The 41164-nt window shown below is 70.1% G+C and carries 39 protein-coding genes; 26 read left to right on the forward strand and 13 right to left on the reverse strand.

Going from position 1 to position 41164, the window contains the following annotated elements:
• Window positions 1-165: 165 nt before the first annotated feature.
• The gene (gene phaR, locus G3573_RS05215) at window positions 166-777 is read right to left on the reverse strand and encodes a polyhydroxyalkanoate synthesis repressor PhaR (RefSeq protein WP_240454525.1); all 612 of its coding nucleotides are present in this window, start codon (window positions 775-777) and stop codon (window positions 166-168) included.
• 52 nt (window positions 778-829) lie between these two features.
• Window positions 830-1531, reverse strand: coding sequence for a hemolysin III family protein (locus G3573_RS05220; RefSeq protein ID WP_163259803.1), 702 nt, complete (start codon window positions 1529-1531; stop codon window positions 830-832).
• 213 nt (window positions 1532-1744) lie between these two features.
• On the opposite strand from G3573_RS05220, the gene G3573_RS05225 reads away from it, so the two are divergent.
• The 3 genes from G3573_RS05225 to G3573_RS05235 all read left to right on the forward strand — a co-directional run bounded on the left by G3573_RS05225 (window position 1745) and on the right by G3573_RS05235 (window position 4574).
• Complete coding sequence (locus tag G3573_RS05225) at window positions 1745-2920, forward strand: acetyl-CoA C-acetyltransferase (RefSeq protein WP_163259805.1); 1176 nt, start codon at window positions 1745-1747, stop codon at window positions 2918-2920.
• Between the two features lie 102 nt (window positions 2921-3022).
• Window positions 3023-3748 (forward strand): beta-ketoacyl-ACP reductase, encoded by a 726-nt coding sequence (locus G3573_RS05230; RefSeq protein WP_163259807.1) that lies wholly within the window; start codon window positions 3023-3025, stop codon window positions 3746-3748.
• A 118-nt stretch (window positions 3749-3866) separates the two neighbouring features.
• Window positions 3867-4574, forward strand: a complete 708-nt coding sequence (locus G3573_RS05235; protein WP_240454526.1) for a DUF4908 domain-containing protein — start codon at window positions 3867-3869, stop codon at window positions 4572-4574.
• A gap of 125 nt (window positions 4575-4699) precedes the next feature.
• On the opposite strand, the gene gloB is transcribed toward G3573_RS05235, so the two are convergent.
• Window positions 4700-5428 carry a hydroxyacylglutathione hydrolase gene (gloB, locus tag G3573_RS05240; RefSeq protein ID WP_163259811.1) on the reverse strand — a complete coding sequence of 243 codons (729 nt, stop codon included), beginning with the start codon at window positions 5426-5428 and terminating at the stop codon, window positions 4700-4702.
• A gap of 69 nt (window positions 5429-5497) precedes the next feature.
• Between gloB and G3573_RS05245 the strand changes: the two genes are divergently transcribed.
• From G3573_RS05245 to G3573_RS05255, 3 genes are read left to right on the forward strand one after another with little or no spacing between them, the layout of a single operon-like run.
• Window positions 5498-6271, forward strand: coding sequence for a methyltransferase domain-containing protein (locus tag G3573_RS05245; protein WP_163259813.1), 774 nt, complete (start codon window positions 5498-5500; stop codon window positions 6269-6271).
• A 58-nt stretch (window positions 6272-6329) separates the two neighbouring features.
• Window positions 6330-6842 carry a histidine phosphatase family protein gene (locus G3573_RS05250; protein WP_163259815.1) on the forward strand — a complete coding sequence of 171 codons (513 nt, stop codon included), beginning with the start codon at window positions 6330-6332 and terminating at the stop codon, window positions 6840-6842.
• Window positions 6839-7900: a quinone-dependent dihydroorotate dehydrogenase gene (locus tag G3573_RS05255; RefSeq protein ID WP_163259817.1), complete on the forward strand. Its 1062-nt coding sequence runs from the start codon at window positions 6839-6841 to the stop codon at window positions 7898-7900. The genes G3573_RS05250 and G3573_RS05255 overlap by 4 nt, the downstream gene beginning before the upstream one ends.
• A 13-nt stretch (window positions 7901-7913) precedes the next feature.
• On the opposite strand, the gene G3573_RS05260 is transcribed toward G3573_RS05255, so the two are convergent.
• The gene (locus G3573_RS05260) at window positions 7914-9005 is read right to left on the reverse strand and encodes an alpha/beta hydrolase (RefSeq protein WP_163259819.1); all 1092 of its coding nucleotides are present in this window, start codon (window positions 9003-9005) and stop codon (window positions 7914-7916) included.
• A gap of 73 nt (window positions 9006-9078) precedes the next feature.
• The gene (locus G3573_RS05265; RefSeq protein WP_163259821.1) at window positions 9079-10548 is read right to left on the reverse strand and encodes a M20 family peptidase; all 1470 of its coding nucleotides are present in this window, start codon (window positions 10546-10548) and stop codon (window positions 9079-9081) included.
• Between the two features lie 83 nt (window positions 10549-10631).
• Between G3573_RS05265 and G3573_RS05270 the strand changes: the two genes are divergently transcribed.
• Both G3573_RS05270 and G3573_RS05275 read left to right on the forward strand, forming a co-directional pair.
• Window positions 10632-11732, forward strand: coding sequence for a serine hydrolase domain-containing protein (locus G3573_RS05270; protein WP_240454527.1), 1101 nt, complete (start codon window positions 10632-10634; stop codon window positions 11730-11732).
• Between the two features lie 213 nt (window positions 11733-11945).
• Window positions 11946-12149: a cold-shock protein gene (locus G3573_RS05275; protein WP_163259825.1), complete on the forward strand. Its 204-nt coding sequence runs from the start codon at window positions 11946-11948 to the stop codon at window positions 12147-12149.
• A gap of 37 nt (window positions 12150-12186) precedes the next feature.
• Here G3573_RS05275 and G3573_RS05280 read toward each other — a convergent pair whose 3' ends face one another.
• A complete protein-coding gene (locus tag G3573_RS05280; protein WP_163259826.1) occupies window positions 12187-13101 on the reverse strand; it encodes a DMT family transporter in 915 nt (304 codons plus the stop codon).
• A 126-nt stretch (window positions 13102-13227) separates the two neighbouring features.
• Window positions 13228-14091 (reverse strand): tRNA glutamyl-Q(34) synthetase GluQRS, encoded by an 864-nt coding sequence (gluQRS, locus tag G3573_RS05285; protein WP_163259828.1) that lies wholly within the window; start codon window positions 14089-14091, stop codon window positions 13228-13230.
• Window positions 14092-14114: 23 nt separating this feature from the next.
• On the opposite strand from gluQRS, the gene G3573_RS05290 reads away from it, so the two are divergent.
• Both G3573_RS05290 and G3573_RS05295 read left to right on the forward strand, forming a co-directional pair.
• Window positions 14115-14759: a DNA-3-methyladenine glycosylase 2 family protein gene (locus G3573_RS05290; protein ID WP_163259830.1), complete on the forward strand. Its 645-nt coding sequence runs from the start codon at window positions 14115-14117 to the stop codon at window positions 14757-14759.
• Window positions 14760-15034: 275 nt separating this feature from the next.
• Window positions 15035-15595, forward strand: coding sequence for an HNH endonuclease (locus G3573_RS05295; RefSeq protein WP_163259832.1), 561 nt, complete (start codon window positions 15035-15037; stop codon window positions 15593-15595).
• Between the two features lie 86 nt (window positions 15596-15681).
• Here the strand turns inward: G3573_RS05295 and G3573_RS05300 are convergent, their stop codons facing one another.
• Window positions 15682-15846 carry a hypothetical protein gene (locus G3573_RS05300; protein WP_163259834.1) on the reverse strand — a complete coding sequence of 55 codons (165 nt, stop codon included), beginning with the start codon at window positions 15844-15846 and terminating at the stop codon, window positions 15682-15684.
• 255 nt (window positions 15847-16101) lie between these two features.
• On the opposite strand from G3573_RS05300, the gene G3573_RS05305 reads away from it, so the two are divergent.
• From G3573_RS05305 to ppk2, 9 genes are read left to right on the forward strand one after another with little or no spacing between them, the layout of a single operon-like run.
• Entirely contained in the window at window positions 16102-17163 is a 1062-nt protein-coding gene (locus G3573_RS05305; protein ID WP_163259836.1) for an efflux RND transporter periplasmic adaptor subunit, read from the forward strand.
• On the forward strand, window positions 17160-19928 hold the full coding sequence (gene rbbA, locus G3573_RS05310) for a ribosome-associated ATPase/putative transporter RbbA (RefSeq protein WP_163259838.1): 2769 nt from the start codon (window positions 17160-17162) through the stop codon (window positions 19926-19928). Before G3573_RS05305 ends, rbbA begins: the two co-directional genes overlap by 4 nt.
• Before the next feature lie 3 nt (window positions 19929-19931).
• Window positions 19932-21059 carry an ABC transporter permease gene (locus tag G3573_RS05315; protein ID WP_163259840.1) on the forward strand — a complete coding sequence of 376 codons (1128 nt, stop codon included), beginning with the start codon at window positions 19932-19934 and terminating at the stop codon, window positions 21057-21059.
• Between the two features lie 11 nt (window positions 21060-21070).
• A complete protein-coding gene (locus tag G3573_RS05320) occupies window positions 21071-22573 on the forward strand; it encodes an efflux transporter outer membrane subunit (RefSeq protein ID WP_163259841.1) in 1503 nt (500 codons plus the stop codon).
• Between the two features lies 1 nt (window position 22574).
• On the forward strand, window positions 22575-24728 hold the full coding sequence (locus G3573_RS05325) for a DUF3141 domain-containing protein (RefSeq protein ID WP_163259843.1): 2154 nt from the start codon (window positions 22575-22577) through the stop codon (window positions 24726-24728).
• Entirely contained in the window at window positions 24721-25686 is a 966-nt protein-coding gene (locus G3573_RS05330; protein WP_163259845.1) for a phosphate acetyltransferase, read from the forward strand. Before G3573_RS05325 ends, G3573_RS05330 begins: the two co-directional genes overlap by 8 nt.
• Window positions 25687-25695: 9 nt before the next feature.
• Complete coding sequence (fabI, locus tag G3573_RS05335; protein ID WP_163259847.1) at window positions 25696-26475, forward strand: enoyl-ACP reductase FabI; 780 nt, start codon at window positions 25696-25698, stop codon at window positions 26473-26475.
• A 20-nt stretch (window positions 26476-26495) separates the two neighbouring features.
• Entirely contained in the window at window positions 26496-27674 is a 1179-nt protein-coding gene (locus tag G3573_RS05340; RefSeq protein ID WP_163259849.1) for an acetate/propionate family kinase, read from the forward strand.
• 3 nt (window positions 27675-27677) lie between these two features.
• The gene (ppk2, locus tag G3573_RS05345) at window positions 27678-28478 is read left to right on the forward strand and encodes a polyphosphate kinase 2 (protein WP_163259851.1); all 801 of its coding nucleotides are present in this window, start codon (window positions 27678-27680) and stop codon (window positions 28476-28478) included.
• 5 nt (window positions 28479-28483) lie between these two features.
• Here ppk2 and G3573_RS05350 read toward each other — a convergent pair whose 3' ends face one another.
• Window positions 28484-29500 (reverse strand): AraC family transcriptional regulator, encoded by a 1017-nt coding sequence (locus G3573_RS05350; protein ID WP_163259853.1) that lies wholly within the window; start codon window positions 29498-29500, stop codon window positions 28484-28486.
• 166 nt (window positions 29501-29666) lie between these two features.
• Between G3573_RS05350 and G3573_RS05355 the strand changes: the two genes are divergently transcribed.
• The 6 genes from G3573_RS05355 (at window position 29667) to G3573_RS05380 (ending at window position 38354) form a co-directional block, all read left to right on the forward strand.
• Window positions 29667-32147, forward strand: coding sequence for a TonB-dependent receptor (locus G3573_RS05355; protein ID WP_163259855.1), 2481 nt, complete (start codon window positions 29667-29669; stop codon window positions 32145-32147).
• Window positions 32148-32247: 100 nt separating this feature from the next.
• Complete coding sequence (locus G3573_RS05360) at window positions 32248-33651, forward strand: coniferyl aldehyde dehydrogenase (protein WP_163259857.1); 1404 nt, start codon at window positions 32248-32250, stop codon at window positions 33649-33651.
• 27 nt (window positions 33652-33678) lie between these two features.
• Window positions 33679-34167: a hypothetical protein gene (locus G3573_RS05365; protein ID WP_163259859.1), complete on the forward strand. Its 489-nt coding sequence runs from the start codon at window positions 33679-33681 to the stop codon at window positions 34165-34167.
• A 92-nt stretch (window positions 34168-34259) separates the two neighbouring features.
• Window positions 34260-35849 (forward strand): GMC family oxidoreductase N-terminal domain-containing protein, encoded by a 1590-nt coding sequence (locus tag G3573_RS05370; RefSeq protein ID WP_163259861.1) that lies wholly within the window; start codon window positions 34260-34262, stop codon window positions 35847-35849.
• Between the two features lie 124 nt (window positions 35850-35973).
• Window positions 35974-37950, forward strand: a complete 1977-nt coding sequence (locus G3573_RS05375; RefSeq protein WP_163259863.1) for an alkyl sulfatase dimerization domain-containing protein — start codon at window positions 35974-35976, stop codon at window positions 37948-37950.
• A gap of 56 nt (window positions 37951-38006) precedes the next feature.
• Window positions 38007-38354, forward strand: a complete 348-nt coding sequence (locus G3573_RS05380) for a hypothetical protein (protein ID WP_163259865.1) — start codon at window positions 38007-38009, stop codon at window positions 38352-38354.
• Between the two features lie 65 nt (window positions 38355-38419).
• Here the strand turns inward: G3573_RS05380 and rpmB are convergent, their stop codons facing one another.
• On the reverse strand, window positions 38420-38713 hold the full coding sequence (gene rpmB / locus G3573_RS05385) for a 50S ribosomal protein L28 (RefSeq protein ID WP_163259867.1): 294 nt from the start codon (window positions 38711-38713) through the stop codon (window positions 38420-38422).
• A 224-nt stretch (window positions 38714-38937) separates the two neighbouring features.
• Here rpmB and G3573_RS05390 point away from each other — a divergent pair, with 224 nt between their 5' ends.
• Entirely contained in the window at window positions 38938-39396 is a 459-nt protein-coding gene (locus G3573_RS05390; RefSeq protein WP_163259869.1) for a DUF3617 family protein, read from the forward strand.
• A 76-nt stretch (window positions 39397-39472) separates the two neighbouring features.
• Here the strand turns inward: G3573_RS05390 and G3573_RS05395 are convergent, their stop codons facing one another.
• The 3 genes from G3573_RS05395 to G3573_RS05405 form a co-directional block, all read right to left on the reverse strand.
• Window positions 39473-39976, reverse strand: coding sequence for a CarD family transcriptional regulator (locus G3573_RS05395; RefSeq protein ID WP_163259875.1), 504 nt, complete (start codon window positions 39974-39976; stop codon window positions 39473-39475).
• 274 nt (window positions 39977-40250) lie between these two features.
• Window positions 40251-40592, reverse strand: coding sequence for a ferredoxin FdxA (fdxA, locus tag G3573_RS05400; protein ID WP_163259871.1), 342 nt, complete (start codon window positions 40590-40592; stop codon window positions 40251-40253).
• 87 nt (window positions 40593-40679) lie between these two features.
• On the reverse strand, window positions 40680-41030 hold the full coding sequence (locus G3573_RS05405; protein WP_163259873.1) for an RNA-binding S4 domain-containing protein: 351 nt from the start codon (window positions 41028-41030) through the stop codon (window positions 40680-40682).
• Window positions 41031-41164 lie beyond the last annotated feature (134 nt).

A 41164-nucleotide genomic window follows, 5' to 3' on the forward strand; every position in this document is an offset into this window, starting at 1 on the left:
CGCCGCCGCCGGGCGCCGGTTCGGGCGCGTGCACCCGCACCGGTCCGGCCGGCACCGGCAGGCCGCCGGTCTCGGTCGCCCGCTCGACCGGCTCGACGTCCCGATCTGCGACGTGGCGGGCGGCGCGGGCGCGCCGCGCGCGCCGGATCGGATCGATCGGGTCGGTCATCGGCCGGAGGCGAGCTTCTCGATCTGGCGGCGCATCTCGTCGAGCTGGCGCTTCATCTCGTCGAGGTCTTCGGTCCGGCGCTCCGGCGCGGGGGCGGGCTTGGCCTCCGGCTCGGCCTTCTTGTCCGGATAGGCGAAGGGCGTGAACATCTTCATCGCCCGGTCGAACATGGCCAGGTTCTGGCGCACCTGGTCGTCGAAGAACTGCATGCCGGGCGCGGCGCCGAACGCCTTGGAGAACTGGCCCCGGAACTGCTCCTGCTGGCGCGTGAAGGCGTCCAGCGACATTTCCAGATAGGTCGGGACCAGCGACTGCATGCTGTCGCCGTAGAAGCGGATCAGCTGGCGCAGGAATTCGATCGGCAGCAGGCTCTGACCGTCGCGGCTCTCTTCCTCGAAGATGATCTGGGTCAGCACCGAGCGGGTGATGTCCTCGTTGGTCTTGGCGTCGTAGACCACGAAGTCGACGCCCTCGCGCACCATTTCGGCCAGATGATCCAGGGTCACGTAGGAACTGGAAGCCGTGTTGTAGAGCCGGCGGTTCGCGTACTTCTTGATGACGACGCGTTCGCCCGATGGACGGGCGTCGGCGGCCTTGGTGTCGGACAAGCTGCGATCCCCCGTTGCGCTGCGTTGCGGCATTATCCCCGAAGGATCGAGGCTACGCCAGCACGACGCCGGTGGCCACCGCCGCGAAATGCAGCGCCGCCGCCGTCACCACGAAGCCGTGCCAGATCGCGCGACGGAAGGGCAGGGCGGGGCTGAGGAAGAACAGCACGCCCAGGGTGTAGAGCGCGCCGCCGCCGGCCAGGAGCATCAAGGCCCGCACCGGCACGTGAGCCAGGGTCGGATAGAGCGCCGCGCCGGCCAGCCAGCCGAAGCCCAGGTAGAGCGCGCACCAGACCTTGTCCGGCACGCCCGGGGCCAGCAGCTTGGCGGTCACGCCGCCCAGCGCCACCGCCCAGACGGCCGCGACCATGCCGGCCTCCCAGCCGCCGTCGAACCGCACCATGGTGAAGGGCGTGTAGGAGCCGGCGATCATCAGGAAGATGGCCGCCTCATCCAGCCGGCGCAGAAGCCGGCGCGCCGGCGACGGCCGGGTCAGGTTGTAGAGCGCCGAGAAGGCCAGCATGGCGATGAGACAGACGGCGTAGACGGCGGTGGCGATCACCAGGCCGATGTCGCCGCGCACCAGCGACAGCCCGAACAGAACCAGCCCGCCGACTGCTGCGGCCGCGAGCCCGATTCCGTGTACCCAGCCGTCGGCCAGCTTTTCAGCCCGATTTGCGTAATGCTCGACCAGCTCGCTGGCGTCGGCGGCCAGCAGGCGGGCGAAGTTCGGAACGGAAATCCTGAGCGCCATGGGGGAAATAAAGCGTCAGCAGGAGGCCTGTTCCCGCGCGACGACGCATTACGACGTACAGGGAACAATTCCGGAGTTGGTGCGGGATCGGGGCCACAGTGGACCCGTGGGTGTCGTCGAAAGTTGAGTGACGAACGCTTCGCGTTGCGGCATTTTTCGCACCTGCGAAGGCGTCCGGTTCGCGACGCCGCGAATAAATCGAGGAACGTTCCCATGGTCGACGTCGTCATCGCTTCCGCCGCCCGCACGCCGGTGGGCTCGTTCCTGGGGTCGCTGTCGAGCCTGTCGGGCAGCGCGCTGGGCGCCGTCGCCATTCGCGCTGCGCTGCAGCGCGCCGGGGTCGACGCCAAGGAGGTCGACGAGGTGATCCTGGGCCAGGTGCTGCAGGCCGGCGCCGGCCAGGGGCCGGCCCGCCAGGCGGCGATCGCGGCCGGGATCCCGGTGGAGAGCCCGGCCTGGAGCCTCAACCAGCTGTGCGGCTCGGGCCTGCGCTCCGTGGCGCTGGGCCTGCAGCAGATCGCGGCGGGCGACGCCAAGGTGGTGGTCGCCGGCGGCCAGGAATCGATGAGCCAGGCGCCCCACGCCCAGCAGCTGCGCGGCGGCCAGAAGATGGGCGACCTGCAACTGGTCGACACCATGATCCGCGACGGCCTGTGGGACGCCTTCCACGGCTACCACATGGGCCAGACGGCCGAGAACATCGCCGCCCGCTGGCAGATCACCCGCGAGGACCAGGACCGCTTCGCCGTCGCCTCCCAGAACAAGGCCGAAGCCGCCCGCGCGGCCGGCAAGTTCAAGGACGAGATCGCGCCCGTGACGGTGAAAGGCCGCAAGGGCGACGTCGTGGTCGAGCAGGACGAGTACATCCGCGAGGGCGCGACCTTCGAGGCCATGCAGAGCCTGAAGCCGGCCTTCAACAAGGAGGGCTCGGTCACCGCGGCCAACGCCTCGGGCCTGAACGACGGGGCCGCCGCCCTGGTGCTGATGACCGCCGACGAAGCCGCCCGCCGCGGCATCAAGCCGCTGGCCCGCATCGCCTCGTGGGCCAACGCCGGCGTGGCGCCTGAGATCATGGGCACCGGCCCGATCCCGGCCTCGCGCAAGGCGCTGGAAAAGGCCGGCTGGTCGCTGGGCGACCTCGACCTGATCGAATCGAACGAGGCCTTCGCGGCCCAGTCGCTTTGCGTGGTTCGCGAGCTGGGTCTCGACCCCGCCAAGGTGAATGTGAACGGCGGCGCGATCGCCATCGGCCACCCCATCGGCGCCTCCGGCGCGCGCATCCTGACGACGCTACTGTTTGAAATGCAACGTTCCGGCGCGGCGAAGGGTTTGGCCACCCTCTGCGTCGGCGGGGGCATGGGCGTCGCCATGTGTGTCGAGCGGGTTTGACGCCTCCGTCCACGCCACTAAAGATGCAGCCGGTCGCGTGAAGGTCGCCAAAGACCGAAACCGTAAGAGTTCGGCGACGGGACGGAATCTGAAGGGGACGGCATGCAACGCGTGGCGATGGTCACCGGCGGTACGCGCGGGATCGGTCGGGCTATTTGTGAACGACTGAAGGCGGACGGCTTCAAGGTGGCCGCGGGCTACTCCGGTAACGAGGAGGCGGCCCAGGCCTGCGCTCGCGATCTGGGCGTGATGGTGGTGAAGGGCAATGTGGGCCAGTTCGACGACTGCGCCCGCGCCGTCGCGTCGGTCGAGGCCGAGCTCGGCCCGGTCGACGTGCTGGTCAACAACGCCGGCATCACGCGCGACGGCTTCTTCCACAAGATGACCCCGCAGCAGTGGTACGAGGTCATCCGCGTCAATATGGACAGCGTGTTCAATATGACGCGCCAGGTGATCGAGGGCATGCGCGAGCGCGGCTACGGCCGCATCGTCAACATCTCCTCGATCAACGGCCAGAAGGGTCAGGTCGGCCAGACCAACTATTCGGCCGCCAAGGCCGGCATGATCGGCTTCACCAAGGCCCTGGCGCTCGAGAACGCCAAGAAGGGCATCACGGTCAACTGCATCGCGCCGGGCTATATCGACACCGAAATGGTGGCTTCCGTGCCACAGAACGTGCTCGATCAGATCGTCGGCCAGATCCCGGTCGGGCGCCTCGGCCGCGGCGACGAGATCGCCGACATGGTCTCGTTCCTCGCTGGAGAACGGGCCGGCTACGTCACGGGTGCGACGTTGTCGCTCAACGGCGGCCAGTACATGGTCGGCTGAGCTGAAACCGCTCGCCCAAAATCCGCCCCGGTCGCAGTACATCTGCCGAGACATGTCTCTTCGCGTTCGGGTCCAGCCGGCGGTGTCGGCCTTGCTCCTCGCCGCCGCATGCGCGTGCATGGCTACGCCGTGCGCGGCGGGGCCCGACACCCTGCGCGAAGCGCTGTTCGGGTCGAAGTCGGAGGACGGACGCGAGCACCGGCATGATCCGGAGGTGGCCCGCTACACGGCGGAGACCGGGGCGACCTTCATTCTCGACCGCAGCCAGCGGCGCGCCCTGCTGAAGTTCGACCGGTCCGGCGAGATCTGGGCCCTGCAGGCCGCGCCGGCTCCGCGCGGCGACACCATCTTCAAGAACGACATCGGTCAGCCGGTGCTGCGCGCCACGCGGCTGGGCGGCCTGACCCTGTTCACCCGCGACGCGCCGACCGGCGTGGCGGTGGCCGTGGCCGGCGAGGCGCCGGCCTTCGTGGTGCCGGCCATGACGCCCCAGGCCCTGGTCCAGCACCTGGCGCGCGCCAGCGGGCGGGCCAGCAAGGCGGCCAAGCGACTGGTGCCGTTCCGCGCCTCCGACGTCCCCGCCGGGGCCGAGTTCGTGGTCGCCGACGCGGCCAACCTGGCGGCCGAGGCCATCACCCGCCTGGCCGCCTCCAACAGCGGGCGGCGCCTGGTCGACGAGATCAAGGGCGTGCGCATCACCGTCGGCCGCCGTCCCGACGTGCGCCTCGACGACGGCCTGCTGCGAATCGTGGTCGCGCCCAAGGACGGCGTGGCGGGGCGCCCGTCGTCCCTGCGGATCGTCCACGCGGTCGCCTCGGCCGGCTAGAGCGCGATAGCCGAAAGTGGCCGCCGGTTTCGGCGGTGATCGCGCTCTAAACCTATGAATTCAGAGCCTTCTGATCCGTTTCGAATTCATTCGAAACGGGAAGGCTCTGAGGCCGGCCTTTCACCTCACCCCTTGAACGTATCCTTCGCGGCCCGCCGCTCGGCGAAGTCGTGCGCGTCGCGCGCCCGCAGGAACGGGTTGGTCGCCTTCTCCTGGCCCACCGTGGTCGGCACGGTCGGCTCGCCGCGTTCGCGCGCGGCGAACACCGCTTCCGCGCGTTCGCGCACCGCCGGCGCGTCGTCGACGGCCAGGGCGAAGCGGGCGTTGGCGGCGGTGTATTCGTGCGCGCAATAGAGGCGAACGTCGTCGGCCAGGCCGGCCAGCCGGCCCAGGCTGTCCCACATCTGCTCCGCCGTTCCCTCGAACAGCCGCCCGCAGCCCATGGCGAAGACGGTGTCGCCGACGAAGGCGACCGAATCCGCGGGGCTGAAATAGACGATGTGACCGAGCGTATGACCGGGCGTCGCCAGCACCTCCAGCCGGGTCTCGCCCAGCATGACGGTGTCGCCGTCGCCGACCCGGCGATCCAGCGGAGCGATGCGGGTCACCTCTTCAGGGCCGACGATCTCGCAGCCGGTGGCTTCCTTCAGCCGCGCGTTGCCGCCGGCGTGGTCGGGGTGCCAGTGGGTGTTGAGGATCAGCTCCAGCCGGCCCCAGCCGCTGGCGTCCAGCTCGCGCAGGATGGCGTCCGCGTCGGGCGTGTCGACGCACGCGACCTTTCCGCTGGCGCGGTCGCGGATCAGGAAGCCGTAATTGTCCTGCAGGCAGGGAAATTGCCGGATCTCGAGCGGCATGGACGCAAACCCTCCTTCGGCCGGAGCCCGGCCTGCCTTATATGTGCAAGTGAGCGCGAGGGATAAGTCATGCGTCGCGACGTGCTGGACCTGCGCGAATTCTACGCCCAGCCCCTGGGCGGGGTCGTGCGCGACGCGATCGGGCGCAAGCTCGCCGAGGCCTGGGGCCCGGCTTCCGGCCTGGACGTGCTGGGCCTGGGCTACGCCACGCCCTTCCTCGACCGCTTCCCCGCCGCCCGTCGCACCGTCGCCGCCATGCCCGCCGCGCAGGGCGTCGAGAGCTGGCCCGCACAAGGCCGCAATCGCGCCGCCCTGGTGGACGAAGCCGCGCTGCCGTTCGCCAACGCCCTGTTCGACCGCGTGCTGATCGTCCACGGCCTGGAGGAGACCGACGAGCCCGCTGCCCTGCTGGGCGAGGTGGGCCGGGTGATGGCCCCCTCGGGGCGGATGATCGTGGCCGCCGCCGCGCGCGGCGGGCTGTGGTCGCGGGCCGAACGCACCCCCTTCGGAGCCGGCCGTCCCTTCACCCGCCGTCAGCTGGAAGAGCTGGTGCGCGAGGCCGACCTGGAGCCGGTGGCCTGGAACCAGGCGCTGTACGTGCCGCCGTTCCGCCTGTTCACCGGCTGGGCCGAGGGCTTCGAACAGGTCGGCTCCAAGGTCTGGCCGGGTGTGGCCGGGGTGATCCTGCTGGAGGTGGTGAAGCGGACCTTCGCGGTGAAGCCCAAGCGCGCCCGCGCCCGCCTGGTCGCGCCGATCCCCGGCGTGCTGGCGCCTGCGCCCACCCCCGTGCCGGCCGGCATGACCCGCCGCAAGCGCCTGGATCGCGGGCCGCATCAGGCCTAGGGCGCGACCTGCTTCGAAGGTTTCCATTCGCGGCGGGAAGGCTCTAGTTTCCGGCCGCATGGACCGCCTTATTCTCTTTCGACACGCCAAGGCTGAGCGCGCGGCGCCCAGCGGCGACGACCACGACCGTTCGCTCACCGAGAGGGGGCGTGAGGACGCCCGCCTGATGGGCCAGGTGCTGGCCGACGCCGGCGTGAAGCCCGACCTCGCCCTGGTGTCCGACGCCCAGCGCACCCGCCAGACCTGGACCGAAGCCGCGCGGGCCTTCGACGGCGTGGCCCTGCGCCTGGAGGGTCGCCTCTACAACGCCGGCACGCAGGCCCTGCGCGCCGCCATCGAGGAGGTCGAGGACCAGGCCGGGACGGTGGTCCTGGTTGGCCACAACCCCGGCATCCATTCCCTGGCGGTCGAACTGCTGGTCGAAGGCGCCGCCGCGCCGTCGACGATCGAGAAGCTGCGCTCGAAATTCCCGACCGCCACGGCGGCGGTGTTCACGGTCGACGCCGCCGGACGGACCGCCTACGACGGCCTCTACCTGGCCAAGGACCACGGCGGGGGAGGCGAGGAATGAGCGCCGACCTGCACGGACTGGCCACCGGCCTGCTGCGCCGCTTCGACCCTGAGGAAGCCCACAAGCTGGCGGTCGCCGGCCTGAAAATGGGCCTCGGTCCCCGCCAGGACGGGCCGGACGATCCGGTCCTGGCGGTCGAGGTCGCGGGGCTGCGCCTGCCCAACTGCGTCGGTCTGGCGGCCGGCTTCGACAAGAACGCCGAGGTTTCGGACGCCATGCTGGCCGCGGGCTTCGGCTTCGTGGAGTGCGGCACGGTCACGCCGCTGGCCCAGGCCGGCAATCCCAGGCCGCGCCTGTTCCGCCTGACCGAGGACCGGGCGGTGATCAACCGCATGGGCTTCAACAACGAGGGCCTGGAGCCGTTCGCCCGTCGTCTGGCGCGGCGCGAGCGCGTGCGCGGCGTGGTCGGGGCCAACATCGGCGCCAACAAGGACTCCGAGGACCGCATCGGCGACTACGTCACGGGCCTGACCCGGCTGTGGGGCCTGTCGGACTACTTCACCGCCAACATCTCCTCGCCGAACACGCCGGGCCTGCGCTCGCTGCAGACCCGCGCCGCCCTGGACGAGCTGTTGGGCCGCCTGGCCGAGGCGCGCACCGCCCTGGCGGCGGACGGGACGGACTATCCGCTGTTCCTGAAGGTCGCGCCGGACCTGGTCGACGCGGAGGTCGGCGACATCGTCGAGGCCTGCGTCGCGCACGGCCTGGACGGGATCATCGTCTCCAACACCACGATCGCCCGGCCCGAGACCCTGCGCTCGGCCCAGAAGGGCGAGGCCGGCGGCCTGTCCGGCGCGCCGCTGTTCGAGGCCTCGACCCGGATCCTGCGCCTGTTCCACCAGGCGCACGGCGGCCGGCTGGTCCTGATCGGCGCCGGCGGCATCGCTTCGGGCGCCGACGCCTACGCCAAGCTGCGCGCCGGCGCCTCCGCCGTGCAGTTGTATTCGGCCCTGGTCTACGAAGGCCCGGGGCTGGTGCAGGCGATCAAGCGTGACCTGACCCTGCGCCTGCGCGCGGACGGCTTCACCACCCTGCCCGAGGCGGTCGGCGCGGCCTGACGCTTACGCCCGCTCAGATCACCAGGCTCATGGAGTCCTGGTGGTCGGGCAGGGCGGCGGCGCGCACGAGGCGGCCTTCGAGGCCTTCGCGCAGGAAGCCGGCGATCTCGGTGCAGGCCACCTCGGCGCACGGCACCAGGCCGGCGAACTCCGGGAAGGCGTGGGGCAGGCCGTCGTAGCAGCGGTAGATCACCGGCACGCCCTTGGACTTCAGCTTGCGGGCGTAGGACTCGCCCTGGTCGGCCAGCGGGTCGAAACCGGCCGTGACGATCAGGGCCGGGGCGAAGCCGGCGACGTCGGCGCGCAGGGGCGACAGGCGCGGGTCGTTCGGGTCGGCGTCGGCGCTAAGATACCAGCCCAGCACCCACTTCAGCGCCTGCGCCGACAGCGGCCAGGCGTCGGCGTAGGTCTGCATCGACTGGCTCTCGTCGGCGATGTCGACCAGCGGGCAGATCAGCAGTTGCAGCACCGGCTGGGGCTGCCGCTCGGCCTTCAGCGCCGCGCAGATGCCGGCGGCGAAGCCGGCGCCGATCGACTGGCCGCCGACCGCGGCGACGCCCGGCGGGCCGCCCAGACGCTCGGCGTTCTCCAGCGCCCAGGCGTAGGCCGCGAAGGCGTCGTCGAACCCGGCAGGGAAGCGGTGCTCCGGGGCCAGGCGGTAGGCGGGGGCCAGCACCAGGCACTGGCCGTACTCGGCCAGCCGGGCGCAAAGGGCGTGGCTGGTTTCCAGGTCGCCGACCACGCCGGCGCCGTCATGGAAGAACACCAGCACCGGTGCGGCCGGATCCAGCGTCGAAGGGCGGTAGAGCCGCGCCGTCAGGGTGGAGGCCGGGCCGTCGATCATCACCGTGTCGACCCGCACCATGCTCGGCGCGCGCGGGGCGGCGGTCTCGACCATCTCGGCCCAGGTCGTGCGCGCCTCTTCCGGGGTCACCGAGGCGATGCCGCGCGGCTTGCGCCAGGCCTTCCACAGGAACTGGAAACGGGGATCCAGCGTGCGGCCGCCACGCCAGATCACCCCGCCGCCCGACAGGGCGCGCAACACCGGCGGCGGCAGGGACAGGACGGACTTGAGATACAGACGCTGAATCGCCGGGTCGGCCATGGGCTACTCCGCGCGCCGTCCCCCAGGCACGGCGCAAATGGAGGACACCCTATTCGTTTCCTGGCGGCAAGCGTCAGCCAGCCGTCGTGGCGATGACACGGGTGTAGAACTCCGCGGCCCGATCCAGGTTCTCGACCGACACGCGTTCGTTAGTGCCGTGGAAGCGGGAGAGCTCCTCGAACGGCACGAGGAAGGGCGCGAAGCGATAGACCCGCTCGGCCACCGGCCCGAACCAGCGGGAGTCGGTGGCGCCGATGACGATGCCGGGCACGGTCGGCGCGCCGGTGGCTTCGGTGGCCAGGGCCGCCAGGGTCGACCAGGTCGCGTCCGAGGAGGACGACACTGGCGAGGCCTCGACCGGCGTGCCTTCCCAGCTCAGCTCGACCGGCAGGCCGCGCACCGCCCGGCGCGCGCGGACCATGACGTCCTCGGCCTTGTCGCGCGGGTGCAGGCGGTAGTTGATCAGGGCGCTGGCGCGCTGAGGCAGCACGTTCTCCTTCGGCGCGCCCTCCAGCATGGTCGGCGCGACGGTGGTGTGCAGCATGGCCGCCAGCTCCGGCGTTTCGCCCATCTTCCGGGCCAGCAGCGGCCCGAACAGCCAGTCGTTGGCCACCAGCATGCGCATCGGCCAGCCGCCGCCGTCGGCCATGCCGCGCACCGTCTGCGCGCCCGGGCCTTCGAACTTGAGCGGGAAGGGATCCCCCGCGATCCTGTCGACCGCGCGGGCCAGAGTGACGACCGCGGTCTCCTTCGGCGGCGCGGACGAGTGGCCGCCTTCGGCGCTCGCCGTCACCCGCAAGGTGGCGTAGCCCTTCTCGGCCGTGGACATGACCGCCACCGGCTCGCCGGTCAGGGCGTTCGAGGTCACGGCCACGCCGCCCTCGTCGAGCACGAACTCGGGGCGGATCTTGCGGTCGGCGAACCATTTGGCGGCGGTGGCGGCCCCGGTGCCCAGCGTCTCTTCGTTATGGCCGAACACGAAGTAGACCGTGCGCCGGGGCTTGAAGCCGCGCCCGGCCAGGGCGTCGGCGGCCTCCATCAGCGCGACCAGCGAACCCTTGTCGTCGAAGGCGCCGCGGCCCCAGACGTAGCCCTCGGCGATCTCGCCGGAAAACGGCGGGCGCACCCAGTCCTTCTCGGTCCCGGGCGTGACCGGCACCACGTCCTGGTGGGCCATCAGCACGATCGGCGGCAGCTTCGGATCCGAGCCCGGCCAGGCGTAGATCAGGGTGCGGCCGTCGACGACCTCGCGGGTCATGGCCGCGTGGGCGGCGGGATAGGTCGCCTGCATCCAGGCGTGCAGCCTGTCCCACTCTTCCCAGCGGTTGGCGGCGACGTCCTGGTTGGAGACGGTCTGGAAGCGGATGGCTTCGCCCAGGTGCGCGGCGGCGCGGGCGGCGTCGACCGGGGTGGCGGCGGCCAGGGCGGCGGGCTTTTCGGCGCCGGCCTCAGGCTTCCAGGTCATGGTGCGCACGGCCACGACGGCGGCCAGCGTCAGCAGGCTCGCGCCCGCAATGAGCGCGACGTTGCGAACGACCTTCATGACCGTGATTTAACCCCGACTTTGCTGGTGAACGCCCCCCGTCGAGCTTAAGCTCGGCGCTAGCAATGACCAGAGGGCTTCGCATGGACCGTCGCGCCTTTGTCGCCGCAGCGCTCGGCGCCGGCTTTCTGCCCGCCGTGGCGCGTGCGCAGGAGGCGGACGCCTCTGCGGACGAGCTGATCGCGCCGATCCTGGCCGAGACCGGCGCGCCGGCCCTGGCCGGGGCGGTGGTGACCCGCGACGGCTTCGCGTGGCTGGGCGCAGGCGGCGTGCGCCGGGCCGGCGGCACCGACAAGGTCACGGTCGAGGACCAGTGGCACCTCGGCTCCAACACCAAGGCCATGACCGCGGCGCTCTACGCGCGGCTGGTGGAGCAGGGCCGGGCCAGGTGGGGCGCGGGGACGGGCGAGCTGTTTCCCAAGCTGAAGACCGATCCGGCCTGGAGCGGGACGACCATCCAGCAGTTCATGGCCCATCGCGCGGGCCTCAGCGACAAGGGCCTGATCGACAGCGCCTGGCTGATCGCCGCCCAGACCGATCCGCGCCCGCTGCCGGACCAGCGCCGCGCCTTCGTGGCCAAGGCGCTGGGCGCCAAGCCGGGGCTCGCGTCGGGAACCTACGAATACGCCAACGCCGACTACGTGCTGGCCGGGGCGGCGATCGAACGCGCCTCCGGCCTCGACTGGGAGAGCGCGATCCGCGCCGAGCTGTTCTCGCCGCTGGGCATCGAAGGGGCCGGTTTCGGCGCCCCCGACGGCGACCAGCCGTGGGGCCACCTGAACGGCGTGGCGGTCGATCCCATGCAGCTGGGCGCCGACAACCCCGCCGCCATGGGCCCGGCCGGCACGGTGCACATGTCGCTGCAGGACTACGCCAGGTTCCTGCGGGTGTTCCTGACCGACGGGGGCGAGCTGCTGCAGCCGTCGTCGGTGGCGACCCTGACCACGCCCTGGGGCGGCCAGCCCAACGCCTATGCGCTGGGCTGGGGGACGCTGGAGCGTCGCCAGTGGGCGAACGGGCCGGTGCTGACCCACAGCGGTTCGAACAATCGCTGGATGGCGGTGGCCATGGTCGCGCCGGCGCGCGGCCTCGCCTTCGTGACGGTGTCCAACGACCGCGCGAAGGGTGAAAAGGCGACGCAGGCATTGCTTCTGAAATTGATCGACCGCTTCGCCCGGGCCTGAGGTCCAGCGTGGTTGCCGGGCCATAAACCTCTAATTCTGTTGACCGAAGGCCGGTCGGCGGGCAGAGATTTAGAGCGATCCGAGATCTAGGCTGCCCACGACGTTGGTGCACGGGCGAAAGCTCGTCTCCTGAACTGACTGCTTCCGGAACGGATTGAGACTGGGTCGGGCTCGCCTGACCCTCCTGGAAACGGCTCGTTTAGGAGAGCTTCGATGGCTAACGGCACGGTGAAGTGGTTCAACGCCACCAAGGGTTACGGCTTCATTCAGCCGGAAGACGGCGGCGCTGACGTGTTCGTGCACGTCACGGCGGTCCAGCGCGCGGGCCTGCAGGGTCTCGATGAAGGCCAGCGTCTGGCCTATGAGCTGCAGAACGAGCGCGGCAAGACCGCTGCGGTGAACCTGCAGCCGCTCTGATTTCCGGATCAGAACGAAATCCGCGGGCGCGGAAGCTTCAGGCTTCCGCGCCCGTTTTCGTTTGAGCCGCCGCCCGGGCACTGGAGCGCGCGCTCGACCATTGGGCCAGCACCACGCCCGACAGGGCCAACAGGCCGCCCAGCGCCTGCATCGGCACGATCCGTTCGGCGAAGATGATCCAGCCCAGGATGGCCGCCACCACGGGCTGGACGAACACCACCACCGAGGCCGTCGCGGCCGGCAGCCGGCCCAGCGCCCAGGCGATGGCGCCCTGGCCGGTGACGTGCACCACGGCCAGCCCCACACACGCGGCCCAGCCGGCGAGACCCAGCGGGGTCACCTGCTCGCCCATCGCCAGGCTGACGATCAGCAGCACCGGCGTGCCGGCCAGGGTCGACCAGAACATCACCCGCGAGGCCGAGGCGCTCATCCGCGCGGCGCGCACCACCAGGAAGTAGGCCCCGTACCAGGCGGCGGTGATGATCGAGAGCAGGTTGCCGAGCGCCGGGTTGGTCCCCTGTCCGCCGGCGCCCTTGGCGGCGGCCATCATCCAGGCGCCGATAAGCGCCAGGCCGAGCGCGACCACGAACAGCCGCGCCGGCTTTTCCTTGAACATCAGCCAGGCCGCGACGGTGACCACGACCGGCATCAGGTTGGTCAGGACCGTGGCGTTGGTCACCGAGGTCAGGGTCACACCGTAGTGCCAGCAGGCGAGGTCGCCGGCGAACAGCACCCCGGCCAGGAGGCACAGCTTCCATGGCGTGCCGCCGCCCTCCGGTTCGCGCTTCGAGAAGGTCATGATCGCCAGCAGCGGCACGGCCAGGAACAGCCGCCAGAAGCCCGCGGCCGCGGGGCCGGTTTCCGTCAGGCGGACCAGGATCGGGGCGAAACCGATGGCGGCGGCGCCGAGGACGAGGGCGAGGACGGCGGCGCCGCGTTCAGACTTTACCATGGCGGCCCTTGTGAGCCGAAACGCAGCGCGGCGAAAGCCCGTGGTCCGGCCCCAACAGGTGGTTCCCGGCTGTTGGGGTGGGTCGGACCACAAGCTTATGAATTTGTGGATCGGCGAGCCGATCCACTAGTCGAAGCCGAGTTCGGCCTTGAGCTCGCGCGGCGAGACGCCGCGGGCGCGCAGCTCCTGCAGGGTCTCGGCCCGGTCGCGCTTGGCGAAGCGCCGCCCTTGCGCGTCGGTCAGCAATCGGTGGTGCCGATAGCGCGGCGTGGGCAGGTCCAGCAGGGCCTGCAGCAGGCGCTGGATGTGGGTGGCTTCGAACAGGTCCTGGCCGCGCACCACATGGCTGACCTCCTGCAGGGCGTCGTCGAACACGGCGGCCAGGTGGTAGGCGACCCCGACGTCCTTGCGGGCCAGCACCACGTCGCCGGCGGTCTCCGGCCGGGCCTGGATCACCCCGGTCTCGCCCAGCGGCCCTTCGCCCGTTTCGACGAAGGTCAGGGCGTCCCAGCCGCCGATCGCCTCGCGCGCGCGGTCCAGCGACAGCCGCCAGGCGTAAGCACGCCCTTCGGCCAGCAGGGCGGTCTCGTCAGCAGGCGACAGCGGCTGACCGCGATAGATCGCGCCCTCGGGGCCTTCGCCGGGGCCGTGCGGCGCGCGGGCGATCTCGTCCAGGATCTCGCGGCGGGTCTTGAAGCAGCGATAGACCAGGCCGCGCGCGATCAGGCGGTCCAGCGCCCCGCGATACGCGTCGAAGTGGGCCGACTGCCGCCGCACTGGCTCCTCCCACTCCAGTCCCAGCCAGGCCAGGTCCTCGTAGAGCCCCTGCTCGTACTCCGGCCGGCAGCGGGTCAGGTCGATGTCCTCGACCCGCAGCAGAAACCGCCCGCCTTCCGCGCGCGCGGCCGCCTGCGCCGACAGGGCGGAAAAGGCGTGGCCCTTGTGCAGAAACCCGGTGGGGGAGGGCGCGAAACGGGTGACGAAGCTCATGGCCTCTGATTACACCCGGTTTCATGATCGTCGCCCCCTCCGCCGAGGACCTTTTCGCCGCCCGCGCCGCCCTGGTCGCGCTGGACCCGGCCCTGGCGCACGCGCACGCGGTCACGCCGGCCTTCGAGTGGCGCACGCGCGAGGGCGGTTTCGCGGGCCTGATGCGCATGCTGGTCGAGCAGCAGGTCTCCACCGCCTCGGCCGCGGCGATCTGGCGGCGGGTGGAGGCGGGGCTGGGCGAGATCGCGCCGGCGCCGGTGCTGGCCCGCGAGATCGAGGACCTGCGCGCGCTGGGCCTGTCCCTGCCGAAGGCCCGCTACGCCCACGCCATCGCCGAGGCCTGCGCGACGGGCGCGCTCGACTTCGCCGGCCTGCGTGATCTGCCAGACGCCGAGGCGATCGCGCGGCTGACGGCGGTGAAGGGGATCGGTCGCTGGACGGCCGAGATCTACCTGATGTTCTGCGAGGGGCGCGCCGACATCTTCCCGGGCGGCGACATCGCCCTGCAGGAGGCCATGCGCTGGGCCGACCGGGCCGAAAGGCGCCCGTCCGAGCGGGAGGCCGCGGCTCGAGCCGAGCTCTGGCGTCCGCACCGTTCGGTGGCCGCGCACCTGCTGTGGCGCTGGTACGGCGGCGTCAAACGCGGCGAACTCTCTAGAGCGCGATAGCCGAAAGTGGACGCCGGTTTCGGCGGCCATCGCGCTCCAACTAAGAGTTTCGAGCCTTCTTGCCCGCTTCGGATGATTCCATCCGAAGCGGGAAGGCTCGAGCGGGCAAGTCGTGTCGCCGCTGTCATAGGACCGTCGTCCAGAATCGCGTATACGGGGAACTGTCGGGTGACTTTGAAGTCTACCCGGGCGTTCTAGCGAGGAAGGAGGCGTGTCTTCAGTCCGGTCGCATTGAACTCACCCAGGCGGCGTCCATCGCCGTGGAGGGCCCACCGATGCAGGTTCTGAGGAACCCTCCGTCGGGCTGGCCGGCCCTCGTCCTGAACGCCGATTATCGGCCGCTGTCCTATTACCCCCTGTCGCTGTGGCCGTGGCAGGAGGTGGTGAAGGCGGTCTTCCAGGATCGCGTCGACGTCGTCTCCACCTACGACAAGGTGGTCCGCTCGCCCTCGACCGAGTTCCTGTTGCCGAGCGTGGTCTCGCTCAAGGCCTATGTCGACCAGGACCGGTCGCCGGCCTTCACCCGCTTCAACCTGTTCCTGCGCGACTCCTTCGCCTGCCAGTACTGCGGCTCGGGCGCGGAGCTGACCTTCGACCACGTCATGCCGCGCTCGCGGGGCGGGCGCACGACCTGGGAGAACATCGTCGCCGCATGCGCGCCCTGCAACCTGCGCAAGGGCGGGCGCACGCCGCGCGAGGCCGACATGCACCCCGCCTCGCGGCCGCACCGGCCCAGCATGTTCGAACTGCAGGACCTGGGCCGGCGCTTCCCGCCGCACTACCTGCACGAAAGCTGGCTGGACTACCTGTACTGGGACATCGAGCTGGAGCCGTAGGGCCGGCGCGCATCTTTCGGGCGAAATGCGCAAAGGCCGTTCTTGCGGGTTTCACCCGACCTGCGGGCCGGGGTGGCGCGAACGCCTCAGTCCCGGACCGTGTAGTCCACGCTCATGTCGCAGGCGCGCAGCACGGTGGCGATCCGGGCGGCCTTCTCGACCGCCTTGGCCTTGTCGTCGCAGAGAGTGACCGGGCGACCGTTCACGTTGATCCGCCACCCCACGGGGGCCCTGACGACGTCGACCCGCACCGTCCTACTCCGCAACAAACGCTTACGAACATTATGGAAACGCTCCGGCGTGGCTTTGGTTTCAGAAAACGTGACGCTCTTAGGTGTTTTCGCTGAGGGCGAATTCAGGAACGTGCAGGTAGAAACGTAAGTTCTTTCCAGCCCGGTTCTTCGGTTTGAAGAATGCGTCGGGAGCTTGCGCGACGCCTGGCTTCACCACGACTTGGGTGAGGCGTCGCGGGAGGTCTCGACGGCCGGCGTTCGGAAGGCGTCGACATGTCGAAGAAGACCATCCTGATCCTCGTGGCCATTGTCGCCGTCGTCGGCGCGGTCGTCGCCTGGCTGGTCCTGCGCAAGCCCGGCCTGCCGGACGGGATCGCCGGCGGCAACGGCAGGCTCGAGGCCACCCAGGTCTTCATCGCCACCAAGTATCCCGGACGGATCAAGGAGGTGCTGGTCAACGAGGGCGACACGGTCGAGCCCGGCCAGGTGGTCGCGCGCATGGACACCGAGGCGCTGGAGGCGCAGCTGCGGGAAGCCGAGGCCCAGATCGTCGAGGCCCAGGAGGGCCGCAACGTCGCCCTGGCCAACATCGACGTGAAGAGCGCCGACTACAGCTACGCCCAGAAGCAGTACGACCGCTCGCGGGGACTGGTCCCGCGCGGCGCGGTCAGCGAGCAGGAAGCCGAGATCGACAACGCCCACATGCTGGCCAGCAAGGCCGAGCTTGTCGGGGCGAAGACGCAGGCGACGCAGGCAGGGGCCTCGATCGATGCGGCCAAGGCGACCGCCGACCGGCTTCGGGCCGAGATCAAGGACGCCGTGCTGATCGCCCCCCTCCGTGGGCGGATCCAGAGCCGCCTGGCCGAGCCCGGCGAGGTGCTGGGGCAGGGCGGACGCGTGCTGTCGATGCTCGATCTGAGCGACGTCTACATGTACGTCTTCCTGCCCGAGCAGGTGACCGGCAAGGTCGCGGTCGGCACCGAAGCGCGCATCGTGCTCGACGCCGCGCCGCAGTATCCGATCCCGGCGACGGTGTCCTTCGTCTCGCCCTCGGCCCAGTTCACCCCCAAGACGGTGGAGACGCAGGAGGAGCGGCACGCCCTGACCTTCCGCGTGAAGCTGCAGATCGACCGGGCGCGGTTGGCCCGGTACGAGCCGCTGATCAAGGCCGGCATCCCGGGCATGGGCTACGTGCGCTACGACCCGAGCGTCCAGTGGCCCGCGAAGATGCAGCCCAACCCCAATCCGCCCAAGAACCTCTTCGGCGCCCAGGGGGCGGGCTCCCAAGGGACGGCTGCTCAGGGGACGGGCGTCCCGGGGGCGGGTGAAAAGTGACGGAGCCCGGCGACGATCCGTGGGTCGCGCGCATCAACGGCGTCTCCCACCGATACGGCAAGGCCGTCGCCCTGGACGGCGTCACTCTGGACATCCCGGCCCGCAAGATGATCGGCATGATCGGGCCGGACGGGGTCGGCAAGTCGACCCTGCTGGGCATCCTCGCCGGCGTGCGTCGCATTCAGACGGGCGACGTCACGGTGCTCGGCGGGAACATCGACGACGCCAAGTTCCGCAACAGCGTCGCCTCGCGCATCGCCTACCTGCCGCAGGGGCTGGGCAAGAACCTCTATCCGACCCTGTCGATCACCGAGAACGCCGACTTCTTCGGCCGGCTGTTCGGCCAGTCGGCCGAGGAGCGGGCCTGGCGGATCGACGACCTGTTCCGCTCGACCGACCTGACCCAGTTCCGCAACCGCCCGGCCGGCAAGCTGTCGGGCGGCATGAAGCAGAAGCTGGGGCTGTGCTGCTCGCTGATCCACGACCCCGACCTGCTGATCCTCGACGAGCCGACCACCGGGGTCGACCCGCTGGCGCGGCGCCAGTTCTGGGACCTGATCGACCGCATTCGCGAGCGCCGCCCCGAGATGAGCGTGGTGGTCGCCACCGCCTACATGGACGAGGCCGAGCGGTTCGAGTGGCTGGTGGCGATGAACGCCGGCAAGGTGCTCGACACCGGCACGCCGCAGGAGATGCGCGAGAAGAACGGGGTCGACACCCTGGAGAAGGCCTTCATCCGGATGCTGCCGGAGGAGGCGCGCGCGGGCCACCGCGAACCGGTGATCACCCCGTTCAAGCCGACCGAGGGGCCGCCGGCCATCGAGTCCCACGGCCTGACCCAGAGGTTCGGCGACTTCACCGCCGTCGACCACGTGAACTTCCGCATCGAGCGGGGCGAGATCTTTGGATTCCTCGGCTCCAACGGCTGCGGCAAGACCACGACCATGAAGATGCTGACCGGCCTGCTGCCTCCCACCGAGGGCGAGGCCCTGCTGTTCGGCGAGCCGGTGAAGGGCGGCGACGTCGAGGCGCGCCGCCGCGTCGGCTTCATGTCCCAGGCCTTCTCGCTCTACACCGAGCTGACCGTCCGCCAGAACCTGATGCTGCACGCCCGCCTGTTCGACCTGCCCGAGGATCAGGGCAAGGCGCGGGTCGACGAGTTGATCAAGGACTTCGGCCTCGTCGAAGAAGCCGACACCCTGGCCGAAGCGCTGCCGCTGGGCATCCGCCAGCGCCTGTCCCTGGCCGTCGCCGTGCTGCACGAGCCGGAGGTGCTGATCCTCGACGAGCCGACCTCCGGCGTCGACCCGGTGGCCCGCGACGGGTTCTGGGAGCTCCTGATCCGGCTGTCGCGCGAGAAAGGCGTGACCATCTTCCTGTCCACGCACTTCATGAACGAGGCCGAGCGCTGCGACCGCATGTCGATGATGCACGCGGGCAAGGTGCTGGCCCAGGGGCCGCCAGCGGAGCTGGTCAAGGAGCGCGGGGCGAAGAACCTGGAGGACGCCTTCATCGGCTATCTCGAGGAGGCCGCCGCCACCCAGGCGCCGCGCTCGGGCACCACCTCGGACGAGCCGGTGATCCCGCCGCCGCCGCCCGAGATGATCGAGGCCCAGGCCGCCGGCCACGAGGCGCCCAGCCGCTTCAGTCTGGGCCGCATCTGGGCCTTCGCCCGGCGCGAGATGATCGAACTGCGTCACGACCGGGTGCGCCTGCTGTTCGCCGTGCTCGGGCCGATCCTGCTGATGATCGTGTTCGGCTACGGCATCTCGCTGGACGTCAACCACCTGACCTATGCGGTGCTGGACTACGACCAGTCCACGGCCAGCCGGGACTACGCCGACAACTTCCGAGGTTCGGCCTACTACGACGAGCGGGCGCCGATCACGAGTTACGAGGAGCTGGACCGGCGGCTGCGCGACGGCGAACTGCGCTTCGCCATCGAGATCCCGCCCGGGTTCGAAAACGACCTGTTGCGGGGGCGGCAGCCCACCATCGGGGCCTATTTCGACGCCGCCATCCCGTTCCGGGCGGAGACCGCGCGCGACTACGTGACGGCGACGCACGACCGCTACCTGACAGGCCTGCGCGACGAGATGGGGCTGCCGAGCGCCGCCACGCCCGTAAACATCGACAACCGGGCGCTCTACAACCAGGCCTTCCTGAGCGTCTACGCCATGGTGCCGGGCGACCTGATGCTCTTGCTCATGCTGATCCCCAGCATGCTGACCGCGCTCAGCGTGGTGCGCGAGAAGGAGCTGGGCTCCATCGCCAACTTCTACGCGGCGCCGGCCACCAAGGCGGAGTTCCTGCTCGGCAAACAGCTGCCCTACGTCGCCGTCGCCCTGATCCAGTTCGCGGCCCTGACCCTGCTGGCGGTGTTCCTGTTCCAGGTGCCGATCAAGGGCAGCCTCTTGACCCTGATCCTGGGCGGGGTGCTGTTCGTGCTGGCCTCGACCGGCTTCGGCCTCCTGATCTCGGTGTTCGCCGCGACCCAGACGGCTGCGATCTTCGCCGCCGCCATCATCACCATCCTGCCGGCCGTGCAGTTCTCCGGCATGTTCGTGCCGGTGTCGTCGCTGACCGGCGGGGCGGCCGTCGCCGGCAAGATCTTCCCGTCGACCTACTTCCAGTCGATCAGCGTCGGCACCTTCACCAAGGCCCTGGGCATGGACGCGCTGTGGCCGCACGTCGTCGCCCTGGCGGTGATCGCGCTGGTCTACTTCACCATCTCGGTGGCCCTGCTGAAGAAGCAGGAGGCGTGAGGGATGCAGAACCTCAAGCACATATTCCACCTGGGCGTGAAGGAGCTGATCAGCCTCTCGCGCGACCCGGTGCTGCTGTTCCTGATCCTCTACAGCTTCACCTTCTCGGTCTACACGCCGTCCAAGAGCGCGGTGATGGACGTGGTCAACGCCTCGGTGGCGGTGGTCGACGAGGACGTCTCTGAAGCCTCCCGCGCGGTCCGCGAAGCCCTGCTGCCGCCGCAGTTCCGGCCGGCCAAGGAAATCCCGTTCAGCGACATCAACCGCGACATGGACGCCGGCACGTACACCTTCGTGGTCGACATCCCGCCGGACTTCCAGGCCGACCTGGAGAGGGACGCCAAGCCCACCGTGCAGATCGTCACCGACGCGACGGCGATGAGCCAGGCCGGGCGCGGGCCGGGCTACATCAGCCAGATCATCACCAGGACGGTGGAGCCGTTCTGGTCCGGGGCCGGCAAGGCGCAGGACAAGCCGCTGGTCGCGCTCGAAACCCGGGCGCGCTTCAACCCGAACATGGAGCAGGGCTGGTTCGTCGCGGTGAACCAGGTGATCAACAACATCTCGGTGCTGGCCATCTTCCTGACCGGGGCGGCGGTGCTGCGCGAGCGCGAGCACGGCAACATCGAGCACCTGCTGGTGATGCCGCTGCGCCCCTACGAGCTGATGTTCGCCAAGATCTGGGCCAACGGCCTGGTGGTGGTCTTCGCCGCGATGGCGTCGCTGTTCCTGGTCGTGCGCGGCCTGCTGGGCGTGCCCATCGCCGGATCGACCCTGCTGTTTCTGCTGGGCCTGTGCGTCTACCTGTTCTCGGTCACGGCGCTGGGGATCATGCTGGCCACGCTGGTGCGCTCCATGCCCCAGTTCGGCCTGCTGGCCTTCCCGGTGTTCATCGTCATGAGCCTGCTGTCGGGCGGCCAGACGCCGCTCGAGAGCATGCCGGTGCTGCTGCAGAAGATCATGCAGTTCGTGCCCTCCACCCACTTCGTGAGCTTCTCGCAGGCGGTGCTCTTCCGCGACGCGACGCCGGCGATGGTCTGGCCGTCGCTGGCGAAGATGTTCGCGATCGGCTGCGTCTACACGGTCGTCACGCTCTCCCGGTTCCGGAAGATGCTGGCGGCCGTCCAGTGAAAGGGACGGCGATGAAGGCTCGACCCTCGCTCCGCCTGCGCACGACGATGCGGCTGGCCGCGTCCGCCGCGGTGCTGCTGGCGGCCCTGGCCTCGGCCGGCTGCCGCACGGTGGGGCCCGATTACAAGCGGCCCGACGCGACCTATCCGGAGCGCTTCCGCGACGAGTTCGGCCCGACCACGGCCGGTTCCATCGCCGACCAGGCCTGGTGGCGGGTGTTCGACGACCCGGCGCTGCAGGCCCTGATCAGCGAGGCCCTGACCAACAACTACGACCTGCAGATCGCCGCCGCCCGCGTCCAGCAGGCCCAGGCCCTGATGGGCGTGGTCAAGTCGCAGGGCGGGCCGCAGCTCGACTACCAGGCCTTCGCGGGGACCCAGCAGACCCTGACGCCCGAGCCCAACAGCATCGGCACCGCGCGGTTCACCGCTCTGGGCGGCCTGTTGCAGGCGTCCTGGGAGATCGACCTGTGGGGCCGCATCCGGCGCGAGACCGAAGCCGCCCAGGCCAACCTCTACGCCGAGCAGTACGTCAGCCGCGGCGTGGTGCTGACCCTGATCAGCGAGGTGGCCGCCGGCTACTTCCGGCTGCTGACCCTGGATCGCGAGCTGGCGATCGCGAAGGAGAGCCAGAAGGTCTACGGCCGCACGCTGGATCTGTTCACCCTGCGCTTCAACGCCGGGAAGGACAGCAAACTGCCGGTCGAGCGCGCCTCCTCGGGCTACGAGGCCAGCCAGGCCGACGTCGAGGACCTGACGCGCGCCATCGCCCAGCAGGAGAACGCGCTCAGCATCCTGCTCGGCGTGCCGCCGCGGGCGATCGCGCGCGGCCGGCCGCTGGACCAGCAGGTGGCGCCCGCCGCGCCGCCGGGGACGACCTCCGAGGTGCTGCAACGCCGGCCCGACATCCTGCGCGCCGAGCAGCAGATGATCCAGGCCAACGCCCAGATCGGGGTGGCGGTGGCGAACTACTTCCCCCGGGTGGGCCTGTCGGCCCTGTTGGGCGGCGACATCGTCCATTTCGAGGGGAACACCGAGAGCTTCGGGATCTGGAACCTGGCCCTGCAGGCGTCGGGGCCGATCTTCAACAGCGGGCGGCTGGACTCGCAGTACAACCTGCGCCGCGCCTTCTGGGACCAGTCGGTCGCCGAGTACCGCAAGACCGTGCTGGGCGCCTTCCAGGAGACCTCCGACGCGCTCATCGCCCAGCAGACCCTGGCGCGCCAGCGGGCGGCCCTCGAACGGCAGGTCGTGTCCCTGCGCGAGTCGCTGGACCTGGCCCTGCTGCGCTACGACGGCGGACGGGCCAGCTATTTCGAGGTGCTGGAGGCCGAGCAGCAGCTGTTCCCTAGTGAAGACGCCCTGGCCCGCACCAAGCGCGACCAGCTGCTGGCGGTCGTCAATCTCTACAAGGCGCTGGGCGGCGGCTGGCAGACTGCGGCGCCCGCGGCCGGGATCAACGGGCCGGCCCTTCCGGTTTCGACGGCGACCAGTCCGTCGACGGGGAGCGAGTGACATGTCCGCCTGGCGCGCGTTCGGTGCGATGCCGGACTATTGGGTCGACGCCTGGCAGCGCTCGATCCTGTTCCTCGACATCCTGCGCGAGCGGGGCAACGGCTACTGGGAGCACAACGCGGCGACCGCGCCCAACGTGCTGAGCTTCGCCGCCGAGGAGCTGATCCTCGACGGCCGCAGCCTGCCCCGGCCGGTGAACTACGGCCTGGTGCGCATCAAGCCGCCGGATGGCGTGAAGACCGACCCGGCCAAGCCGCCCTACATCGTCGTTGACCCGCGCGCCGGCCACGGCCCCGGCATCGGCGGCATGAAGCAGGACAGCGAGATCGGCGTGGCGCTGGCCGCCGGCCACCCCTGCTATTTCATCGGCTTCCTGCCCCAGCCGGTGCCCGGCCAGACCATCGAGGACGTCTGCGAGGCGGAGGCCGCCTTCATCGCCGAGGTGGTCCGTCGCCACCCGCAGGCCGAGGGCAGGCCGGTGATCGTCGCCAATTGCCAGGCGGGCTGGCAGGTGATGATGACCGCCGCCCTCCATCCGGAGCTGACCGGACCGATCGTGCTGGCCGGCTCGCCGCTGTCCTACTGGGCCGGCGAGCGGGGCAAGAACCCGCTGCGCTATCTGGGCGGCGTGCTGGGGGGCACCTGGATGACGGCCCTGGCCGGCGACCTCGGCGACGGCGTCTTCGACGGAGCGGCCCTGGTGGCCAACTTCGAGAGCCTCGACCTGGCCAACACGTACTGGGAGAAGCCCTACAACGTCTATTCCAAGGTCGACACCGAGGGGCCGCGGTTCCTGGACTTCGAGACCTGGTGGGGCAGCCCGGTGCTGCTCAACGCGGGCGAGATGCAGTGGATCGCCGACAACCTGTTCGTCGGCAACAAGCTCTCGACGGGGGCCCTACGCACCTCGGACGGCGTGCGCATCGACCTGCGCAACATCCGCTCGCCCGTCGTGGTGTTCTGCTCCTGGGGGGACAACATCACCCCGCCCCAGCAGGCGCTGGGCTGGATCACCGACATCTACGACCACGAGCGCGAGATCGCCGCCAACGGCCAGACCATCGTCTACTGCCTGCACCAGACCATCGGCCACCTCGGCATCTTCGTGTCGGGCAAGGTGGCGACCAAGGAGCATCGCGAGTTCACCTCGTGCATGGACATGATCGACCTGGCGCCGCCCGGCCTCTACGAGGCGGTGATCACCGAGGTCGAGCCGGACACCGCCAATCCCAACCTGATCGACGGGCGCTGGCTGTTCTCGCTGCAGCCGCGGACGGTGTCTGACGTGGCCGAGATCGTCGGCGAACGGGCGGACGACGACCTGCGCTTCGCGGCGGTGGCGCGGGTGTCGGAGACCAACCTGGCCCTCTACCGCAGCTTCCTGCAGCCGGCGGTGCAGGCGATGGCCACGCCGCTCTCGGCTGAAGTTCTGCGCTGGACGCATCCGAACCGGCTGCGCTTCGCGGCCTTTTCTGACGTGAACCCGCTGATGAAGCCGGTCGAAGGGCTGGCAAAGGCGGTGCGCGAAGGGCGCGAGCCGGCCGAGCCGGACAATCCGCTGGTGGCGATCGAGAAGGCGACCGCGAACTGGATCAGCGCTTCTTTGCAGGCTTACGGCCTGGCGCGTGACGCCATGACCGAGGCCGCCTTCGTCGCCGCCTACGGCGCGCGCCTGACCCAGGCCGCGGCCGGCCTCGACCGCCAGGCGCCGCGCCGGCACATCGAGCGCGACCTGGTGCGCGAGGCCGACGAGGCGCGGCTGCGCTCCGACCTGGAGCAGAAGTTCGAGATCGGCGGGCCGTCGGAGGCGGCGGCGCGGGCGCTGATCTACGTCAACCGGCCCGGCGGCAGTTTCGACGAGCGCGGCTCGGCCATGTTCAAGGTGCTGCGCGCCGCGCAGCCGGCCGACGAACGGCTGCCCGCCGCCGAGCTGAAGGAGCTGGTCAAGGAACAGGACCTGCTGCTGCGTCTGGACGAGGAGCGCGCCATCCAGGCCATCCCCAAGCTGCTGCCGCCGGACGCCGGCCGTCGCAAGCGCGTGCTGGACGAGGTGCACGGCCTGGTCGAAGCCCGTGGACATCTGGCGGAGGAGGGGCGGCGCCGGCTGAAGCGCGTGGACGCCCTGTTCGAGATGGGAGCGGCCGGCCATGCCTGACTCGACGGAGCCGCCGAACGGACGCCGGCACGACAAGTTCGAACGCCTGGTCGAGGTGGCCCACCGCCACCCGCCGGTCGCCACCGCCGTCGCTCATCCCTGCGACCAGGTCTCGCTGGAGAGCGCGGTCGAGGCCGCGCGGATGAAGCTGATCGCGCCGATCCTGGTCGGGCCGCAGGCGCGCATCCGCGACGTGGCCGCAAAGGGCGCGCTGGACATCGCGGGCTTCGAAATCGTCGACGCCGCCCACAGCCACGACGCCGCCGCCAAGGCGGTGGAGCTGGTCCGGGCGGGGCGGGCCGAGGCGCTGATGAAGGGCAGCCTGCACACCGACGAGCTGATGGGCGCGGTGGTCAAGCGCGAGACCGGCCTGCGCACGGCGCGGCGGATCAGCCATTGCTTCATCATGGACGTGCCCGGCCATGGCGACCCGCTGATCATCACCGACGCGGCGGTAAACGTGGCGCCGACCCTCGAGGAGAAGGTCGACATCGTCCAGAACGCCATCGACCTGGCCCACGCGATGGGCGTGGCCGAGCCGCTGGTGGCGATCCTGTCGGCCATGGAGACGGTCAATCCGAAGGTGGCCTCGACGGTCGAGGCGGCGGCGCTGTGCAAGATGGCCGAGCGCGGCCAGATCACCGGCGGCGTGCTGGACGGCCCGTTGGCGCTCGACAACGCCATCGACCCGGAAGCCGCGGCGGTCAAGAAGATCGTCTCGCCGGTGGCCGGCCGCGCCAATGTGCTGGTCGTGCCGGACCTGGAGGCTGGCAACATGCTGGCCAAGAGCCTGTCCTTCCTCGCCGGGGCCGACGCCGCCGGCATCGTGCTGGGCGCGCGGGTGCCGGTGATCCTGACCAGCCGGGCCGACGCCCTGCTGACCCGGCTGGCGTCGTGTGCGGTGGCGGTGCTGGTCGCCGCCTACAAGCGCGCCAATCCCGGCGCGGCGTTCGGCTGAGGGCGGGCGGTGGCTCAACCCGCAAGTCCCGTCCTGGCCGGGCACAAGGCGCTGATCGTCGGCGTCGCCAACGAGCACTCCATCGCCTGGGGTTGCGCCAAGGCCTTCCGCGCGGCCGGCGCCGAGCTGGCGATCACCTGGCTGAACGACAAGGCGCGCGGCTATGTCGAGCCGCTGGCCCAGGAGGTCGAGGCCCAGATCACCGCGCCGCTGGACGTCTCCGTCCCCGGCCAACTGGAGGCGGTGTTCGACCTGGTCCGCGAGCGCTGGGGCCGGCTGGACAGCCTGGTCCACTCCATCGCCTTCGCGCCCAAGGAGGACCTGCAGGGCGGCCTGCTGGACTGCTCGGCCGAGGGCTTCGCCAAGGCGATGGACGTCTCCTGCCACTCGTTCGTGCGGATGGCGAAGCTGGCCGCGCCGCTGATAACCGAGGGCGGGACCCTGTTCGCCATGAGCTACTACGGGGCCGGCCGGGTGGTGCCCAACTACAACGTCATGGGCCCGGTGAAGGCGGCGCTGGAGGCGGCCTGCCGCTACCTGGCCTACGAGCTGGGCGACGCCGGCATCCGGGTGCACGCGATCTCGCCAGGGCCGCTGAAGACGCGCGCCGCCTCGGGCCTGAAAGACTTCGAGCTGATGCTGAACGAGGCGGCCCAGAAGGCCCCGCTGGGCGAGCTGGTCGACGTCGACGACGTGGGCTCGGCCTGCGCCTTCCTGGCCACCGACTACGCCCGCCGGATCACCGGCGGGACCATCTACGTCGACGGCGGCGCCAACATCGTCGCCTAGAGGGCGCAGGAGCGACGACCATGGAAGGACGCATCGCGGTCCTCAACGCCGGCTCCTCGAGCATCAAGTTCGCCCTCTACGAGGCCGGCGGGGGCGACCAGCTGTTCCGCGGCAAGGTCGAGGGCATCGGCGTGAACCCGCGCCTGAATATCTCCGACGGCCAGGGCGAGACCGTCGCCGAGCGCAGCTGGCCGGCTGCGGGCTTCGACCACGCGGCGGCGACCCACGCCCTGCTGGAGACGGCCGTCGAACTGAACCGGCACGTGCCGGTGGCGGGCATCGGCCACCGGGTGGTGCACGGCGGCACCGCCTACGTCGACCCGGTGCGGGTGGATGCGAAGGTGATGACCGACCTCGCCGCCTTGTGCCCGCTGGCCCCGCTGCACCAGCCGCACAACCTGGCCGCCATCCAGGCGATCATGGACGCCGCGCCGCAGATTCCGCAGGTCGCGTGCTTCGACACCGCCTTCCACCGTCGTCAGCCGCACCTGGCCCAGCTCTACGCCCTGCCGCGCGAGATCACCGACGCCGGCGTTCGCCGCTACGGCTTCCACGGCCTGTCCTACGAGTATGTCACGCAGCGCCTGCCCGAGGTCGCGCCCGAGCTGGCGAAGGGCCGGGTGGTGATCGCCCACCTCGGCAACGGGGCCAGCCTGTGCGCGGTGAAGGACAGCCGCAGCGTCGCCAACACCATGGGCTTCACGGCGGTCGAAGGCCTGATGATGGGCACCCGCAGCGGGTCTCTCGACCCCGGCGTGCTGATCTACCTGATGGACCAGTACGGGATGGACGCCCGCGCTCTGGAGGACCTGATCTACAAGCGCTCGGGCCTGCTGGGCGTGTCGGGGGTGTCGTCCGACATGCGCGCGCTGCGGGCGTCCCACGATCCGGCGGCGGCCGAGGCGGTGGCCCTGTTCGTCTACCGGATCGTGCGCGAGATCGGCTCGATGGCCGCCGCGCTGGGCGGCGTCGACGGGCTGATCTTCACCGCCGGCATCGGCGAGAACGACGCCGCCGCGCGGGCCGAGATCGCCGCCGGCTGCGCCTGGCTGGGCGTGGAGCTGGACGCGGCGCGCAACGCCGCCGCGGCGGGACGGATCAGCGGCGCTGGTTCGAAGGTTTCCGCCTGGGTCGTGCCCACCGACGAAGAGCGCATGGTCGCGCGTCACACGTCGGCGGTGCTGGCCCGGGAGCGCTAGGCCATGGGCAAGAAGTCCGGCGACAAGCCGAAGAAGCTCAGCCGCGACGAGTACGAGGCGGAGCTGGAGAAGCTGCAGGTCGAGCTCTGCCACCTGCAGGCCTGGGTGCAGTCGACCGGCGCGCGCGTCGTCATCGTGTTCGAAGGCCGCGACGCCGCCGGCAAGGGCGGGCTGATCAAGGCCATCACCGAACGGGTCAGCCCGCGGGTGTTCCGGGTCGCGGCCCTGCCGGCGCCCTCCGACCGGGAGAAGTCGCAGCTCTTCATCCAGCGCTATCTGCAGTACTTCCCGGCCGCCGGCGAAATCGTGCTGTTCGACCGCAGCTGGTACAACCGCGCCGGCGTCGAATACGTCATGGGCTTCTGCACCGAGAAGCAGCGCGACCGCTTCCTGGAGCTGACGCCCCAGGTCGAGCAGTGGGTGATCGAGTCCGGCATTCAGCTGATCAAGCTGTGGCTGGAGGTCGGCATGGACGAGCAGGAGCGCCGCTTCCAGGCGCGGATCACCGACCCGCTGCGCCAGTGGAAGCTCAGCCCCATGGACCTGAGCGCGTATGAGAAGTGGTACGCCTATTCGAAGGCGCGCGACCGCATGCTGGAGGCCACCGACAAGGACGCGTCGCCCTGGTGGATCCTGCATTCCGACGACAAGAAGCGGGCCCGGCTGAACGGCATCCGCCACATCCTGTCGCTGATCCCCTACGAGAAGCCCAAGCGCGCCGAGGTCGAGCTGCCGAAGCGCTCCAAGAAGGGCGAGTACGACGACGAACTACGCGACCGCCGGTTCGTCGCCGAACGGTACTGAGACGCTCAGGCGCAGGCGGCGCGGGCGCCCGGATCGGTGCGCAGCTGGCGCGGCGACAGGCCGAACCAGCGGCGGCAGCTGCGGGTGAAGGCCGACGGCTCCGCGTAGCCGAGCAGGGCGCTCACCTGGGACAGCGGCAGCTCCGGCTGAGCCAGATAGCGGAGCGCCAGCATCCGCCGCGCGTCGTCGCGCAGGTCCTCGAAACTGGCCCCCTCGTCCTTCAGGCGCCGCTGCAAGGTGCGCGGCTGCATTCCCAGGGCGGCGGCGACCTCGAGGTGCGTGCAGCGGTCGGCGCTGAGCATCCGCTCGGCCAGGGTGCGCACCTGCGCCGCCAGGCGCCCCGCCGGGGCGGGGAAGGTGGCCTCGAGATAGCCGGCGGCGATCTGGTGCAGCTGCGCGTCGCGGCGCGACACTGGCGCTGCGAGGTCCTCGGCGTTCACCACGATCGCGTCTTCCGCCGCCTCGAACCGCACCGGCGCGCCGAAAAAGTCGGCGTAGGTCGCCGTGGTCGGCCGGTGGCGGAACCGCACGTCGAGCGCGCGCAGGCGTCCGTCCGAAAGCATGCCGAGGATGCGTCGCAGCAGACCGACATGGGCCTCGATCGCCTGGCGGTGCGGCCCCAGACGCGGCAGCAGCAGGTTCAGCTTGACCATGACCCGCGTCGGCGTCTCGCCCGGCAGCAGTTCCAGCTGGACGGCAGGCGCGTGGGTGTAGAGGTACTTGTCAGCGCACCGCAGGGCTTCGCCGACGGTGGGCGCGTTTCTGACGGCGACCGCCATCGGCCCGAGCACGTCGATGTCCTGCTCGGCCGCCAGCCGCAGGCCGAAGTCGGGGCAGGCGAGCGTCATGGCCGCCCGCTCCAGGGCGTGCACGAGGGCGCGGTGCGAGATGAAGGCGTGTGGATCGGCCATGCTGGCTGGGTCGATGTGCGCTTCGGCGAGCAGGCGGGCGGGATCGCCGCCGAGCTGTCGGACGAGCTCGTTAAATCCCCGGGCGCAGTCGGCGCGCACCATCAAGCTCATCGCGTTTCCCCCTGCGGGCGAGATGCGACAATAGTCGCTGGCTCGCTGTCGCATGAAGATAACTTTCTGTCGCGCCCCGGCAAGACGCGCCTGCGTCGCCGTAACTAGCCTCCTTCCCTGAGCCCCGTCGGGAATCCGAAGAAGAGCGGGGTCGTCGGGGGAAGACATGACCAGGATGAAGCTGCTGGCCGCGACGGCCAGCGTGTGCGCGCTCGCCGCCGGGGCGGCCTTCGCGCAGGACGGACAGGCGGCGAACGACGGAAGCGCCACGCTCGACGAGATCGTCGTCACCGCCCAGAAGCGCGAACAGACGCTTCAGGACGTGCCGATTTCGGTCGCCGTGGTCTCGGCCGAGGTGCTGCAGGAGCAGGGCGTCCAGAAGCTGCAGGACCTGCAGAGCAAGGTGCCGAACTTCTCGATGACCGAGACCGGCATCGGCACCAACATCGCCATTCGCGGCATCTTCTCGGGCGTCAACCAGGGCTTCGAGCAGTCGGTCGGCATGTACGTGGACGGCATCCACTACGGCCGCGCCCAGCAGACCCGATCCCCGTTCCTGGACGTGCAGCGCGTCGAGGTGCTGCGCGGCCCGCAGTCGATCCTGTTCGGCAAGAACGCCATCGCCGGCGCGATGAACATCGTCTCGGCCGAGCCGAGCTACAATCCGACCGGCTCGCTCTCGGTCGCCTACGATCCGGAGCACGACGACACCGAGACCGTCGGCATGGTGTCGGGGCCGCTGAACGAGCGCATGCGCGTGCGCCTGGCCGGCCGTTATCACCAGGGCGACGGCTACATCCGCAACGCCACCCTCGACCGCGACGAGCCGAAGCGCGAAGACTGGAACTTCCGCGGCACCGCCGCCTTCGACGTCACCGACGATCTGGAACTGACCTTCAAGGCGGAACGGGGCAGCTTCGACGTCGCCGGCCGCAACATGGAGATCTTCGGCGAGAGCCCGTCGACCTCGACCAACCCGCTGTTCGCCGGCAAGACCTACGACCAGATCCTGACCTTCATCGGCGCCATGAGCCCGACGGATCTGGTGGTGGTCGACCCGTCGGTGTCCAACATCACCAAGGACGGCGTCCGCTCGTCGAACGGCGACTACAGCAAGAACGACACCCAGAACTACGTCCTGACCGCCAACTGGGACACCAAGCTCGGCAAATTCACGTCCATCACGGGCCGCAGCAAGTTCCAGTACGACGAGCTGTGCGACTGCGACTTCACCGGCGCGGTGGTGTTCAACGCCGGCCTGCAGGAGAAGTACGACCAGTTCAGCCAGGAGCTGCGCCTGGTGTCGCCGACCGGCGGCGCGTTCGACTACATCGTCGGCGCCTTCTACCAGTCCAGCGACCACGACTACGTCGACCAGATCAACGTGCCGCTGGAATCGGTGCTGGTTCCGGTGATCAACCTGTCGAACCCGGGCGCCGGCACCCTGCTCGGCGGCACGCGCGCCTATCGCGAAGCCGGCGTCGAGACCAAGGTCTATTCGGCCTTCGCCCAGGGCACCTGGCACGCCACCGACGACCTGCGCGTCACCGTCGGCGGCCGCGTGACCCGCGAGGAGAAGTCCGGGGAACGCACCCTGAGCATCCAGAAGCTCGACGGCTCGGCCCTGAGCGGGACGCAGGCGATCGTCGCGCCGATCGTCTACGCCAACGCGTTCAAGGTTTCGTCGACCAACCTGACCTCGATCGCCGCCATGGGCGTTCCGACCTACTCGGCCCAGGCCAGCTTCTTCCTGAGCACGCTCGGGACGCATCCGGTGGCCGGGGACATCGACGCCACCACGTTCAATCCGTCGGTGAACGTGCAGTACGACGTGAACGACGACGTCATGCTGTACGCGTCCTGGACCAAGGGCTCGAAGTCGGGCGGCTTCGACTTCCGCGGCAACAACCGCGGCTTCTACGGCACGATGGCGGACGCCTTCGAGTTCGCGGATGAGAAGGCCACGACCTACGAGACCGGCGCGAAGATGCGGCTCCTGAACGGCCGCGCCGAGTTGAACACGGCCGTCTACTACACCGACATGAAGGACCTGCAGGTCTCGGTGTTCGACGGCGTGTTGGGCTTCGTGGTCGGCAACGCCGACGCCCGCACCTACGGCCTTGAGGCCGACGGCCGCTTCGCGATCACCGACAATCTGACCGCGCGCGGCTCGATCTCGCTGACCGACTTCCAGTTCACCGACCACAAGATGGGCCAGTGCTACCCGGGCCAGACCGTGGACGTGATCAACCCGGTCACCCAACAGTGCGACTACACCGGCAAGACCAACCAACTGGTGGCCGACTGGCAGGGCGCCTTCGCGCTGGACTACGAGCGGGAGATCATGGCGGGCCTCGAGTTCCGCAGCTCGGTCGATATCGCTGCGAACGCCGGCTACTACGCCGCCGCCACGCTCGACCCGGCCCAGGTGCAGGACCCCTACCTTATGACCAACCTGCGCCTCGCGGTCGGCGACACCGGCGGCCGTTGGGAAGTGGCCGTGCTCGGCAAGAACCTTTCCGACGAGCAGGTTCTGCAGTTCGGCGGGGCCACGCCGCTCGCCTACAACACCTTCAAGGCCAACAGCCACTACAACCTGGTCGGCCAGGGCCGCACCGTCACCCTGCAGGCGCGGGTGAAGTTCTGAGTACTTCCTGAGCTGCCCACTCGCCGGCCCGGCCTCGCGCCGGGCCGGCGTCTTTTTTGGCGCGAGTGCTGCGCCGGACCCGCTTTCGCGAGGACGCCCGATGCTCCACGCCCAGCCCTCCCTCGCCGACCTGCAGATCTCGCTGGCCCGCCAGCGGGCGGCGTTCCACACGCAACCGTATCCCTCGCTGGCCCAGCGCCGGGCGGCGCTGAAGCGGCTGCGTGCGGCGATCCGAAAGCACGCCTCGGCGCTGGCCCAGGCCGCCCAGGCCGACTTCGGCTCGCGTGCGACCGCCGAGACCCTGATGCTGGACGTCGCGCCCTCGGTGCTGCACGTCGACCATCTGCTGCGCCGCCTGGGCCGGCTGATGAAGCCGTCGCGCCGCGGGGTGGAGTGGCTGTTCCTGACCAACCGGGCCTGGGTGACCTACCAGCCCAAGGGCGTGGTCGGGATCATGGCCCCCTGGAACTTCCCGATCTACCTGGTGCTCGGCCCGCTGGCGACGGCGCTGGCGGCCGGCAACCGCTGCATGATCAAGACCTCCGAGCACGCGCCCCAGACTTCGCAGGCGCTGAAACAGATGCTGGCGACCTGCTTCGAGCGGGACGAGGTCGCGGTGATCGAAGGCGGCCCGGCGGTGGCCGCCGCCTTCTCGCGCCTGCCCTTCGACCACCTGGTGTTCACCGGCTCGCCGGAGATCGGCCGCCACGTCATGCGCGCCGCCGCCGACAACCTGACCCCGGTCACGCTGGAACTGGGCGGCAAGTCGCCGGCCCTGGTGTCGACGACCGCCGACCTGCGCGTCGCCGCCCGTCGGATCGCGCACGGCAAGACCACCAACGCCGGCCAGGTCTGCGTCGCCCCGGACTACGCCCTGGTCCCCCGCGCCTCGGCCGACGCTTTTGCGAAAATGGCCGTCGCCGCGGCGGACCGGTTCTGCGGCGATGACGAGAACTGCAGCCTGATCCACGACGGCGCCCACGCGCGCCAGCAGGCCCTGATCGAGGACGCTCGCGACAAGGGCGCCACGATCCTGGTCGCGCGGGGTGGGGCGGGGCGGCGCATGCCCCTGCACGTGGTGCTGGGCGTGACCGACGACATGCGCCTGGCCCGCGAGGAGATCTTCGGGCCGATCCTGCCGGTGTTCACCTACGACCGGTTCGAGGAGGCGGTGGCGCGGATCAACATCGGGACCCGGCCTCTGGCGCTCTACTACTTCGGGCACGACCCGGCCGAGCGCGAGACCGTGCTCAAGCGCACCCATTCGGGCGGCGTCACCTTCAACGACTGGGGCTGGCACGTGGTCAACCACGACCTCCCGTTCGGCGGCGTCGGGACCTCGGGCATGGGCAACTACCACGGCGACGAAGGCTTCTGGGAGCTGTCCCACGCCAAGGCGGTGTACGACCAGCACCGGCTGTTCCCGATCGAGCTGTTCCACCCGCCCTACGGCGGCCTGCTGCAGCGGCTGGCGCTATTCGTCATGACGGGGCGCGCCGGTTGATGTCCGTGCGCGCCCGCGAGGCGTAAGATGGTCGCCATGGCGCGCTACACGGTCGACGCCGAAGCCGTCCAGGCCGAGAGCCGCATGGTCGCCCTGCAGACCGCGGTCGCCTTGCTGCGCCTGATCGAGGCCTACCGGGAGATGTTCGGCTCCGACGTCGACCGATTGATGATCCTGCTGGCGGTCGGCGCGATCACCGCCGAGCGGCCGGTGAAGGCCGCGGCTTCGCCGGAGCACTACGTGCGCTTCGGCGTGCCCATCCCCAGCGAGGACATGACCCGCTGCACGGCCCTGTCGATCGCCGCGGCCACCGGCCTGCCGCGCGAGACGGCGCGCCGCAAGACCAAGCAGATGATCGACGACGGGGTGCTGCGCCGCGACGCCCACGTCGGCATCCGGGTCAACGAGCAGATCCTGCAGAGCCCGGAGTTCCGGGCGCTGGTCCAACGCCACGCCGGCGAGATCGCGCGCCTGGCCAACGCTCTGATCGAGCGCGGCGTCTTCGTCGAAAGCTGACGCGCCGGGACTCCCCAAAACGGGTAGCGCCGCCCGCCCGCCCGGCGTTCGCTCTCCTAGCCTCCTCCAAAGACCTGTTCGGGAGGCGGGCTATGGAGTTCGATTATGTCATCGTCGGCGGCGGCTCGGCCGGCTGCGTGCTGGCCAACCGCCTGAGCGCCGATCCGGGCGTCAGCGTCTGCCTGGTCGAGGCGGGCCCCGCCGACACCTCGCCGCTGATCCACACGCCGGCCGGCATCCTCGGCATCCTGCCGACGAAGCACGTGAACTGGGCGTTCAAGACCGCGCCGCAGCCCGGCCTCGGCGGCCGCGTCGGCTATCAACCGCGCGGCAAGACTCTGGGCGGGTCCAGCGCGATCAACGCGATGATCTACATCCGCGGCCACCGCACCGACTACGACGACTGGGCGGCGCTGGGGAACGAAGGCTGGGGCTATGACGACGTCCTGCCTCTGTTCCGCAAGTCGGAGGACTACTTCGGCGGCGCGAACGACTTCCACGGCGCCGGCGGCGAGCTGAGCGTCAGCGCGCTCGACGCCCACCAGGCCACCCACGACTTCGTCGAGGCGGGGCGGGCGGCCGGTCACCGGGTCAACGACGACTTCAACGGCGCCGAGCAGGAGGGCGTCGGCCACTATCACGTGACCATCCGCAAGGGGCGACGTTGCAGCGCCTCGGTCGGCTTCCTGCACCCGATCCGCGAGGTGCGGACCAACCTGACGATTCTGACCGGGGTGCGCGCCACCGGCCTGATCCTGAAAGGCGGAAGGGCGCTCGGCGTGAAGGTTCGGGTGCGGGGACGCACGGCGGCTCTGACCGCGCGCCGCGAGGTCGTTCTGGCGGCCGGCGCCTTCGGTTCGCCGCAGCTGATGCTGCTGTCCGGCATCGGGCCGGAGTCGGAGCTGAAGCCGCACGGCCTCGCCACGCGCCACGCCCTGCCCGGCGTCGGCCGCAACCTGGTCGACCACCCGGACTACATCCTGGCCTACAAGTCGCCGGACCAGAGCCTGATGGGCTATTCGGTCCCCGGCGTGGCGACCATGGCCAAGGGATTCTTCGAATACCAGAAGACCCAGACCGGGCCGCTGGCGACCAACTTCGGCGAGGCCGGCGCCTTCCTGAAGACCGCGCCGTCGCTGTCGCGCCCGGACGTGCAGCTGCACTGGGTGATCGGTATCGTCGACGACCATAACCGCAAGCTGCACCTGGGCCACGGCATGAGCGCCCACGTCTGCGTGCTGCGGCCCAAGAGCCGCGGTTCGGTCGGCCTGCGCTCGGCCGATCCCATGGCCGCGCCGCGCATCGACCCGAACTTCCTCTCGCACGACGACGACGTGGCCACCCTGCTGAAGGGCTACAAGCTGACGCGCGAGATCATGAACGCCGGCCCGCTGACCCGCTACGCCGGGCGCGAGATCTACCAGGCCGGCGACGACCTCGAGCAGCTGATCGGCCTGCTGCGCCGGCGCACCGACAGCATCTACCACCCGGTCGGCACCTGCCGGATGGGCTCGGACGAGTTCGCCGTGGTCGACCAGCGCCTGCGGGTGCACGGCGTGGAGGGGCTGCGGGTGGTCGACGCCTCGATCATGCCGACCCTGGTCGGCGGCAACACCAACGCGCCCACCATCATGATCGCCGAGAAGGGCGCGCAGATGATCGCCGAGGACTGGGCCGCCTGATGGCCCTGCGGTCCCGACTTCCGGCTCGGGACCGCGCCCGCTTCCGCCATGACCGTCGCGGCCGGCCCGACCTCGGGCCGGCGGCGCGGCCGCATGCCTTTCGCCCAGCCCAGGGGGACCCGCCTTGCACCTGAAATCCGCCGCTCTCGCCCTTCTCGCCGCCGTGGCGGCCACCACCGTCCAGGCCGGGGAGACCGCGCCCGCCGACGCCTCAGCCGCCACCCGGGCGGCCAACGCCGTCCTGCTGGACCGGCTGCCGTTCGCGGACAAGCGTGACTTCGAGGACGCCGCCCGCGGCTTCCTGGGCAGCGTGCCGGGCGGCGAGATCCGGGCCGCCGACGGGCGCGTGCTGTGGAGCCAGCAGCAGTTCGATTTCCTGAAGGACGAGACCGCCCCGGCCACGGTGAACCCCAGCCTGTGGCGCCAGGCGCGGCTGAACACCATCCACGGCCTCTTCAAGGTCACCGACCGGGTCTACCAGGTGCGCGGTCTGGACGTGGCCAACATGACCATCGTCGAGGGCGACACCGGCCTGATCGTCATCGACGCCCTGACCATCCCCGAGGCGGCCAAGGCGGGCCTGGAGCTCTACTACGCCCACCGTCCGCGCAAGCCGGTGGTCGCGGTGATCTACACCCACGCCCACGCCGACCATTTCGGGGGCGTGCGCGGCCTGATCTCCGACGCCGACGTGGCGGCAGGGCGGGCGGTCGTGATCGCCCCTGACGGCTTCATGGCGCACGCCACGGCCGAGAACGTGCTGGCCGGCAACGCCATGAGCCGCCGCGCCCAGTACCAGTTCGGACCGCTCCTGCCGCCGGGCGAACGCGGCCTGGTCGACACCGGTCTGGGCAAGACCGTGTCACGCGGCGCGCCCGGCCTGATCGCCCCGACCGACGTCATCACCCGGCCGATCGACACCCGCCGCGTGGACGGCGTCGATATCGAGTTCCAGCTCGCGCCCGGCTCGGAATCGCCAGCCGAGATGCACCTCTACTTCCCGCAGTTCCGGGTGCTGGACATGGCGGAGAACGCGACCCGCACCATGCACAACCTCTACACCCTGCGCGGGGCCGAGGTGCGCGACGGCTCGGCCTGGTCGCGCTATCTCGGCGAGGCGCTGCAGCGCTACGGCGACCGCACCGACGTGCTGATCGCCCAGCATCACTGGCCGACCTTCGATCCGGCCCTCGCGCGCGAACTGCTGGCGAACCAGCGGGACCTCTACAAGTACACCAACGATCAGGCGCTGCGGCTCGCCAACCAGGGCCTGAAGCCCGCCGACATCTCCGCGGCTCTGAAGCCGCCGCCGGGGCTGGAACAGGACTGGGCCACGCACGGCTACTACGGCACGCTCAGCCACAACGCCAAGGCCGTCTACCAGAAGTACCTCGGCTGGTACGACGCCAACCCGGCCAACCTCGACCCGCTGCCGACCGTCGAGCAGGCGAAGAAGACGATCGCCTACATGGGCGGGGCCAAGGCGGTGCTGAAGCGGGCGCGGGAAGACTACGCCAGGGGCGAGTACCGCTGGGTGGCGCAGGTGACGAGCCAGCTGGTGTTCGCCGATCCGACCGACCGAGCGGCCCGCGAGCTGGGCGCGGCGGCCCTGGAGCAGCTGGGCTACCAGTCGGAATCCGCCATCTGGCGCAACGCCTACCTGACCGGGGCTCAGGAGCTGCGCCAGGGCGCGCCGAAGGCGGCGGGAATCACCACCCTGTCGGCGGACGTGCTGAAGGGGGTCGACCTGCCGACCTTCTTCGACTTCCTGGGCGTGCGCCTGAACGGCGAGCGGGCGGCCGGCAAGCGTCTGGTGATGAACTGGACCTTCGCCGACCGGAACGAGACCTACGTGCTGAACCTGGAGCACGCCGCCCTGACCTGGCTGAAGACCGCGCCTGACCCGCGTGCCGACGTGACCCTCACCCTGGACCGGCCGACCCTGGACGCCGTCACCCTGAAACAGCTCACCCTGCCGCAGGCGCTGGCGTCGGGGCGCGTGAAGGTGCAGGGCGACCCGCGCCGCCTGACCGAGTTCCTGGGCCTCCTGGACGACTTCTCGCCGACCTTCCCGATCATCGAGCCGCCCGCGGCGCCCTGAGGGCGTCGCGGAACGCTGCGGGATTCGGGCCGTTCAAGGCCGAAAGGATCCCGGCGATGCGTACCGAAGAATCAAAGCCTCCGCCCCGCGCCGGACCGCTGCGCGCGGTGGCCACGCCCTGCGAGCTGCAGGCCGACATCGACTGCGGCCTGACCGGCGAGAAGGTCGCGGCGTTCGATCCCGCGGCCTCGCCGCTGGGCACGGACGAGGAGGCGGGCGGCACGCCGGCGTCTGCGGAATTGCTGGGAGAGGAGCGCCGTCGGGCGCGAATCTCGATCGACCTGGCCGATCCTTCGCGTGCGGCGATCGAGCCGGCGAAGCGGCGAGGCGTGAGCCCCGCCATCGTGATCGCGGCGGCCGCGCTGGCCCTAGGCGCGGCGGCGGCCGTGGCGATGTTGGGCTGAGGAGCGCGCAAGCAAAAAGGCCGGCGTCGCCGCCGGCCTTTTCTCAGCCCCTATAGCCCCTCGGCTCAGGCGGTCGCCTGCGCGAGCTTGGCTTTGATCTGGCGCTTCAGGCGCAGCGCGCGCTGCGACAGATCTTCGTCCTTGGCCTTGACCAGGAAGGCGTCGAGCCCGCCCTTGAAGTCCAGGGTGCGCAGAGCCGCGTTGGTGATCCGCAGGCGGTAGGACTGGCCCAGCGCTTCGGATTGCAGCGCGGTTTCGCGCAGCGACGGCAGGAACCGGCGCTTGGTCTTGATGTTCGAGTGGCTCACGTTGTGGCCGACCATGGGGCCGACGCCCGTGAGTTCGCAACGGCGCGACATGGCGAAAAACCTTCCGCGGAAAAGACAGTGCGCACGGAGAACGGGTCCCCCGCGCGAGAGGGCGGCTTATAGGCCGGGGCCTTCGTCGGCGTCAAGCCTCGCACCAACCGTTTCCCGCCCTGCGCGAACGCCGCAGACCCAGGGTCTCTGGGCGAGCCCGCGGCGTGACTATATAGTCGTTAACCCAGCCCCTGACGGCAGCAGCCGAGTGTGAGGAACCGCCCATGAATCGCGTTCGATTCCGCGCCCTGGCCCTAGCCGCGACGGCGCTCGCCCTTCCGCTGATCGCGGGTCCCGCCGCCTCGCGGGCCCAGGCCAAGCCGTCCGGCGTGCTGCCCGGCTACTGGGAATATCAGGCCAGGGTCGCGATCATCCCGGTCTCGAAGGAATACAAGTGCCTGAAGGCCGACGAGATCGACAACTTCCTCTTCAATCCCTGCACCCGCCACTACAAGTGCACCTATCCGGTGAAGGAGGTCGGCGACGGTAAGGTGAAGCTGGACGGGACCTGGACCGACAAGAAGGGCCGTGAGGCCAAGGTGAAGGCGGACGGCACCTACACCCCGACCCAGGTGAAGCTGAAGGCCAACGTGAAGACCATCCACGGCCTGGGCGTGGCAGGCTCGATCACCGCCAAGCGGATCAGCGACACCTGCCCGCCGCCCGGCGCCGAGAAAAAGTAAGCCTGCGCCGGAGCGCGCAAACAAAAACGCCCGGCCTTTCGGCCGGGCGTTTCGCATTTCAGGCTGCAGGAGCCGCTCAGGCGGCCTTGGTCAGCGACTTGGTCAGCATGGCCACCGCGGCGTCGCGGTCGATGCGCTCGATGGCGGCGACTTCGCGGGCCATGCGGTCCAGGGCCGATTCGTAGAGCTGACGCTCCGAATAGGACTGTTCCGGCTGGTTCTCCGCGCGGTGCAGGTCGCGCACCACTTCGGCGATCGAGATCAGGTCGCCGGAGTTGATCTTGGCTTCGTACTCCTGGGCGCGGCGCGACCACATGGTGCGCTTCACCCGGGCGCGGCCCTTCAGGGTGGTCAGGGCCTTCGACACCACGTCTTCCGCGGCCAGCGGGCGCAGGCCCGCGGTCTTGGCTTTCTTGGTCGGAACGCGCAGGGTCATCTTCTCGTGGTCGAAGGTGATGACGTACACCTCCAGCGACATGCCGGCGACTTCCTGGGTCTCGACGCCGGCCACGTGGCCCACGCCGTGGGCCGGGTAAACGACGTGGTCACCCACCTTGAAGTCCAGACCGGTCGGCTTGATCGACATACCTGCAATGTCCTTTCGGAGGCGCGCGACGTGCGGAAGTCCCGTCTTCGGCGCCGATCCGACGCCGGCGCGGCCCGGTCAGGGGCCGTCCCGGCGCGGTTCTGAACGCTGGTTCGAGAATCCCGACCTTTGCCGATGGCGCGCCTTTATGAGCGACAGCTCTCATTCATGAACGCGGGCGGCCCGCTTTGCGCGTGAGCCGCCCGACTGTTTTTGACGGTATCACGAAAAGACGCCGAAATAAAGGCTCGCCCCGTTTGGCCGAGGTTTAGGAGCCCTTGCCGGGGTTCGAGCTGAAGTATTTCTCGAACTTCTCGGTCTCGCGTTCGAACTCGGCCGCGTCGGCCGGCGGCTCGCCCTTGTGGGTGATGTTCGGCCAAACCTTGGCGTAGGTGGCGTTCACTTGCAGCCACTTGCCGTCCGGCTCGTCTTCGGTGTCCGGCTTGATGGCGTCGACCGGGCATTCAGGCTCGCAGACACCGCAATCGATGCATTCGTCCGGGTTGATGACCAGGAAGTTCTCGCCTTCGTAGAAGCAGTCGACAGGACAGACTTCCACGCAGTCCATGAACTTACATTTCACGCACGGGTCGGTGACGATGTAGGTCATCGAAACACTCTAGATACGTCGCTGGCGGCGGACGGGAGAGAAGCGCGGCTTCGCGCGGCGCGCAATTTGATCCCCGAAGGCCCGATGTCAACCGCCCGATTCGGCGACGAAGTCTGCGGCCTTCACTTCGGGGGAAGGCGCGTCGAGGTCGCTGTAGAGGGTGCGGGCCTCGCTGGCGGGGCCGCGGCGCTCGCCGCACGATTCGATTCGCACCGCCACCAGCCGCCCGCCGACCGCGAACACCAGGGCGTCGCCCGGGCGCACCGTGCGCGAGGGCTTGTCCAGGCGCGCCTCGCGATCGCAGGCGCGGCCTTCGGCGCGGGTCAGGCGCACGCGGCCCGCCTCGACGAAGGCGGCCGCGAGGCCTCGTGTCTTGAAGAAGCGCGCGCGCCACAGCCAGACGTCGACGCGGCAGGTCTCGCCGGCTTCGGCGGTCATGCGGAGGCCCTGGGTTTGGCCGGGCGGCGCGGGCGGCGCCGGCGCTTGGGCTCGGCCGGCCTCAGCGCGGCCAGGGCGGCGAAGGGCGAATCCTTGGGCGGCGGCGCGGCCTTGGCCGGGGCCTTCGCCTGACG

This window comes from Caulobacter sp. 17J65-9, assembly GCF_010975005.1.
GTDB lineage: Bacteria > Pseudomonadota > Alphaproteobacteria > Caulobacterales > Caulobacteraceae > 17J80-11.

Excerpts from the sequence above, each read along its gene's own strand:
- G3573_RS05220 (WP_163259803.1), bottom strand. The coding sequence starts at position 1,531 with ATGGCGCTCAGGATTTCCGTTCCGAACTTCGCCCGCCTGCTGGCCGCC.
- G3573_RS05225 (WP_163259805.1), top strand. The coding sequence starts at position 1,745 with ATGGTCGACGTCGTCATCGCTTCCGCCGCCCGCACGCCGGTGGGCTCG.
- G3573_RS05230 (WP_163259807.1), top strand. The coding sequence starts at position 3,023 with ATGCAACGCGTGGCGATGGTCACCGGCGGTACGCGCGGGATCGGTCGG.
- G3573_RS05235 (WP_240454526.1), top strand. The coding sequence starts at position 3,867 with ATGGCTACGCCGTGCGCGGCGGGGCCCGACACCCTGCGCGAAGCGCTG.
- gloB (WP_163259811.1), bottom strand. The coding sequence starts at position 5,428 with ATGCCGCTCGAGATCCGGCAATTTCCCTGCCTGCAGGACAATTACGGC.
- G3573_RS05245 (WP_163259813.1), top strand. The coding sequence starts at position 5,498 with ATGCGTCGCGACGTGCTGGACCTGCGCGAATTCTACGCCCAGCCCCTG.
- G3573_RS05250 (WP_163259815.1), top strand. The coding sequence starts at position 6,330 with ATGGACCGCCTTATTCTCTTTCGACACGCCAAGGCTGAGCGCGCGGCG.
- G3573_RS05255 (WP_163259817.1), top strand. The coding sequence starts at position 6,839 with ATGAGCGCCGACCTGCACGGACTGGCCACCGGCCTGCTGCGCCGCTTC.
- G3573_RS05260 (WP_163259819.1), bottom strand. The coding sequence starts at position 9,005 with ATGGCCGACCCGGCGATTCAGCGTCTGTATCTCAAGTCCGTCCTGTCC.
- G3573_RS05265 (WP_163259821.1), bottom strand. The coding sequence starts at position 10,548 with ATGAAGGTCGTTCGCAACGTCGCGCTCATTGCGGGCGCGAGCCTGCTG.
- G3573_RS05270 (WP_240454527.1), top strand. The coding sequence starts at position 10,632 with ATGGACCGTCGCGCCTTTGTCGCCGCAGCGCTCGGCGCCGGCTTTCTG.
- G3573_RS05275 (WP_163259825.1), top strand. The coding sequence starts at position 11,946 with ATGGCTAACGGCACGGTGAAGTGGTTCAACGCCACCAAGGGTTACGGC.
- G3573_RS05280 (WP_163259826.1), bottom strand. The coding sequence starts at position 13,101 with ATGGTAAAGTCTGAACGCGGCGCCGCCGTCCTCGCCCTCGTCCTCGGC.
- gluQRS (WP_163259828.1), bottom strand. The coding sequence starts at position 14,091 with ATGAGCTTCGTCACCCGTTTCGCGCCCTCCCCCACCGGGTTTCTGCAC.
- G3573_RS05290 (WP_163259830.1), top strand. The coding sequence starts at position 14,115 with ATGATCGTCGCCCCCTCCGCCGAGGACCTTTTCGCCGCCCGCGCCGCC.
- G3573_RS05295 (WP_163259832.1), top strand. The coding sequence starts at position 15,035 with ATGCAGGTTCTGAGGAACCCTCCGTCGGGCTGGCCGGCCCTCGTCCTG.
- G3573_RS05305 (WP_163259836.1), top strand. The coding sequence starts at position 16,102 with ATGTCGAAGAAGACCATCCTGATCCTCGTGGCCATTGTCGCCGTCGTC.
- G3573_RS05315 (WP_163259840.1), top strand. The coding sequence starts at position 19,932 with ATGCAGAACCTCAAGCACATATTCCACCTGGGCGTGAAGGAGCTGATC.
- G3573_RS05320 (WP_163259841.1), top strand. The coding sequence starts at position 21,071 with ATGAAGGCTCGACCCTCGCTCCGCCTGCGCACGACGATGCGGCTGGCC.
- G3573_RS05325 (WP_163259843.1), top strand. The coding sequence starts at position 22,575 with ATGTCCGCCTGGCGCGCGTTCGGTGCGATGCCGGACTATTGGGTCGAC.
- G3573_RS05330 (WP_163259845.1), top strand. The coding sequence starts at position 24,721 with ATGCCTGACTCGACGGAGCCGCCGAACGGACGCCGGCACGACAAGTTC.
- G3573_RS05340 (WP_163259849.1), top strand. The coding sequence starts at position 26,496 with ATGGAAGGACGCATCGCGGTCCTCAACGCCGGCTCCTCGAGCATCAAG.
- ppk2 (WP_163259851.1), top strand. The coding sequence starts at position 27,678 with ATGGGCAAGAAGTCCGGCGACAAGCCGAAGAAGCTCAGCCGCGACGAG.
- G3573_RS05350 (WP_163259853.1), bottom strand. The coding sequence starts at position 29,500 with ATGAGCTTGATGGTGCGCGCCGACTGCGCCCGGGGATTTAACGAGCTC.
- G3573_RS05355 (WP_163259855.1), top strand. The coding sequence starts at position 29,667 with ATGACCAGGATGAAGCTGCTGGCCGCGACGGCCAGCGTGTGCGCGCTC.
- G3573_RS05360 (WP_163259857.1), top strand. The coding sequence starts at position 32,248 with ATGCTCCACGCCCAGCCCTCCCTCGCCGACCTGCAGATCTCGCTGGCC.
- G3573_RS05365 (WP_163259859.1), top strand. The coding sequence starts at position 33,679 with ATGGTCGCCATGGCGCGCTACACGGTCGACGCCGAAGCCGTCCAGGCC.
- G3573_RS05370 (WP_163259861.1), top strand. The coding sequence starts at position 34,260 with ATGGAGTTCGATTATGTCATCGTCGGCGGCGGCTCGGCCGGCTGCGTG.
- G3573_RS05380 (WP_163259865.1), top strand. The coding sequence starts at position 38,007 with ATGCGTACCGAAGAATCAAAGCCTCCGCCCCGCGCCGGACCGCTGCGC.
- rpmB (WP_163259867.1), bottom strand. The coding sequence starts at position 38,713 with ATGTCGCGCCGTTGCGAACTCACGGGCGTCGGCCCCATGGTCGGCCAC.
- G3573_RS05390 (WP_163259869.1), top strand. The coding sequence starts at position 38,938 with ATGAATCGCGTTCGATTCCGCGCCCTGGCCCTAGCCGCGACGGCGCTC.
- fdxA (WP_163259871.1), bottom strand. The coding sequence starts at position 40,592 with ATGACCTACATCGTCACCGACCCGTGCGTGAAATGTAAGTTCATGGAC.
- G3573_RS05405 (WP_163259873.1), bottom strand. The coding sequence starts at position 41,030 with ATGACCGCCGAAGCCGGCGAGACCTGCCGCGTCGACGTCTGGCTGTGG.